General features: G+C 68.6%; 52 protein-coding genes and 1 pseudogene (1 of these 53 cut by a window edge). 11 read left to right on the top strand and 42 right to left on the bottom strand.

Annotated features, from left to right (window positions below; all coding sequences use genetic code 11):
* The 3 genes from AC0Z36_RS19910 to AC0Z36_RS19900 all read left to right on the top strand — a co-directional run.
* Positions 1-284 carry the 3' end of an acetyl-CoA C-acyltransferase gene (locus AC0Z36_RS19910; RefSeq protein ID WP_485464308.1) on the top strand. The gene continues 916 nt to the left of window position 1, outside the view, so 284 of the gene's 1,200 nt are visible here — the last part of the coding sequence; its start codon lies beyond the left edge, outside the window; its stop codon occupies positions 282-284.
* A gap of 155 nt (positions 285-439) precedes the next feature.
* Positions 440-2,107: a class I adenylate-forming enzyme family protein gene (locus tag AC0Z36_RS19905; protein ID WP_485464307.1), complete on the top strand. Its 1,668-nt coding sequence runs from the start codon at positions 440-442 to the stop codon at positions 2,105-2,107.
* Positions 2,104-3,048, top strand: coding sequence for an LLM class F420-dependent oxidoreductase (locus AC0Z36_RS19900; protein ID WP_485464306.1), 945 nt, complete (start codon positions 2,104-2,106; stop codon positions 3,046-3,048). Before AC0Z36_RS19905 ends, AC0Z36_RS19900 begins: the two co-directional genes overlap by 4 nt.
* An 81-nt stretch (positions 3,049-3,129) precedes the next feature.
* Here AC0Z36_RS19900 and AC0Z36_RS19895 read toward each other — a convergent pair whose 3' ends face one another.
* Both AC0Z36_RS19895 and AC0Z36_RS19890 read right to left on the bottom strand, forming a co-directional pair.
* On the bottom strand, positions 3,130-4,071 hold the full coding sequence (locus AC0Z36_RS19895) for a winged helix-turn-helix transcriptional regulator (protein ID WP_485464305.1): 942 nt from the start codon (positions 4,069-4,071) through the stop codon (positions 3,130-3,132).
* A gap of 171 nt (positions 4,072-4,242) precedes the next feature.
* Positions 4,243-6,765, bottom strand: coding sequence for an ATP-dependent Clp protease ATP-binding subunit (locus tag AC0Z36_RS19890; RefSeq protein ID WP_485464304.1), 2,523 nt, complete (start codon positions 6,763-6,765; stop codon positions 4,243-4,245).
* 494 nt (positions 6,766-7,259) lie between these two features.
* Here AC0Z36_RS19890 and AC0Z36_RS19885 point away from each other — a divergent pair, with 494 nt between their 5' ends.
* Positions 7,260-7,913, top strand: a complete 654-nt coding sequence (locus AC0Z36_RS19885) for a bifunctional DNA primase/polymerase (protein WP_485464303.1) — start codon at positions 7,260-7,262, stop codon at positions 7,911-7,913.
* A gap of 165 nt (positions 7,914-8,078) precedes the next feature.
* Here AC0Z36_RS19885 and AC0Z36_RS19880 read toward each other — a convergent pair whose 3' ends face one another.
* The 4 genes from AC0Z36_RS19880 to AC0Z36_RS19865 all read right to left on the bottom strand — a co-directional run bounded on the left by AC0Z36_RS19880 (position 8,079) and on the right by AC0Z36_RS19865 (position 10,430).
* On the bottom strand, positions 8,079-8,426 hold the full coding sequence (locus tag AC0Z36_RS19880; protein WP_485464302.1) for a histone-like nucleoid-structuring protein Lsr2: 348 nt from the start codon (positions 8,424-8,426) through the stop codon (positions 8,079-8,081).
* A 167-nt stretch (positions 8,427-8,593) separates the two neighbouring features.
* On the bottom strand, positions 8,594-9,097 hold the full coding sequence (locus AC0Z36_RS19875; protein ID WP_485464301.1) for an amino-acid N-acetyltransferase: 504 nt from the start codon (positions 9,095-9,097) through the stop codon (positions 8,594-8,596).
* A gap of 204 nt (positions 9,098-9,301) precedes the next feature.
* Positions 9,302-10,051, bottom strand: a complete 750-nt coding sequence (locus tag AC0Z36_RS19870; RefSeq protein WP_485464300.1) for a hypothetical protein — start codon at positions 10,049-10,051, stop codon at positions 9,302-9,304.
* Complete coding sequence (locus tag AC0Z36_RS19865) at positions 10,038-10,430, bottom strand: BlaI/MecI/CopY family transcriptional regulator (protein WP_485464299.1); 393 nt, start codon at positions 10,428-10,430, stop codon at positions 10,038-10,040. Before AC0Z36_RS19865 ends, AC0Z36_RS19870 begins: the two co-directional genes overlap by 14 nt.
* 624 nt (positions 10,431-11,054) lie before the next feature.
* On the opposite strand from AC0Z36_RS19865, the gene AC0Z36_RS19860 reads away from it, so the two are divergent.
* Positions 11,055-12,032, top strand: a complete 978-nt coding sequence (locus AC0Z36_RS19860) for a M23 family metallopeptidase (RefSeq protein ID WP_485464298.1) — start codon at positions 11,055-11,057, stop codon at positions 12,030-12,032.
* A 213-nt stretch (positions 12,033-12,245) separates the two neighbouring features.
* Here the strand turns inward: AC0Z36_RS19860 and lysX are convergent, their stop codons facing one another.
* The 14 genes and pseudogenes from lysX to AC0Z36_RS19790 all read right to left on the bottom strand — a co-directional run bounded on the left by lysX (position 12,246) and on the right by AC0Z36_RS19790 (position 26,057).
* Positions 12,246-13,763, bottom strand: a complete 1,518-nt coding sequence (gene lysX / locus AC0Z36_RS19855; RefSeq protein WP_485464297.1) for a bifunctional lysylphosphatidylglycerol synthetase/lysine--tRNA ligase LysX — start codon at positions 13,761-13,763, stop codon at positions 12,246-12,248.
* A gap of 66 nt (positions 13,764-13,829) precedes the next feature.
* Positions 13,830-14,564, bottom strand: coding sequence for a hypothetical protein (locus AC0Z36_RS19850; RefSeq protein ID WP_485464296.1), 735 nt, complete (start codon positions 14,562-14,564; stop codon positions 13,830-13,832).
* A 4-nt stretch (positions 14,565-14,568) separates the two neighbouring features.
* Positions 14,569-15,351 carry a hypothetical protein gene (locus tag AC0Z36_RS19845; protein WP_485464295.1) on the bottom strand — a complete coding sequence of 261 codons (783 nt, stop codon included), beginning with the start codon at positions 15,349-15,351 and terminating at the stop codon, positions 14,569-14,571.
* A 293-nt stretch (positions 15,352-15,644) separates the two neighbouring features.
* Positions 15,645-16,430, bottom strand: coding sequence for a type III pantothenate kinase (locus AC0Z36_RS19840; protein WP_485464314.1), 786 nt, complete (start codon positions 16,428-16,430; stop codon positions 15,645-15,647).
* Between the two features lie 63 nt (positions 16,431-16,493).
* Positions 16,494-17,402: a carboxylating nicotinate-nucleotide diphosphorylase gene (nadC, locus tag AC0Z36_RS19835; RefSeq protein WP_485464294.1), complete on the bottom strand. Its 909-nt coding sequence runs from the start codon at positions 17,400-17,402 to the stop codon at positions 16,494-16,496.
* A gap of 2 nt (positions 17,403-17,404) precedes the next feature.
* Positions 17,405-19,162, bottom strand: a complete 1,758-nt coding sequence (locus AC0Z36_RS19830; RefSeq protein WP_485464293.1) for an L-aspartate oxidase — start codon at positions 19,160-19,162, stop codon at positions 17,405-17,407.
* Positions 19,163-19,314: 152 nt separating this feature from the next.
* Positions 19,315-19,707, bottom strand: a pseudogene (gene panD / locus AC0Z36_RS19825) (aspartate 1-decarboxylase); the annotation flags it as partial.
* Between the two features lie 3 nt (positions 19,708-19,710).
* On the bottom strand, positions 19,711-20,565 hold the full coding sequence (gene panC, locus AC0Z36_RS19820; protein ID WP_485464292.1) for a pantoate--beta-alanine ligase: 855 nt from the start codon (positions 20,563-20,565) through the stop codon (positions 19,711-19,713).
* Complete coding sequence (locus AC0Z36_RS19815) at positions 20,562-21,491, bottom strand: Rossmann-like and DUF2520 domain-containing protein (RefSeq protein WP_485464291.1); 930 nt, start codon at positions 21,489-21,491, stop codon at positions 20,562-20,564. The genes panC and AC0Z36_RS19815 overlap by 4 nt, the downstream gene beginning before the upstream one ends.
* Before the next feature lie 201 nt (positions 21,492-21,692).
* Positions 21,693-22,127 (bottom strand): hypothetical protein, encoded by a 435-nt coding sequence (locus AC0Z36_RS19810; RefSeq protein WP_485464290.1) that lies wholly within the window; start codon positions 22,125-22,127, stop codon positions 21,693-21,695.
* Between the two features lie 97 nt (positions 22,128-22,224).
* Positions 22,225-23,496: a cytochrome P450 gene (locus AC0Z36_RS19805; RefSeq protein WP_485464289.1), complete on the bottom strand. Its 1,272-nt coding sequence runs from the start codon at positions 23,494-23,496 to the stop codon at positions 22,225-22,227.
* Positions 23,496-23,948 (bottom strand): 2,4'-dihydroxyacetophenone dioxygenase family protein, encoded by a 453-nt coding sequence (locus AC0Z36_RS19800; protein ID WP_485464288.1) that lies wholly within the window; start codon positions 23,946-23,948, stop codon positions 23,496-23,498. Before AC0Z36_RS19800 ends, AC0Z36_RS19805 begins: the two co-directional genes overlap by 1 nt.
* A gap of 128 nt (positions 23,949-24,076) precedes the next feature.
* Positions 24,077-24,772: a response regulator gene (locus tag AC0Z36_RS19795; RefSeq protein WP_485464287.1), complete on the bottom strand. Its 696-nt coding sequence runs from the start codon at positions 24,770-24,772 to the stop codon at positions 24,077-24,079.
* A 64-nt stretch (positions 24,773-24,836) separates the two neighbouring features.
* A complete protein-coding gene (locus AC0Z36_RS19790; protein WP_485464286.1) occupies positions 24,837-26,057 on the bottom strand; it encodes a sensor histidine kinase in 1,221 nt (406 codons plus the stop codon).
* A gap of 309 nt (positions 26,058-26,366) precedes the next feature.
* On the opposite strand from AC0Z36_RS19790, the gene AC0Z36_RS19785 reads away from it, so the two are divergent.
* On the top strand, positions 26,367-27,398 hold the full coding sequence (locus tag AC0Z36_RS19785; protein WP_485464285.1) for an SAM-dependent methyltransferase: 1,032 nt from the start codon (positions 26,367-26,369) through the stop codon (positions 27,396-27,398).
* Between the two features lie 140 nt (positions 27,399-27,538).
* Here AC0Z36_RS19785 and AC0Z36_RS19780 read toward each other — a convergent pair whose 3' ends face one another.
* The 3 genes from AC0Z36_RS19780 to AC0Z36_RS19770 form a co-directional block, all read right to left on the bottom strand.
* Entirely contained in the window at positions 27,539-28,804 is a 1,266-nt protein-coding gene (locus tag AC0Z36_RS19780; RefSeq protein ID WP_485464284.1) for a CaiB/BaiF CoA transferase family protein, read from the bottom strand.
* A gap of 144 nt (positions 28,805-28,948) precedes the next feature.
* Entirely contained in the window at positions 28,949-30,286 is a 1,338-nt protein-coding gene (locus tag AC0Z36_RS19775) for a PH domain-containing protein (protein ID WP_485464283.1), read from the bottom strand.
* A gap of 2 nt (positions 30,287-30,288) precedes the next feature.
* Positions 30,289-30,777 (bottom strand): PH domain-containing protein, encoded by a 489-nt coding sequence (locus AC0Z36_RS19770; protein ID WP_485464282.1) that lies wholly within the window; start codon positions 30,775-30,777, stop codon positions 30,289-30,291.
* Positions 30,778-30,877: 100 nt separating this feature from the next.
* Between AC0Z36_RS19770 and AC0Z36_RS19765 the strand changes: the two genes are divergently transcribed.
* A complete protein-coding gene (locus AC0Z36_RS19765) occupies positions 30,878-32,032 on the top strand; it encodes an NADH-quinone oxidoreductase subunit D (protein WP_485464281.1) in 1,155 nt (384 codons plus the stop codon).
* Between the two features lie 98 nt (positions 32,033-32,130).
* Here the strand turns inward: AC0Z36_RS19765 and AC0Z36_RS19760 are convergent, their stop codons facing one another.
* From AC0Z36_RS19760 to AC0Z36_RS19750, 3 genes are all read right to left on the bottom strand, one after another.
* Positions 32,131-33,039 carry an ABC transporter substrate-binding protein gene (locus AC0Z36_RS19760; RefSeq protein WP_485464280.1) on the bottom strand — a complete coding sequence of 303 codons (909 nt, stop codon included), beginning with the start codon at positions 33,037-33,039 and terminating at the stop codon, positions 32,131-32,133.
* Between the two features lie 72 nt (positions 33,040-33,111).
* Positions 33,112-33,774, bottom strand: coding sequence for an ABC transporter permease (locus tag AC0Z36_RS19755; RefSeq protein ID WP_485464279.1), 663 nt, complete (start codon positions 33,772-33,774; stop codon positions 33,112-33,114).
* Positions 33,771-34,502 carry an ABC transporter permease gene (locus AC0Z36_RS19750; RefSeq protein ID WP_485464313.1) on the bottom strand — a complete coding sequence of 244 codons (732 nt, stop codon included), beginning with the start codon at positions 34,500-34,502 and terminating at the stop codon, positions 33,771-33,773. Before AC0Z36_RS19750 ends, AC0Z36_RS19755 begins: the two co-directional genes overlap by 4 nt.
* A 143-nt stretch (positions 34,503-34,645) precedes the next feature.
* On the opposite strand from AC0Z36_RS19750, the gene AC0Z36_RS19745 reads away from it, so the two are divergent.
* A complete protein-coding gene (locus AC0Z36_RS19745; protein ID WP_485464278.1) occupies positions 34,646-35,833 on the top strand; it encodes an ABC transporter ATP-binding protein in 1,188 nt (395 codons plus the stop codon).
* Between the two features lie 145 nt (positions 35,834-35,978).
* Here the strand turns inward: AC0Z36_RS19745 and AC0Z36_RS19740 are convergent, their stop codons facing one another.
* The 11 genes from AC0Z36_RS19740 to dacB all read right to left on the bottom strand — a co-directional run bounded on the left by AC0Z36_RS19740 (position 35,979) and on the right by dacB (position 46,958).
* A complete protein-coding gene (locus AC0Z36_RS19740; protein ID WP_485464277.1) occupies positions 35,979-36,458 on the bottom strand; it encodes a DUF3180 domain-containing protein in 480 nt (159 codons plus the stop codon).
* Between the two features lie 6 nt (positions 36,459-36,464).
* Complete coding sequence (gene folK / locus AC0Z36_RS19735; protein ID WP_485464276.1) at positions 36,465-37,100, bottom strand: 2-amino-4-hydroxy-6-hydroxymethyldihydropteridine diphosphokinase; 636 nt, start codon at positions 37,098-37,100, stop codon at positions 36,465-36,467.
* A gap of 265 nt (positions 37,101-37,365) precedes the next feature.
* Positions 37,366-37,725, bottom strand: coding sequence for a dihydroneopterin aldolase (gene folB / locus AC0Z36_RS19730; protein WP_485464312.1), 360 nt, complete (start codon positions 37,723-37,725; stop codon positions 37,366-37,368).
* A gap of 152 nt (positions 37,726-37,877) precedes the next feature.
* A complete protein-coding gene (locus AC0Z36_RS19725; protein ID WP_485464275.1) occupies positions 37,878-38,339 on the bottom strand; it encodes a nuclear transport factor 2 family protein in 462 nt (153 codons plus the stop codon).
* Positions 38,340-38,350: 11 nt separating this feature from the next.
* Complete coding sequence (gene folP, locus AC0Z36_RS19720) at positions 38,351-39,193, bottom strand: dihydropteroate synthase (RefSeq protein WP_485464274.1); 843 nt, start codon at positions 39,191-39,193, stop codon at positions 38,351-38,353.
* Between the two features lie 106 nt (positions 39,194-39,299).
* Complete coding sequence (gene folE, locus AC0Z36_RS19715) at positions 39,300-39,899, bottom strand: GTP cyclohydrolase I FolE (RefSeq protein WP_485464311.1); 600 nt, start codon at positions 39,897-39,899, stop codon at positions 39,300-39,302.
* A 102-nt stretch (positions 39,900-40,001) separates the two neighbouring features.
* Complete coding sequence (ftsH, locus tag AC0Z36_RS19710) at positions 40,002-42,020, bottom strand: ATP-dependent zinc metalloprotease FtsH (protein WP_485464273.1); 2,019 nt, start codon at positions 42,018-42,020, stop codon at positions 40,002-40,004.
* A gap of 331 nt (positions 42,021-42,351) precedes the next feature.
* Positions 42,352-42,918: a hypoxanthine phosphoribosyltransferase gene (hpt, locus tag AC0Z36_RS19705; protein WP_485464272.1), complete on the bottom strand. Its 567-nt coding sequence runs from the start codon at positions 42,916-42,918 to the stop codon at positions 42,352-42,354.
* A gap of 30 nt (positions 42,919-42,948) precedes the next feature.
* The gene (tilS, locus tag AC0Z36_RS19700) at positions 42,949-44,028 is read right to left on the bottom strand and encodes a tRNA lysidine(34) synthetase TilS (RefSeq protein ID WP_485464271.1); all 1,080 of its coding nucleotides are present in this window, start codon (positions 44,026-44,028) and stop codon (positions 42,949-42,951) included.
* A 187-nt stretch (positions 44,029-44,215) separates the two neighbouring features.
* Entirely contained in the window at positions 44,216-45,415 is a 1,200-nt protein-coding gene (locus AC0Z36_RS19695; protein ID WP_485464270.1) for a zinc-dependent metalloprotease, read from the bottom strand.
* A gap of 118 nt (positions 45,416-45,533) precedes the next feature.
* The gene (gene dacB, locus AC0Z36_RS19690; protein WP_485464269.1) at positions 45,534-46,958 is read right to left on the bottom strand and encodes a D-alanyl-D-alanine carboxypeptidase/D-alanyl-D-alanine endopeptidase; all 1,425 of its coding nucleotides are present in this window, start codon (positions 46,956-46,958) and stop codon (positions 45,534-45,536) included.
* Between the two features lie 245 nt (positions 46,959-47,203).
* Here dacB and AC0Z36_RS19685 point away from each other — a divergent pair, with 245 nt between their 5' ends.
* The gene (locus AC0Z36_RS19685) at positions 47,204-47,695 is read left to right on the top strand and encodes an inorganic diphosphatase (protein ID WP_485464268.1); all 492 of its coding nucleotides are present in this window, start codon (positions 47,204-47,206) and stop codon (positions 47,693-47,695) included.
* Between the two features lie 91 nt (positions 47,696-47,786).
* Here the strand turns inward: AC0Z36_RS19685 and AC0Z36_RS19680 are convergent, their stop codons facing one another.
* Together AC0Z36_RS19680 and AC0Z36_RS19675 are read right to left on the bottom strand one after the other, a co-directional pair.
* Complete coding sequence (locus AC0Z36_RS19680; RefSeq protein ID WP_485464267.1) at positions 47,787-48,998, bottom strand: C40 family peptidase; 1,212 nt, start codon at positions 48,996-48,998, stop codon at positions 47,787-47,789.
* A 122-nt stretch (positions 48,999-49,120) separates the two neighbouring features.
* On the bottom strand, positions 49,121-50,059 hold the full coding sequence (locus AC0Z36_RS19675) for a hypothetical protein (RefSeq protein ID WP_485464266.1): 939 nt from the start codon (positions 50,057-50,059) through the stop codon (positions 49,121-49,123).
* 128 nt (positions 50,060-50,187) lie between these two features.
* On the opposite strand from AC0Z36_RS19675, the gene AC0Z36_RS19670 reads away from it, so the two are divergent.
* Entirely contained in the window at positions 50,188-50,919 is a 732-nt protein-coding gene (locus tag AC0Z36_RS19670) for a hypothetical protein (protein ID WP_485464265.1), read from the top strand.
* A 114-nt stretch (positions 50,920-51,033) separates the two neighbouring features.
* On the opposite strand, the gene AC0Z36_RS19665 is transcribed toward AC0Z36_RS19670, so the two are convergent.
* A complete protein-coding gene (locus AC0Z36_RS19665) occupies positions 51,034-52,014 on the bottom strand; it encodes an LLM class flavin-dependent oxidoreductase (RefSeq protein ID WP_485464264.1) in 981 nt (326 codons plus the stop codon).
* 168 nt (positions 52,015-52,182) lie between these two features.
* Positions 52,183-52,956, bottom strand: coding sequence for a L,D-transpeptidase (locus tag AC0Z36_RS19660; protein WP_485464263.1), 774 nt, complete (start codon positions 52,954-52,956; stop codon positions 52,183-52,185).
* Positions 52,957-53,165: 209 nt separating this feature from the next.
* Here AC0Z36_RS19660 and AC0Z36_RS19655 point away from each other — a divergent pair, with 209 nt between their 5' ends.
* A complete protein-coding gene (locus tag AC0Z36_RS19655) occupies positions 53,166-54,383 on the top strand; it encodes a low temperature requirement protein A (RefSeq protein WP_485464262.1) in 1,218 nt (405 codons plus the stop codon).
* 91 nt (positions 54,384-54,474) lie between these two features.
* Here AC0Z36_RS19655 and AC0Z36_RS19650 read toward each other — a convergent pair whose 3' ends face one another.
* The gene (locus AC0Z36_RS19650) at positions 54,475-56,571 is read right to left on the bottom strand and encodes an MMPL family transporter (protein ID WP_485464261.1); all 2,097 of its coding nucleotides are present in this window, start codon (positions 56,569-56,571) and stop codon (positions 54,475-54,477) included.
* Between the last annotated feature and the right edge of the window lie 367 nt (positions 56,572-56,938).

Below are 56,938 nucleotides of genomic sequence, written 5' to 3'. Positions count from 1 at the left end.
TGCTGCACCGCGAGGGTCTGGCCCCGGACGCCCTCGACGTGGTGGAGTTCGCGGAAGCGTTCTCCGCGCTCTGCCTGAAGATCCAGCGCGAACTCGGCTTCGACGACGCCCGGTTCAACGTGAACGGGGGAACCATCGCGATGGGCCACGCCTTCGGCGCGACCGGCATCGCGCTGACAGCCGGGCTCATCGATGAACTGGCGAAGCGAAACGGCCGGTTCGGCATCGCTGCGGTCAGCGGCGCGGCCGGCTCCGGTGCGGCATTGCTCCTTGAACGGATCTGAGGTCCCTGAACAGATCTGAGGTCCCTGAACAGATCCGAGCTCCTTGAACAGATCTGAGGTGCTCCGCAGTGACGGTCTTGGACCGTTCCAGGGCACGGAACGCCAGGCAAAATCCCGCATCGTCACCAGGGCCGCCATCGCGAAGGGAACCAACCATGGGACTGCATCCGCCCGAGCGCGTCACCGAGTACACAGCGAAGGGCTGGTGGTCCGACGAAACCATCGACGGGGTGCTGCGGGACCGGGTGGCGGTCAATCCTGACCGGGTCGCCGTTGTCGATCCGCCCAACAGCCTGGACCTGACCGGCCGTCCGCCCCAGCGCTGGACCTGGCGGGAACTGGACGACCAGGCCGACCGGTTCGCCGCCGTCCTGCTCGCGCACGGGGTCCGCAAGGGTGATGTCGTCGCCGTGCAGCTGCCCAACGGCGTGGAGATCACCCAGGTCTTCTTCGCCGCGATCCGGATCGGCGCGGTAATCACGCCGCTGCCGGTGCAGTACCGCGAATATGAGATCACCGAGTTGACCGGTCGGGCGCGGCCGAAGGTCTTTGTGACCAGCACCCGGATCGGCGATCGCGAGAATGCGGCGATCATCGCCGGACTCCGGCTGCCGGGCGTCGAGCATGTCCTGGCCTGGGGTCCTGACGTACCGTCCGATGTCGTCGACATCGACACCGCGCAGACTGCGCCGGATGAGCCGGCCGCCTATCTCGCGGACTTCACCGTCGACCCGAACGACGCGGTGACGATCTGCTGGACGTCGGGAACCGAAGCCACACCCAAGGGAGTTCCACGCTGCCACTACGACTGGCTGGCGATCGCCTGGGCTACGTACGACGCGATGGAGATCGGCGAAGAAGACGTCCTCCTCAACCCTTTCCCGATGACCAACATGGCCGGGATCGGCGGGATGTTCCTGGTATGGCTGCGGGCCGGCTGCACGTTCGTCCAGCACCATCCGTTCGATCTCCCGGTCTACCTCCGGCAGATCGCCGGCGAGGGCGTCACCCACACCATCGCTCCCCCGGCGATCCTGACGATGCTGCTCCAGCGCGAAGAAATCTTGAGTGAAACCGACATCTCAACCCTGCGGATGGTCGGCTCGGGTTCCGCACCGCTGCCTCCGTCGATGGTCCGGGGCTGGCAGGAGAAGTACGGGGTGAAAATCCTGAACTTCTTCGGCTCGAACGAGGGGACTTCGCTACTGAGCGCCCCCGCCGACATGCCCGATCCGGACGACCGCGCACGGTACTTCCCACGGTACGGAGCCGAAGGCGTCGAATGGCGCAGCCGGGTAGCGCACTGGGTGTCGGTGAAGCTGGTCGACCCGGCCAGCGGCAAGGAGCTTGTCGACTCCGGCCTTCCCGGCGAGCTGGTCATCAAAGGCCCCACGGTCATCGCCCGCTATCTGGAGACCCCGGCACTCGACGCGGACGGCTGGTTCCACACCGGCGATCTGTTCGAAATCGCCGGTGTGCAACGCCAGTTCCTGCGGTACGTGGACCGCGGCAAGGACATTGTCGTGCGGGGCGGCATGAACATCGCCCCGGCGGAGCTGGAGGCACTGCTCGCCGGGTGCCCGGACGTCGCCGATGTGGCGGTGGTCGGCTACCCGGACCCGGTGATGGGCGAGAAGGTCTGCGCTGTAGTCGTCCCGGAGCCGGGCAGCGCAGTCACGCTGGACGATCTGACGGAGTATCTGCGGGACCGTCACATCGCCTCGTTCAAACTCCCCGAGCGGATCGAGATCGTCGCCGCGCTGCCGCGCAACCCCGTCGGCAAGGTGCTCAAGCGGGATCTGCGGAAGAAGCTCAGCGCATGAGCCTGGAAGTCTCCCTCGGCCTGTGGCAGGACCGCCCCGCGCACGAGGTCCTCCGTACGGCCGAACTCGCCGACGAACTCGGCTACCGGCGGCTCTGGGTCGGCGAGATGGCGACGTATGACGCGTTCGCCCTCGCCACCGCGATCGGTCTGAGGACGCGTCACATCGGTTTGACGGTCGGGCCGTTGGCGGTGACGGTGCGTGATCCGGCGATGATCGCGATGGGCGCGGCCTCGGTGGCGGACCTGACGGGCCGGGACGTCGAGGTCGCACTGGGCACGTCCAGTCCCGTGGTGGTGTCGCAGTGGCACGGGCGCTCCCTGGACCGCCCGGCGGCGGCACTGGCCGCTTCGGCGCAGGCAGTACGGCAGTTGCTCGACGGGTCCAAAGCCGAAGCCGACGGGCCCGGCGTACGGACATCCGGCTACCGGCTGCGGTTGCCCGCGCCGAAGTGCCCGTTGGTGCTGGCCGCGTTCGGCCCGGCGGCCGTGCGCGCCGCAGCCCGGCACGGGGACCGGATGGTGGTGAACCTCACGGGTCCGCGCACAGCGGGTCAGTTGGCTGCGGCGTACCGCGGCGCCGGCGGGACCGGCCGGGTCGCGGCATGGGTCTGCGCGGCGGTCGATCCGGGCCCGCAGGCCCTGGAGCAGCTGCGGCGCGGTCTGGTCGGCTACCTGGCCGCTCCCGGTTATGCGGAGATGTTCCAGCGGGACGGCTTCGGGGAGCTCGTCGCGTACGCGCGGACCCGTCCGCATCCGCGGGACTTGCTCGCGGAGATTCCGGCCGAGCTGGTAGCCGCGGTGGGGCTCATCGGCTCCGCGGCGCAGGTCCGCGCCCGTATCGCGGAGTACCAGGCGGCAGGCGTGGACGACATCGTGCTGGTGCCGTCGGCCACGGATGAGGATCCGGCAGGCGGGCACACGCTCAGCAGCCTGCGTTGACCACTGGGTTCCGGCGGGGGATGAGGGGGAATGCGGAGGAAATACCGTGGTCCGGGCCGGAATTCCGGACGAAGCCAATGATCAATGCGGGAGTGTGAAAGCAACCCCGACGCGATCCAGGAAGCACCCGCACCGGCCGCAGCGCAGCCCCGGAGCCAGCGGACCACCGCACACCGCGTGCTCCAGTCGCACCCGCGGCGGCCGGCCGCGGCCCAGCCAGTGGTCGGACCAGTCGACCAGCAGCGCGATCACCGGGAAGAACGCCCGGCCCTTGGCGGTCAGCCGGTAGGCGACCGCGTCGGAGCGGGTCGTCGCGGGCCCGGTCGCCAGGACGCCGATCAAGGTCATCCTGGCCAGCCGGTCGCTGAGGACGCTGGGCCGGATGCCCAACTCCCGCTCCAGATCGGAGAAGTGACGGACCCCCAGGAACGCCGACGCGAGGATGGCGGTCGCCCACCGCTCGCCGAGGAGTTCCATCGTCTCGGGGAAGAACTGCAGCGGATCGGCGGCTGCCCGCTGCCGGCTTTTGCTGCGGTGCCGCCGCTGCGGGGTGCTGCGGCCGATCGGCTCGTGTGGTTCGGCCCGGACGGTCGCCACCTCGTGCACGGTGACGGCCCGGCCGCAGCTCCCGCAGCCGAGCTCCGGCACGGTGGGCCGCCCGCAGTCGAGGTGCCGCAGCTCCGGCAGTCCGCCGTCACGGCCCGGGACGAACTCCCGCTCCCACGCCCACACGGCGACCAGGAGCGACCACAGGGCGAGTCCGCTGTCCATCAGGCGGTACTCGTGGCGGGTCCGGCCGCCCTCCCGGTAGGGCCGCTGCGCCAGCACTCCGGCGGCGGTCAGTGTCCGCAGCCGGTCGGCGAGGACCGCGTCGGATATCCCCAAGCGGGCTTTGATCTCCGCATAGCGGCGTACCCGCAGGAAGACGCTCTGGCAGATCAGCAGCGTCCACTCGTCGCCGAGCAGGTCAAGGCCTTCGGCGAGGGAGGAACCCGGAGTGGTGGTGGCGACGGCGGTGTTCACGATGTGCCTAGTGTCCCAGCCCGGCCGCCCAACGTGTCGATCATGTACAAAACACCCCTCCAGAGCTCGTTAACGGGGATTTTGTCCATGCCCGGTGCGCTGGACGGGCAGAAAGACAGGAGGTCCCCCACCCTGGCGGGCGGGGGACCTCCTACGTCAAATCCGTACTGCCTAGTCCTTCGTCAGATCCGGACCGGAGCCTGCGGCCTCGATCGGCACGACGTCCGGCACAACGGACTTCTGCTCGCCGACGAAGGTGAACTTCTCATCCTCGCCCTCACCCTCGGTGTCGATCACGACGACCGAACCGGAGCGCAGCTCGCCGAACAGGATCTTCTCGGACAGGTGGTCCTCGATCTCCCGCTGGATCGTGCGCCGCAGCGGACGCGCGCCGAGCAGCGGGTCGTATCCGCGCTTGGCGAGCAGGCTCTTGGCCTTGGGACGGAGCTCGAGGCCCATGTCCCGGTCCTTGAGCCGGTCGTCCACCTTGGCGATCATGAGGTCGACGATCTGGATGATGTCTTCCTCGGTCAGCTGGTGGAAGACCACCGTGTCGTCGACACGGTTGAGGAACTCGGGCCGGAAGTGCTGCTTGAGCTCGTCGTTGACCTTGGACTTCATCCGGTCGTAGCCGGACTTGACGTCCGAGTTGCCGGTGAAGCCCAGGCCGAAGCCCTTGGAGATGTCCCGGGTGCCGAGGTTGGTCGTCATGATGATGACGGTGTTCTTGAAGTCCACGACCCGGCCCTGGGAGTCGGTCAGCCGACCGTCTTCCAGGATCTGGAGCAGCGAGTTGAAGATGTCCGGGTGGGCCTTCTCGACCTCGTCGAACAGCACGACGGAGAACGGCTTGCGGCGCACCTTCTCGGTGAGCTGGCCACCCTCTTCGTAGCCGACGTAGCCGGGAGGCGAACCGAACAGCCGCGACACGGTGTGCTTCTCGCTGAACTCCGACATGTCGAGGGAGATCAGTGCGTCCTCGTCGCCGAAGAGGAACGCCGCGAGTGTCTTGGACAGCTCCGTCTTACCGACACCGGACGGGCCGGCGAAGATGAACGAGCCACCCGGGCGCTTCGGGTCCTTGAGACCCGCACGCGTCCGGCGGATGGCCTGGGAGAGCGCGTGGATCGCGTCCTTCTGGCCGATGACCCGCTGGTGGAGCTCGTCCTCCATGCGGAGCAGCCGGGCGGACTCCTCCTCGGTGAGCTTGAAGACGGGGATGCCGGTGGCGGTGGACAGCACTTCGGCGATGAGTTCCTCATCGACCTCCGCGACGACGTCCATGTCGCCGGCCTTCCACTCCTTCTCGCGCTTGGCCTTGGCCGCGAGCAGGGTCTTCTCGTTGTCCCGCAGCGACGCGGCCTTCTCGAAGTCCTGCGCGTCGATCGCGGACTCCTTGTCCCGGCGGACGTTCGCGATCTTCTCGTCGAACTCGCGGAGGTCCGGCGGCGCGGTCATGCGGCGGATGCGCATGCGCGAGCCGGCCTCGTCGATGAGGTCGATCGCCTTGTCCGGCAGGAACCGGTCCGAGATGTAGCGGTCGGCCAGGGTTGCGGCGGCGACCAGGGCTGCGTCGGTGATCGAGACCCGGTGGTGCGCCTCGTACCGGTCGCGCAGACCCTTGAGGATCTCGATGGTGTGCTGCAGCGACGGCTCCGCGACCTGGATGGGCTGGAAGCGGCGCTCGAGAGCGGCGTCCTTCTCCAGGTGCTTGCGGTACTCGTCGAGCGTGGTGGCGCCGATGGTCTGGAGCTCACCGCGGGCCAGCATCGGCTTGAGGATGCTCGCGGCGTCGATCGCGCCCTCGGCGGCACCCGCACCCACCAGGGTGTGGAGCTCGTCGATGAACAGGATGATGTCGCCGCGGGTGCGGATCTCCTTGAGGACCTTCTTCAGGCGCTCTTCGAAGTCACCGCGGTAGCGGGAGCCGGCCACCAGCGCGCCGAGGTCAAGCGTGTAGAGCTGCTTGTCCTTGAGCGTCTCGGGCACCTCACCCTTGACGATCGCCTGGGCCAGGCCCTCGACGACGGCCGTCTTGCCGACGCCGGGCTCGCCGATGAGCACCGGGTTGTTCTTCGTACGGCGGGACAGCACCTGCATGACCCGCTCGATCTCCTTCTCGCGCCCGATGACCGGGTCGAGCTTGGATTCGCGGGCCGCCTGGGTGAGGTTGCGGCCGAACTGGTCCAGGACGAGGGACGTGGAGGGGGTGCCCTCGGTGCCCGCGCCGCCCGGAGCCGTGGGCTCCTTGCCGCCGGAGTAGCCGGAAAGGAGCTGGATGACCTGCTGGCGGACCCGGTTGAGGTCAGCGCCCAGCTTCACCAGGACCTGGGCTGCGACGCCCTCGCCCTCGCGGATCAAGCCGAGCAGGATGTGCTCGGTACCGATGTAGTTGTGGCCGAGCTGGAGGGCCTCGCGGAGCGAAAGCTCCAGGACCTTCTTCGCCCGCGGGGTGAAGGGGATGTGACCGGACGGGGCCTGCTGGCCCTGCCCGATGATCTCCTCGACCTGCTGACGGACCGCCTCGAGCGAAATCCCGAGACTCTCCAGGGCCTTAGCGGCGACACCTTCACCCTCGTGGATCAATCCCAGGAGGATGTGCTCGGTGCCGATGTAGTTGTGGTTGAGCATCCGGGCTTCTTCCTGAGCCAGGACGACAACCCGCCGCGCGCGGTCGGTGAACCTCTCGAACATCGCTATCGCTCCTCAGAGCGGTCGTGCAGATCGGGGACGGTCCCCTCACTGTCCTTCCGCATGCTAGTCCCGCTTACGGAACCGCTCATTCGTCGTGGCCAAGAAGTGCAGCGCCCGGAGACTGCGGCACCGCACCTGACACCTATCCAACCTTGATGGTGCGAGACGATGTTCCCGCAGAGCACCCACAGGACCCGATTCCGTCTACGCCAGAAGCGAACGCGGTCCGCATCCGGGTGGTTTTCGGGTGATCGGGCACATGGGCACTGCCCGATTCGGCGCCTTTGTCTGCGATCGTCCGACTCCCCTCGGTCTCCGTTTCATACCCAGACCACCACGCGCTGTATACCGGCCGGACACTGCGTGACTGAAGGATCTTGTGACGGCCTGCTGAAGGATCTCGTGGCGGCCCTTCGAAGGATCCGGTGACCGCCCACTGCAAGGATCTTGTGACGATCCGTAACCTCACTGTCCGCCACCGGGTTGAGCACTGCGTGGCAACCACGCTCCTGTTCGCCCCGTTGAACGCACCCGTCACGCCAGGCCCTTCGGATGAAGCGCACTGGTACGTCCGGGCGCTCGGCTGGCCGGTGCTGTGCCGGACAGCCGACGGCCGTGACGTCGCCAGCACCGATCCCGCACTCGTCGCCGCCGGCCGGGCAGCTGATCCGCAGGCCCCTGTGCGGCTGGCCACCGGGGTCCGCTTCGATGTGCTCGACGTCCCCGGCACAGCCGGGGTGCGGGCACTGCGCAGGATCCTGGCCGCCGGTCTGCCCCCTGGCCCCGTGGCCGCCACCACAGCGGGCCGACTGCAGTTCCTGGTCGAACCTGGCACCGCGGAGGACCTGCCGGCACTGCTCGACTGGCTGGATTGGACGGGGCTCAACCTCGATCTGCAGGCGTACGGCGGCGGAGACTCGATCGCCGCGCCTTCCCCCTGGCCGGCCACCTGGCGGGCGCCCTGGCCGCGCTCCTGGGAGGCGGCCCGCTGGCTGCGCGCGCCGGACAGGACGGCCCCGGGACCGCAGGACCGGCTGACGCTCACCCGGCTCGTCGGCGTGATCGCCGACGCGTGTCAGCAGACCCGGCTGCGGCGACCCGCAGCCCGCGGACCGCTGCGTTCCGTCGGCCGCTGCTCCGGCAATTGACATCGCCGACCGGGAGAGCCCGCACGGCTTTGTCGACAAACCAACCCGTATGCAGTTGAGCCCCACGGAAGTCAAAGAAAGCGACAAATCCGACAAGAAGGGTGGCCTTCCGCAGGAATCCCGCAAATGCCGGATTCCCGAGGACGACCACCCTTACTTGAGAGATCAGGCGTGGGCCTTGTCGTAGGACTCACGGATGTTCGCCGGAACGCGCCCGCGGTCGTTGACCTCGTACCCGTTCTCCTTGGCCCACTTGCGGACCAGCGCCGTGTCGTTCGGGGCGCCGACGACCCGACCGGGACCGCGGACGCCGCGGCGCCCCATGCCCCGGCCGACGCCTGCGACCTTGCGACCGGCCTCGACGTACGTAGCCAGCGCCTTACGGAGATCCTCCGCACGATCCGCGCTCAGGTCGATCTCATACGAGACGCCGTCGAGAGCGAACGTGACCGTCTCGTCGGCCTTGCCGCCGTCGATGTCGTCGACAAGAAGAATCTGGACCTTCTGTGCCACAGTTTTCCCTTTCCTCGGGATCGCTCACCGTACAACCATGAAAAGGAAACCGCTTTTTCCGGAAAAACTCAAACCCGGGAGGAGATCCGGTCCGATCGGAACATCCCCGCAACACGGACTGTGGGCGCAAATCATCACCACTCGAGCACCGATCCGGCCATGAACCGTTACAGATGCAGGAGCATACGAGTGTTGCCGAGCGTGTTCGGTTTCACCCGTTCCAGGTCGAGAAACTCCGCGACACCTTCGTCGTACGAGCGCAGGAGTTCGGCATACACATCAGGATCGACGGGAGTCGCTTCGATCTCCGTGAAGCCGTGCTTGGCGAAGAAGGGCACTTCGAAGGTCAGACAGAATATCCGCCGGACACCCAACCAGCGGGCTGTCTCCAGAAGTTTCCCCAGGAGCCGGTGACCGACTCCGTGTCCGCGGCAGGCCGGGTCGACCGCGAGGGTGCGGACCTCGGCCAGGTCCTCCCACATCACGTGCAGGGCGCCGCAGGCGACGACCAGACCATCCATGTCGCGTTCGGCCACCCAGAACTCCTGGATGTCCTCGAACAGCGTGACCGTGGGCTTGTTGAGCAGGATCCGATCGCCGGCATAGCCGTCGACCAGCCGTCGCACTGCCTTCACGTCGGACGTCCTGGCACGCCGGATGGTGACCTCCATGACCGCAGACGCTATCGCGGTCGCCCGCCGACAGGTCGGCCGACCCGCCTCACCCGGTTGCCCGCCCGCGTTACCCACCCGCGATACCCGCACCGTCGCGATGTCGCGATGTCGCCGGAGTTCCAGCACGTGAGATGGAGAGGGCGGAGGTACGGGAGACACCCACGCACTGGAATCGCCGCATTTCCGCAATCCCGGCAAATCTCATTCCTTGGTGGGATCACGTTCCACGGACATACGCAAGGTCGCGGTGGCCCGGGATTTGAGATCGCCGATCCGCCACAGACCGGTCCGCTTGTCGTACGCCCCTTGGGAAGGGACGCCCTCCAGCACAACCATGCCCGGCGGCGCCTCTTCCACCGCGGTCACGTCGAACGCCGTCATCGCGGTGTCGTTCCGTACGGTCACGAGGTATTCCTGTTTCCGGTCGACGGAGAGACCCGGACCGTCGATCCGGGTGACCGCACAACTCGCCGCCGGATCGTCCGGACACGCGCCGACGACCACCGGCGGGCCGCCCGGCGCGGTGACAAACGCGGAACGTCCCGTGAGTTCCGTGTCCGCCGCGCCCAGTGGGATCCGCAGTACCAGGACTAGACGCGCCTGACCGCCCCGGCGGAGCGGCCCGGTGGCCCACAGGCCCGTCGCGCCGTCCCACTCGCCCTGGGAGAGCTCGATCCGCTCCACCTGGACGCCGGCGGGCAGGCTGTTGCGCACCAGCGCGCCGTACTGCGCCCCGACCTCGGCTGAAGGACCGTCGCCCAGGTCGGCGACCGAGACGGTGTGGGTGACGGTTCCGCCGGGCGCGGCCTGGTCGACATCGGCTGTCCGGCTCAGTCGCAGCTGGGGGCCCTCAGCCGGGGCTGCGTGGACGGCCTGCGCGCCGCCGGCCGGGACGGCCAGCGCGAGCACCACCACCCCGACGGCCTTTGCGGTGAAGTCATTCCCGTACATCCGCCACCTCCGCGGTCCACGTCTCGGGGAAGGCCACCCGCAGGGCCGCCACGAGGGATGCGCGCTGCTCGGGGGACATGCCCTCGAAGAAGTACACGAGGGCCGCCGGGCGGCTGCCCCCGGCCAGCCAGTCCGCGCGCAGCAGGGCGGCGGTGTGCGCCTCCCGGGTCAGGAGGGGTTCGTAGCGGTAGGCGCGGCCGTCCAGCCCGCGGCGCAGCGCGCCCTTGCCGTGCAGCTTGTCCAGGACGGTCATGACCGTCGTGTACGCCAGTGGCCGGTCCGGGAGCAGGGCCGCGCGCACCTCCCGGACGCGCAGCGGCCCGGCGGCGTCCCAGAGGCGGATCATCACCTGCTCCTCAAGTTCACCGAAGCGCGGCATCGCGCATCCCCCAGCAAGTGGCCCGTTTACACCTCAGAAACCCCACTGATCGTGTGAGCTGCGTCATAGACCCTTCTTCCACTCCTATGAGTCATCGTAGAGGCAATTCGGACATATCGCCCATTTCGTACCGTACGGTCGGCCGTCCCCGCCCACCCGGGGGCCAAGGTCCGGGACCTTCGGTATAGGCGCGCAGGCAGGCCCCCGGGTACCGGAAAGCCTCAGCCCTGGAGTCCGGAAGGACCTGCGGCGGACCCCTTCCGCGCCGACCCGCCGCCTGTCGCGGCCACTACTACGGTACGTAGTAGATCCGCTCCCCACCCAGGTTGGACCCGCTCGTCACGACTCTGTTACCACTGTGTACGGCGCCGTACGGGCCACTGCTTCCGGAGAGATCCGGACGGCGTGGCCGACGGCGCCCACGGATGTCCGCAGACCGTCACGACCACCTCCCAGGAGGGGGCCGGCCGGCCGCGGAGGTCCACCCCCGAATCATTTGATTCATCCGAATGCGAAAACCACCGGTCGGGACGCTGTGAGCAAAGGCGCCCGGTGGATCGCCCAGCCCTGTGTAGGGCACGGTCACCGCAACGCTCCGACCTGCGGCCCGGCGTACTGCTTGTCATGAGCACACCCGCCGGACCCCGGGAGCGCCAGCGCGCCGTCGAACACCCGAGGTATGTGTTGTCCACTGAGTCCGAGCGTTCCACCGTCCCCACCGACCAGAACACCGCGCCGAGTGCCGCGCAGAGCGCCGACAAGAGCGGTGCCGCCATCCTGGCCCGCACCAAGGCCCTGTTCGTCGCCCGCCCGGTGACGCTGGTCGCCGGTCTGGCCGCGCTGGCCGTCGCCGCGAGCGGCGGAGCGTACGCCGCGGGCGTCGGAAACGACACGGACTCGTCGGAGGTGGCCCTGGTCGCCTCCACCAAGGACACCGGCACCCCCGCCGAGCGGGACGCCGCCGCTGCCGCCCGTGGCACCGCCCGCGGGTCGCTCGACCTGTCCGGCGCTGTGGACGTCGCACTGCAGGAGTCCCGCACCAAGTACGACGCCGAGCAGGCCGTAAAGGCCGAGGCCGCCGCGAAGGCCGCAGCCGAAGAGCAGGCCCGCAAGGACGCCGAAGCCAAGGCCGCCGCCGAGCAGGCCGCAGCGGAGACGGCGGCCGAGACCAAGGCCGCGGCCACCGTCGCCGAGGCCAAGAAGGTCGCGGGCAACGTTTCCCTGCCGGTCTCCGGCTACACGCTGACCGCCCACTACGGCGCGGCCGGCGGCCGCTGGGCGCACAACCACACAGGCCTGGACTTCGCCGCCGCCACCGGCACGCCGATCAAGGCGGTCACGGCCGGCACCATCGTCGAGGCTGGCCCGGCCGGCGCGTACGGCAACCGGATCATCGTCCGGCACGCCGACGGCACCGAGACCTGGTACTGCCACCAGTCGCGCTTCGCCAAGACTTCCGGTGCCGTGGCGGCCGGTGAGCTCATCGGCTACGTCGGCGCGACCGGCAACGTCACCGGCGCCCACCTGCACCTTGAGGTCCGCGTCAGCGGCAACGCGCAGGACCCGGAGAACTGGCTGCGGAACAAGGGCCTGAAGCCGTAATCCGTACGGCCTGACCGGCTTCCTGGACACTTCACAGGTTCAGACCAAAAAGAGCGCGGCCCCGGAGATCATTCCGGGGCCGCGCTCTTTTCCGTGCTGCTACTTACGGTTTGCGCCGGGAACTTGTGCTCCGGAACAACGCCACCATCACTGCGGCGAAGGCACCGGCCATCACCACGGGCGGAATCAAGGCTGCGAGAACGTCCATTTCGCTTACTCCGGCTTCACGAGCGGGAAGAGGATCGTGTCCCGGATGCCCTTGCCGGTGAAGGCCATGAGCATGCGGTCGATACCCATACCCATGCCACCGGTCGGCGGCATGGCGTATTCGAGGGCCCGCAGGAAGTCCTCGTCGAGCTGCATCGCCTCGACGTCACCGCCGGCCGCGAGCAGCGACTGCTCGGTGAGCCGCTGGCGCTGCTCGACCGGGTCGACGAGCTCGGAGTAGGCGGTGCCGAGCTCCATGCCGAAGCCGATGAGGTCCCACTTCTCGGTGAGACCGGGCGTCGTGCGGTGCCCGCGGGTCAGCGGCGAGGTCTCGACGGGGAAGTCGCGGACGAAGGTCGGCCGGATGAGCGTGTGCTCGACCAGTGCCTCGTAGACCTCCTGGACGAGCTTGCCCTGACCCCACTTCTTGTCGTACTCGACATCGTGGGCGTCGGCGAGCTTCCAGACGTGCTCGATCGCTGTGTCGACGGTGACCTCTTCGCCGACCTTCTCCGACACCGAGCCGTAGACGGTGATCTCGTCCCACTCGCCGGCGATGTCCACCTCAGTGTCGCCGTGCGCGAACACGGTCGTGCCGAAGACCTCAAGCGCGGTGTACTGGTACAGCTCGCGGATCAGCGTGGCCATCGTGTTGTAGTCGCCGTACGCCTCGTACGCCTCAAGCATCGTGAACTCGGGGTTGTGCGTCGAGTCCGCGCCCTCGTTGCGGAAGTTGCGGTTGATCTCGAAGACCTTCTCGACCCCGCCGACCGCGAGGCGCTTGAGGTAGAGCTCGGGGGCGATACGCATGAAGAGTTCCATGTCGTACGCGTTGATGTGCGTAGCGAACGGCCGCGCGGTCGCGCCGCCGTGCACCGGCTGGAGCATCGGCGTCTCGACCTCGACGTAGTCCCGCTCGTCGAACCAGCGGCGGATCGCCCGGACCACACCGGAACGGGTGCGCAGCATCGTGCGCGCGTCCTCGTTCACGATCAGGTCGACGTAACGCATCCGGACGCGGGCTTCCTCGCTGGTCAGCCCCGCGTGCTTGTCCGGGAGCGGACGCAGGCACTTGGAGGTGATGGCCCACTTCTCGACCATGATGGACAGCTCGCCGCGACGGGAGGTGATGACCTCGCCCTCGACACCGACGTGGTCGCCCAGGTCGACGTCCGACTTCCAGGCGGCGAGGGAGTCCGGGCCGACCTTGTCGAGCGAGATCATGACCTGGACGTCGCCGGAGCCGTCCCGCAGCGTGGCGAAGCAGAGCTTCCCGCCGGTGCGGCTCAGCATCACGCGGCCGGCGATGCCGACCCGGACGCCGGTGGCGGTATCAGCCGCCAGGCCGGTGAAGCCGTCGCGGACCTCACCGTTCGTTTTGGTCCGGGGAAACCCGACGGGGTACGGGTCGACGCCCTTCTCCCGGAGCCGCTCCAGCTTCTCGCGGCGCACCCGCATCTGCTCGGGAAGTTCGTCGGCGCCTACACCGGGCGCGGTTACGGGGTTCTCGCTCTGCTCGCTCACAAACCCAAGGTTACCCAGCCGTTTGTACGCAGTCCCACTGGAATAGGCGGCAGCAGCATCGCGGCCTCAGGCGGTGAACGCCAACGGGACGTCCATGCGGCTGTAGAACGCCCCTGTTCCCGGTAGTTCACCCAGGATTCGGACGGGGCAGAACAGTGCGGCGGAGGTGGGGAACGGGTCGGTGGAAAAGCCGTCGGCGTCTTCGTCGTCCGGGCCGTCCGGGCCGTCCGGCGACTCGGCCGGCTCGTCCAGCCAGTCCGGCAGTTCCAGCTCGCCGAGGACTTCTTCCTCTCCGGCGACTGCGGGAGCCGACGGCTCAAAAGCCACCGGCGGGAGCTGTTCCACCCGCAACACGGCCCCGGTGTCCTGCCCGGCCCGGTCTTCGAGGCGTCGTTGCAGTTCTTCGTCGGCGATGCGGGCGCAATGCGCGAGGACGTCCGTACGGCGTTCGCGTTCGGCCGCGCCACAGCGCAGATCGGCGATCTGCCGCAGGGCGGCCAGGTCGTCCGCGTCGGGGATGAGGCCGTCTTCGTCGACGGCCGTCGTCAGACAGCTGAGATAGGACTTCGCCGCGCCCGGCAGGGCCGCGCGGTAACGGTCGAGTTCGGTACGGACGAAAGCGCGCATCCGGACGCGTTCCGCTTCGACTTCGCCGATCACCCGGCCGAGCTGCCAGAGCTCGACCGGCTCGATGTCGCCTTCGTGCGCTCCCCCGCGCAGGGCAAGGCGGAGCGCTTGGCGCAGCACGCGCACTTCCGGCGCGCTGAACGCCATTCCGCGGTCCCTGTGCGGTGTCGGCATGGTCTCACCGTAAAGGACGCGATCTCCGTTTTGGCCGGATTATCACCATTTCCGCGCGTCGGCCAGGGCAACGGCGGGCGCGAGTGCGGTGCTCGCCGGTCTGACCGGGCTTGGTGCCGCCTGTCGAACCGCCGGTTTCCGGCGTCGGCTTCAGAACGAAGGTGATCGTGTCATTGGAGGCGTTCTTGTCGAACTCCCCACCGAACACAGTCAGCTTCGCCTTGGCGTCTGCGGGCACATTGACTGCATCGACGTAGAAGAAGACCTGATCTTCCTTGCCGACAACTCCGGTAGCGGGGAAGCAGATGTTGAAGACGCCGTCTCCCTTGCCGATACCGGGGTACTCAACATTCTTGTCCGCCAATTGACACGAACTGCCCCGCTGCACCTTGAGTCCCGACGGGAGGTCGACCCGAAGCCAACCGCTGTTCGTGTTGACGTTGCCACCGTAGATCGGGCCGGGCCCGAGGTTGGTCACCGTGACGGTCACCCCCAGGTGCCCTTCTGCATCTCCGGTGTACTTGGAGACCATCGGGTTCGTCACAGCAAAGTCCGCGTTCAGCGTGGTGCGGTTCAGCGTCGGCCTGTAGTTGTCGTACGGAGTCAGGTCGGCCGACCGAAGCATCGACGGCTTCTTCACGAACTTCAGTTCACTGCCAGTGTTGGGCTTGTAGCTGCCGCGCGCACGGAGGTCTTCCAGCTTCTTGACGTCAAACGGCAGAGCTTCATACGCGAATGTTGTAGCCGCAATGCCGATGCCGATGCCTAGGGCCAAGGCCAAGGCCAAGGCCAAGCTTCACCGGGCTCTCCGGAACATACTTCGTGTTCTTTTCGAGTGCCCCGTCGACCCGGTCCGCGGCCACAGCCGGAGCACTGAAGGAAACGCCGGCGAGCATCAGCGATGCCGCAGCAACGGGGACACCCGCGCCACGGCGCGAAAGGCGCGTGAACGCCACGAAACCCCCACGGGTTCTTGAAGATATGAGAACCCTCAACGCAGGAGTTGGCGATCACCGAACGATCACGAATTTCCGGATCCAAATGTCAGTTCGATCACTTCGCGTGCCCAAAAGACACTTTTCAGACGGACGTGTTCCGCTCGTAAACCATCCGCAGCCCGATCAGCGTCAGCCACGGCTCGTGCACGTCGATGACCGAAGCCTCGCCGAGCACTAGCGTGGCCAGTCCGCCGGTAGCGATAACCGTCACATCGTCGGGCTTCTCCGACAGCTCGGCCGCCATCCGCGTGACAACACCGTCCACCTGCCCGGCGAAGCCGTACAGGATTCCCGACTGCATCGCCTCGACGGTGGACTTGCCGATGACGCTGCGGGGACGCATCAGTTCGATCTTCCGCAGCTGAGCTCCGGCCGCGCCGAGGGCGTCCACCGAGATCTCGATGCCGGGGGCGATCGCCCCGCCCACGTACTCGCCCTTGGCGCTCACCGCGTCGAACGTCGTCGCCGTACCGAAGTCGACGATCACGCACGGGCCGCCGTACAGCTTGATGGCGGCCAGCGCGTTGATGATGCGGTCGGTGCCGACTTCCTTCGGGTTGTCCATCAGCACCGGCACGCCCGTCTTCACCCCGGGCTCGACCACGACCACGGTGATGTCCCCGTAGTAGCGGCGGAACATGTCGCGCATCTCGTGCAGCACCGACGGCACGGTGGAACACACGGCGATGCCGTCCACACCCCCGGCGCCGATGAGCGGGTGCTGGCCGAGCAGTCCGTGCAGGACCACCGCGAGCTCGTCCGCGGTGCGGCGCGGGTCGGTCGAAATGCGCCAGTGCTCGACGATTTCCTCACCATCGAACAGACCGAGGACGGTGTGGGTGTTACCGACATCGATGGTGAGGAGCATCTTCACGCTTCCTTGAAAGTGTTGGTTGGGGACAGCAGAGGCGTAAGGGACGGACAGTCGCGCTCAGGAGAGGCGCAGGTCCACGCCGATGTCGAGGACCGGTGCGGAGTGGGTGAGGGCCCCGACGGCAAGGTAGTCCACGCCGGTTTCCGCCACCGCACGGGCGTTCTCCAGAGTCAGGCCGCCACTGGCTTCGAGCTTCGCCCGGCCGGTGGTGATCCGTACTGCTTCGGCCAGCTGTTCCGGCGACATGTTGTCGAGCAGGACCAGCTCCGCACCGGCCGTCAGGGCGGGCTCCAACTGCTCGATGTGGTCGACCTCGACCTCGATGTCGATGTCCGGGTAGGTCTCCCGTACGGCGTTGAACGCCTCGACGACCCCGCCCGCGGCCACGATGTGGTTGTCCTTGACCAGCGCCGCGTCCGAAAGGGACATCCGGTGGTTGACGCCGCCGCCGCAGCGCACGGAGTACTTCTCCAGCGCCCGCAGGCCCGGCGTGGTCTTGCGGGTGTCACGGATCTTCGCGTCGGTCCCGGCGACCGCGTCGACCCAGGCGCGGGTCAGGGTGGCGACGCCGGAGAAGTGGCTCAGGAGGTTGAGTGCGACCCGCTCGGCGGTCAGCAGGTCACGCGTGCGGCCGTGTGCGGTGAAGAGCACCTGACCGGCCTTGACCTGGTCACCGTCCTGCACGTGCTGCTCGACGCGGACTGACTCGCCGCCGACGACTTCGAGCACCGTACGGGCGACAAGCAGCCCGGCGACGGTGCCCGCGGCGCGGGTGGTGAAGTCCGCGACGGCCGTGGCGTCCGGGTGGATGGTGGCGTTCGACGTGACGTCGTGGCCGCCACCCAGGTCCTCGGCCAGTGCGGCGCGGGCGGTGAGGATCACCAGGCGCGGGTTGAGCCCGGACAGGAGCAGACCCCGGCCGAGGTCGTCGCTGATGTCGGTGTGCAGGTCGGCAGCGGTGGTCATGCCTACTCCTTCTTCATGGCTTCGTGCGGCTTATGGAGTTCGTGGGGTTCGTAGACGGAGTCCGTACGGCCGTCGGCGATGCGGGTCACCAGGTGGCCGCGCCAGGTCTTGTCGTCGAGGTCGGGGAAGTCCTCGCGCCAGTGACAGCCGCGGGTCTCCTCGCGGGCCGCGGCGGCAACCGTCAGCGCGGTGGCCACCGCGTGCAGGTTGGTGGTCTCCCACGCGGAGGTGTGCGCCGTGGACGCTGTGTGTCCGGCCAGCTCAGCGAGGGTATCCCTGGTTTCGGCCAGGCTGCGCGCACTGCGCAGGACACCGGCACCCCGGCTCATTGTGCGCTGTAGCGGCGTGCGGACCGACGGGTCGAGCAGCACAGGCTCACCGGGCGGCTGGAGCGGCACCGTCCGCTGCGGTGCTTCGGACGAGAGGACCCGTACGAGATCGGCTCCGATGCGTTCGGCGAAGACCAGACCTTCAAGCAGCGAGTTGGAGGCGAGGCGGTTCGCCCCGTGGACGCCGGTGCAGGCGACCTCACCGCAGGCGTACAGGCCGGGCACGGAGGTGCGGCCGTCCAGGTCCGTACGGACGCCTCCCGACGCGTAGTGCGCCGCCGGGGAGACGGGGATGCGCTCGTGCACCGGGTCGATGTCGTGCGCGCGGCACGCGGCCAGGATCGTGGGAAACCGGTTCGCCCACATGCGGGTGCCGAAGTGCCGGGCGTCGAGGTACATGTGCTCGGCGCCGGTCTCGGCCATCCGGCGCATGATGCCCTTGGCCACGATGTCGCGCGGGGCCAGTTCTCCCAGCGGGTGAACACCCGTCATGAACCGTACGCCCGCTACGTCTACGAGGTGCGCGCCCTCGCCGCGGACGGCTTCGGAGACCAGCGGCTGCTGGCCTTCGGCACCTGCGCCGAGCCACAGGACGGTGGGGTGGAACTGGACGAACTCCAGGTCGGTGACCGCCGCTCCGGCCCGCAGCGCGAGGGCGACCCCGTCGCCGGTGGAGACGCCAGGGTTGGTGGTGGAGGAGTAGACCTGGCCCATGCCCCCGGCCGCGAGCACGACGGCCCGGCCGAGGACCGCGCCGACGCCGTCCCGCGCGCCGGCGCCCATGACGTGCAGGGTCACCCCGGCCGTCCGGCCCTCGGTGTCTTTCAACAGGTCGAGGACCAGGGCGTGTTCGATGACCTCGATGCTGTGTTCTGCCGCTCGGGGGCGGGTGGAGCGGCGGCCATGGCTCCGCTGCGCTCCGCCCTGTCCGGCACCCGCCCTCGCGGCAACAGCCTCCGGACTGGCTTTGCGGACGGCTTCGACCAGGGCCCGTGATATCTCCGCCCCGGTAGCGTCACCGCCGGCGTGCGCGATGCGGTTGCGCAGGTGTCCGCCTTCGCGGGTGAGCAGCACTTCGCCGTCGGGGCCGCGGTCGAACTCCGCGCCGACGGCGATGAGCCGCCGTACGGCGTCGGGGCCTTCGGTGACCAGAACCCGCACTGCCTCCTCGTCGCACAGTCCTGCGCCTGCCACGAGGGTGTCCTGCAAGTGCTCTTCGGCGGTGTCGCCTTCCCCCAGCGCTGCGGCGATGCCGCCTTGGGCCCAGCGGGTGGACCCGGCGCTCAGTACGTCCTTGGTGACCAGGAGGACACTGCCGGCCTGCCTGGCGCGCAGGGCGCAGGTCAGCCCGGCCACGCCGGAGCCCACGACGATCGTGTCCGCGTACGTGGTCCACCCGGGGGCGGGGGCCAGGAGCCGGGTTCCGCTCATGCGGGGCAGTGTGTGCTCGGGACGGGCGTGCTCGGGACGGGCGTGCTCGGGACGGGCGTGCTCGGGACGGGCGTGCTCGGGACGGGCGTGCTCGGGACGGGCGTGCTCGGGACGGGCGTGGCCGGGATGTCGCCCCGTACGGTGCCCCGGTCCGACTCGGGACCGCCGGGGAGCGCCTCGGCCGGGTCGTCACCGGTGCCGGTGATGCGGTTGGCGGCGTCGACGAAGACGACGTGGGGCTTCATGCTGCGCGCTTCGGCATCGGTGACCTGCGCGTACGCGATGATGATCACGAGGTCGCCGGTGTGCACGAGCCGCGCGGCGGCCCCGTTGATACCGATGATCCCGGTGCCGCGCGGCCCGGCGATCGTGTAGGTCTCCAGGCGTGCGCCGTTGTCGATGTCGACGATGTGGACCAGTTCGCCGGCGAGGATGTCGGCGGCGTCGAGCAGGTCCTGATCGATCGTCACGGAACCGACGTAGTGCAGGTCGGCCTGGGTGACGGTGGCGCGGTGGATCTTCGACTTGAACATGGTGCGGAGCATGTGTCAAACCCCCGTGACGGTGAGCGGGATGTTGTCGATGAGCCGGGTGGCACCGACGCGGGCTGCGACGGCGAGGACCGCTTCACCCGTGTAGTCCGCGGGGACTTCGCGGAAGTCGGCCGGGTTGACGAGCGCGACGTAGTCGATGCTCAGCGGTGGTGTGGCGGCGGTGCCGCGCTCAATGATCCGCTCGGCGGCGGAGCGGACTGCGACCGCGTCGTGTTCATCCGCTCCCGCGCGCAGCGCCTCGGAGAGGAACAGTGCCGTGCCGCGCTCCGCGGCCGACAGGAAGCGGTTGCGGCTGGACATCGCCAGCCCGTCGGCTTCGCGGACGGTGGGCACGCCGACGATCCCGACGGGGAAGTTCAGGTCCTTGACCATCCGCCGGATCAACGCGAGCTGCTGAGCGTCCTTCTGGCCGAAGAGGGCGACGTCCGGGGCGGTGAGGTGGAGGAGTTTCCCGACGACGGTGAGCATGCCGTCGAAGTGGCCCGGCCGGGAGGAACCTTCCAGCAATTCGCCCATCGGGCCCGCGGTGATGCGGACCTGGGGCTCGCCGCCCGGGTAGACCTCGTCGAGGGCAGGAGCGAACACGACGTCCGCGCCCGCCTTCTCACACACCATCAGGTCCGCGTCGAGGGTGCGCGGGTAGTGGTCGAGGTCTTCGTTCGCCCCGAACTGGAGGGGGTTGACGAAGACGGTGACGACAACCGTGCCGTCGGGTCCGACATGGTCGCGGGCCGTACGGACGAGGGTGGCGTGACCTTCGTGCAGGGCGCCCATCGTCATGACGACAGCGCGCGCTCCGCGCTTGTCATTCCGTACGAGATCGTTCTTTGTATGGACGAGCTCGGTCACAGCCGACCCCCTTCAGCGAGCACGACAAGCAGGGCCTCGGCCGCTTCAGCCTTGAGCATCCCCGAGTTCAGCGCCCGGTCGGCGGTCAGCCGGGCCATGGCGATGTACGCGTGCTGGGCCTGCGGGGAGATCCGGCGCAGCTCGTCGACGTGGGCGGCGACGGTTCCCGCGTCACCACGGGCGACCGGGCCGGTCAGCGCGGCGTCGCCGGAGCGCAGAGCGTTGTCCAGGGAGGCGCTGAGCAGTGGCCCGAGCATCCTGGCCGGTTCGCGCACACCGGCCGCGCGCAGCAGGTCCATCGCCTGGGCGACCAGGGTGACCAGGTGGTTCGAGCCCGAGGCCAGCGCTGCGTGGTAGAGCGGCCGGGCCTCCTCCTCGATCCACTCCGGTTCGCCGCCCATCTCCACGACGAGGGCTTCGCCGACGGGCCGCAGCACAGTCGGCGCGGTGACGCCGAAGGAACAGCCGACGAGGCGTTCCACGTCGATCCGCGTGCCGGTGAAGGTCATGGCCGGGTGCAGGGCGAGCGGGAGGGCTCCGGCCCTGGTGGCGGGTTCGAGGACCGCCACACCGAACCGTCCGGAACAGTGCACCAGGAGCTGGCCCGGCTTGATCGCGCCGGTGGCCGCCAGTCCGGCCACCAGTTCGGGCAGTGCGTCGTCGGGGACGGTGAGCAGGGTCAGGTCGGAGGCTGCGATGACCTCCTGCGGCGTGACCAGGGGGACGCCGGGCAGCAGCTCGGCGGCCCGGCGGCGGGACGCTTCCGATACACCTGAGGCGGCGACCGTACGGTGTCCTGCCAGGTTCAGCGCGGCAGCCAGCGGGGGGCCGACGCGACCGGTGCCGACAACGCCGACGGCGAGCCGCGCGGGGCGGTCCGCCGGGTCGGTGACCTGCGCACGCGACGGGTTCTGTGGGTTTCTCACGGGCCTTCCGTTCCAGTCCTCGGTGGGTACCGGACGTCAATGGGCCCGCTTAGCGTACTCACCGCAGCGTGGGGCCGAATCCTGGGTGGTAGGAGGTCACTGACGACCTAGGCCGGATCAGCGAGCGGTGTGCGGGGCGGTTCCTCGCACGGCCAACACAGCGAGGGGCCGTGCCGAGCGTCACGAGCCCGGCCTGGATCGTCAGCGACCTCCTAGTCGGGGCGACGGGAGGGGGAGTGGCAGGTACGGGTGGATTCCAGCGACGCAGGCGATGCCCGCGTTGCCGCGCCGTCGGCCGGCGGCGCGCCTGGCCCGGCGCTCGGCCCGGCGGCTCCGGTTGTCCCCCCGGTCGTTGAAGGCACCGAGCGCGGTGAGAACCAGGCCGGTGAGTAGCATCGTGCCGGTGACGACCTTGGCGATGGCCACGGTGTGCGGTCCGCGTTCGGCGCGCAGGCGGTAGGAACCGCCGCTGGACACCTGCTGCAGGGTGCCGTCCGCCGGAGCTGTGGCGCTGGATCCGGGCCGGGGTGCGGCCGGGCCGCTGCTGTGGCCGAACCCGCCGACGAGTGCCAGCCCACCGACCGCGACCAGGACGAACGCTGTGCGCGTCAGGATGCCGAACAGCACCTTGCGCATGGAATGCCTCCCGAACTAGCGGAATCGAGCCTGTTCAGCGGACAGAGCGCGTGTCCCCCACCGGGCCGGGAAGCATTCCTCCTACTTAGGGGCCCGGCTATTGCCTGGTCAGCCGTACCGGCAGCTCCGTGAGGGCGTTGTTGAGGTTCGAGCGCAGCCGGCGCACCGGTCCGGTCTGCTCGATCCCGGGATACGTCGCCAACAGCTCTTCGAAGAAAACCCTGCCCTCAAGTCGGGCGATGTGCACCCCGAGACAGAAATGCTCGGCGAAACCGAAGGACAGGTGCGGGTTCGGACGACGGGTGACGTCGAAGCGCTGCGGGTCGGTGAAGACCTCCTCGTCGCGGTTGGCGGACGTGTAGACCATCGCCACCTTGTCGCCTTCGCGGATGGTCACTCCGCGCAGTTCGACGTCCTGGGTGGCGGTGCGCCGGAAGTAGTGCAGCGGGTTTGCCCAGCGCAGGATCTCCTCGACCGCGTCGGGGACGCGGGAGAAGTCCGTACGGACCTGAGCAAGCTGCGCCGGGTGGGTGAGCAGCGCGTGCAGGCCTGCGGACAGCATCGTTTTGGTGGTGTCGTTGCCGGCCGTGACCAGTTGGACGAAGAAGTTGCCGAAGCCCAGGTCGTCCATCGGTTTTCCGCCGGTGTATCCATCACGGGGCGTTCCGCCGGTGTATCCATCACGAGGCGTTCCGCCGCTGTATCCATCACGAGGCGTTCCGCCGAAGGCAGACTCCAGGATCAGCGTCGTCAGGTCATCGCGGGGTTCCTCCGTACGGCGTCGGGCGGCGAAGCCGATGGCGTACTTCGCCATTTCGATCGACGCGGCGCCACCCTCACTGTTGCCTGAGGTGTTGCGCTCCGCCAGGGAGTGGACGTAGGCCCAGTCCTCCGGCGGCAGGCCCATCAGTTCGCCGATGACCTGGGTGGGGAGGCTGGAGGTCACGTCGTGGACGAACTCGACGTCCCCGTCGACCTTGGCGAAGATCTCCCGGCAGATCTGCCGTACGCGGTCCTCCATGCCGCCGACGACCTTGGCCGCGAAGGACTTGACCAGGGGTTTGCGGTAGGCCCGGTGCTTCGGCGGGTCCATCGACAGGAGGGTGCCGCGCAGTGCCTGGAGGCGCGGCTCGTCGAGGTCCTCCAGGACGATCCCGCCGCGCTCGGCGGAGAACAGCTTCGGGTTTTTCGACACGTGTTCAACGTCGGCGTGCTTGAGGACCGCCCAGTAGCCGCCGCCCGCTTTTTGTCCGGCGCCGGCAGGCAGCGACTGCCAGAAGACCGGGCGGGTGCGTCGCAGTTCGGCGAACAGTTCGTGCGGCGGGCCCTCGGCGTAGACGTCCGGCGAGTGGATATCAACCTGAGCCATCAGGCGACCAGCACGTTCGGACGGTCGTAGCCCGCCTTCTCGCACAGCGCGTAGTACGCGCGCAGCGAGGAGGTGCCGTCGGTGACCGAGGTGACGTTCCCGTCGGCGTCCAGGTTGAGGTTGGCCCCGTACATCTGGAACCACACGCGGGTGTCCGGCTCGACGCAGGTGAGGGTGTGGACGGAGCCGGCCGGTTCGTAGAGGAACGAACCGGCGCGGCTGACCTCGTCGTACTCCTTGTACTTCCACGCGCCGGAGGTCGTGTAGGCGAAGACCGGGCCGGTGTGCCGGTGGGTCTGGACCTCGAAGCCGGGCTGGAAGATGTTCTCCACGATCCACAGGCCCTCGGCCTCCTTCACGCACAGGACCTTGAGTTTGTTGCCGCCGCCGATCTCGACGAAGGGCAGGTCGTCGGCACCGATGTGGATCGACGGGGGTGCGGTGTAGTCCATGGCGCTTGCCTCCCGGGCGTCCTGCGGAGCAGGAATTCTATTGACAGTGTCAAAGAATGCCTCGGAAGGGTTCAGGTGTCAGCCCCCTGTGCCTGCCTGTTTGGCCACACGCTTTTGCGCTCGCCTATTCAGCTGCGGGCTTTGACCAGTCCGGTCTCGTACGCCAGCACGACCGCCTGGACCCGGTCGCGCAGGCCGAGCTTCATGAGGATCCGGCCGACGTGGGTCTTGACCGTCGCCTCGGACAGGAACAGCCGGCCGGCGATCTCCGCGTTGGACAGTCCCTGCGAGACCAGGAGCATGACTTCCAGCTCGCGCTCGGTCAGGGCCTTCACGATGTCCGGGCGCGGCTCGTTGTCCGTCGGCAGGACCGGAGTGAACCGGTCGAGCAGCCGCCGGGTGGTGCTCGGCGCGACCACCGCGTCGCCGCTGGCCACCGCCCGGATGCCGGACAGCAGCTCGGGCGGCGGCACGTCCTTGAGCAGGAAGCCGCTGGCCCCCGCCTTGAGCGCGGCGAACGCGTACTCGTCCAGGTCGAACGTCGTCAGCATGAGCACCTTGGGCCGCTCCCGGCCCGCAGGGATCTGCAGGGCGTTCGGCCCGTCCTCGGCGCAGATCCGGCGACAGGCCTCGACGCCGTCCATCTTCGGCATCCGCACGTCCATCAACACCACGTCCACGGCGGTGGCCCGGAGCTTCTCCAGCGCCTCCTCACCGTTGGCGGCCTCGGCCACGACCTCCATGTCCGACTGCGCCTGCAGCACCATGGTGAAGCCGGTGCGCAGCAGTTCCTGATCGTCGACCAGCATGACCCGGATCGTCATCGAACTCCTTGAATCACTGTTGTTCATGGTTGGTGCTGAGCTTGTACTGCCCCCGCCAGGCACTTTATGCGGCCGGTGACAGGCCGTTCGTGGACCGCGGCACTCCGCTGTTCGTATAGGGCAGGACGGCCCGCAGCACCCAGCCGCCGCCGACCTGCGGCCCACTGTGCAGGGTGCCGCCGACCATCGAGACGCGCTCCCGCATACCGACCATGCCGTGCCCCATGCCGTCGCTGGGCGCCGCCGCGCCACGCCCGTCGTCGGACACGAGCAGGACCAGCCCGTCGTCGCCGTAGCCCATGACCACCTGCGCCTGGACGTCCGGACCGCCGTGCTTGCGGGTGTTGGTCAGCGCTTCCTGGACCAGCCGGTAGACGGCCAGGGCCAGGCCCTTCTCCAGCTCCACCGGGACACCGTCCACCCGCAGCTCCACCGGCAGCCCGGACTCGCGGGCCCGCTCCAGCAGGTCGGTCAGCTGGTCGACGCCCGGCTGCGGCACGTACTGGCTGGTCTCGTTCTCCGCCCGCAGCACACCGAGCAGCCGGCGCATCTCGGCCAGGGCCTCACGGCCGGTGTTCGAAATGGTCTCCAGCGCCTTGCGGGCCATCTCCGGGTTGCTCTCCATGGCGTACGCCGCCCCGTCGGCCTGGACGACCATCGCCGAGACGTTGTGCGCGACCACGTCGTGCAGCTCACGGGCGATCCGCGCGCGCTCCCCGGCCGCGGCGATCTGTGCCTGGGCGTCCCGCTCCCGCTCAAGGCGCACGGCTTTCTCCTCAAGCTGTTGGAAGTAGGCCCGCCGGGTCCGCATCGAGTCGCCGAACACCCAGGCGATCACAAAGGGGCCCATCAACAGGAAGGTGAAGAAGACCGACTTGGTGGCGGAGAGCTCCCCTTCGGCCGACGGCCAGGTCCACTCCGCCAGGGCCGGTGCCAGGATTCCGGCGGTCAGGGCCGTCATCGACGCCCAGCGTGGGGTGTACGCCGCCGAGTTGTAGACGATGACCGGCATGATGACAGCGGGGAGGCCCGGCTCCGTGTCCGTGACCAGCTGGCAGACGCCGATCAGGATCACGCCGAACAGGACCGGGACTGGGAACCTCCGGCGCAGCGTCAGCGCACCGCACATCCCCAAGAACACCAGTGCCTCGCAGGCCAGCCGGCCGCGGGACTCCATGTCGTACCCGCTCACCAGGGTAAGCGCGCCCAGACCGAGCACTAGTAGGGCCCATGCCCCGTCGACGTGGGTGGGATGGTTCCGGAACCAGGCATAGAAACGTTGCACGCTTCGAGGTTAGGCAGGTGAACCGCCCGCGACGTCCGCCGACGCGGGTAACCGGACATCATCCTCCGGTCGCATACCCCGACCTGTGACTACTGTCAGGGGAGGCGGAGGACCTGCGGGCGGGCACTCCCGCGGCCTGTCGGCAGGGAGGCGGAGGTCCCCGGACGGGTACCCGGTCTGCGGTCAGGGCGGCCGAGGCCCCCCGGGCGGATACTCCCCCGATACTTCCCGGATACCTCCCCGGATACCTCCCCGAGTGCCGGACAGCCCGCCCCGCAGCCCGGTCGACCCGGTACCGTCGGGGACACCATGGAACGCTGGCTGCCATGGCGGGAGGCCACCCGCCGAGCCCTCTACGGGCCGTATGAAAACGCTCGGCCGGCGTCCCCTCAACCGACGCCGGAACCGGCCGCGGCCGAGCTCCCGACCGGGTTCTACCGCTCCCCTGAGGGTCCCGCCGGGCACTTCCGGACGTCCGTACACGCTTCGCCGCTGTTCGCCCGGGCCCTGGCCGACCTGGCCGCCACCGCGGGACTGCGCACGGTCGTCGACGTCGGAGCCGGACGCGGCGAGTTGCTCGTCGCGCTGCGACGGATCGACTCCGCCCTCGTCCTGCACGGCGTGGACCTGGCCGACCGCCCCGGCGGGCTGCCGCCGTCGATCGGCTGGAGTACGTCGGTGCCCGACGGCGTCGACGCGCTCCTGGTGGCAAACGAATGGTTGGACAACGTGCCGTGTGAGATCGCGGAGCTGGACACGTCCGGGCGGCCCAGGTACGTCCTGGTGGACGTGCGCAGCGGCCGGCAGGCCCCCGGTGGCCCCGTCTTCCCCGACGACGCGCGCTGGCTGGAGCGCTGGTGGCCGCTGCGGGAGCCCGGCACGCGGGCCGAGATCGGCACAACCAGGGATGCGGCCTGGGCCACCGCGGTGGGCCGGCTCGGCCGCGGCCTGGCCGTCGCGGTGGACTACGGGCATCTGCTCGACCACCGGCCGCCGTACGGCACGCTGGCCGGATACCGACGCGGCCGGCAGGTTGACCCGGTCCCCGACGGGACCTGCGATGTGACCTGCCACGTGGCCTTCGACGCGGTGGCCGCCGCCGGTGCGGCGGCGGGGGCGACGGGCACCGTGCTGCTGACCCAGCGGGAGGCGCTGCACGCGCTCGGCGTGGAGGGCACCCGCCCGCCGTATGAACTGGCCCGCACCGACCCGCGCGGCTATCTGGCGAAGCTCCGCGACGCCGGGGAGGCGGGGGAACTGACCGCGCGGGGCGGGCTGGGCGACTTCCTGTGGCTGGCACAGGGGGTGCGGATGGAGGTGCCGGGGGTGCTGCGGCGGTAGGCGGGGTGAGCCGCTCGTGCGGCGCACTGAGTTGGCTGCGGCCTGTGCCGGGCGCCCGCGCCGGGCCTGCCCGGAACACGGTGACCGAAGATCGGACCACCGCATTCCGAGCACGCCCGACGGGCCGGAACCCCTGGCCGTCAACTGTCGCCGAGCACGCCCTTGCCGCGCAGCCCGGCGATCTTCACGTCGTCATAGCCGAGGACCGTACGGAGGACTTCCTCGCTGTGCTGACCGACCGTCGGGGCCTTCTCCGGCACGGGCAGCGTCTCGCCGACGAACTTGATCGGCGACGGCAGCTGGTCGGTGCCCAGGCGCTCCTTGGGGATCCACGGCAACCGGTGCTGGAACTGCGGGTCGTCCAGGATGGTCTTGGGGTCGTTGACCGGGGCCAGCGGGACGTTGTCGGTGACGCCGAACTCCAGCCATTCGACGGAGGTCTTCGTCAGGAAGATCTTCCGCAGTTCGTCGCGCATCTCGTGGTTGCCCACCGCGTGGTCCGCGACCCGCGATCCGGGCCAGCGCTCAAACAGGTCCTCGCGGCCCGTCCCGACGCAGAAGTTCTTCCACAGGGACTGCTCGGAGGCCATGAACAGCACAAAGCCGTCCGCTGTGGCGTACATCTGGTAGCGGACGCCTTCGGTCATCCCGGCGGTGCCGGGCAGCCTGCGCACGTAGTTGTCCGACTTGTTGCCGGTCACTTCCGACTCGGGACGCTCGTACGCCTTGTACGTCTCACTGCGCAGCCAGTCCATCGACGCCGCCGCGTCGGACTGGGCGATGTCGATCGCCCCGCCGACACCGGTGGCCCGGGCCCGGATGATCGCCGCGAGCACGCCGAGCGCACCGAACATCGGCCCGGCGTGGATGCCGATCGAGGCGTGCTCGGGGGTGTACGGGTGGCCCTCGTCGGTGAAGGCGGGCTTCACCACACCGCCCCAGGTGTCGTAGGCGACGCCGTGCGAGGGCATGTCGCGGTACGGGCCGGTGGCCCCGTAACCGGAGATCGTGCAGAACACGATCTTCGGGTTGACCTGCTTGAGGTCCTCGTAGCCGATGCCGAGCTTCGCGAGTTGGCCGGGCCGCATGGCCTCGATGACCACGTCCGCGTCCGTGGCGAGCTCCTTGAAGGTGGCGATTCCTTCTGCGCTGCGCAGGTCCAGGACCAGCGACTTCTTGCCGCGGTTGAGGTGGAGGTGCATCAGCGAGACGCCCTCGACGATGGGCCAGGTCATCTCGCGGATGTAGTCGCCCTTGGGCGTCTCGACCTTGATGACCTCCGCGCCCAGGTCCACCAGGGACGTGGTGATGGCGGCGGGGCCGAGCATCGAGCACTCGATGATCCGTACGCCTTCGAGTGGCGCTCCGGTTCCGACTCCGGCTCCGGCGTTCGCGACCTGTCCCATGGAGTGCTCCTTCGGCTACCAACTAACTGACGACTCGTCAGATATTAGCCCGCAGGTCCGCGCGAGTCAGGAGCGGGCGGGTGTGGTGCGGCGCACTCAGCCCGCACTCAGCCCGCACCCGGCCCGCACCCGGCCCGCACCCGCTCAGCCGCCGTTGGCCATCCAGTTCGCCGGGCCCTCGCCCGAACGGCCGATCCTGGAGCGCTCGGCCTGGTCGTACACGATCGCCGTGGCAGCGTCGGCGTCCTGCAGCGCCGCCGTGACCTGCACCGGCCCCGGAGTCGAATCAAGATGTACGGTCGCCAGGCCCAGCCGGCGCGACCAGGGCCCTTGAGTCCTCCGTACGCTCTGCACTTTGGCGTGCAGGATCACATCGGTCTCCCGCCGGAACACCCCCCGCTTCGCCACGAAGACCTCACCGTCATAGCCGCAGGCCAGCCCGCGCCAGGTGATGGGCCGTCGCCAGCGGGCCCGACGCGGGGCCTTCACCAGTGGAACCGCGTCGACGTCCAGGCCGGGCAGGATGCGTCCGAGCAGCCCCAACGCCACCTCGCGCGGGGCAACCGGCAGCAGGATCGTCTCCTTGGACTGGTCCCCGTGCATCGGGCCGTACCCGGCGATGTTGATCTCCACCTTGACCCAGCCGCGCAGCCGCCACAGCCACGGCTCGACGATCCGCACCGCCTGGACCCGGCCCGGCGGCACCGTCTGGTGCCGTTGTTCGAGCAGGCCGTGGTGCAGTCGCAGACCGTCCGGCGATTCGGCCACGGTGAAGTCGAAGTTGGTCAGCACCCGGCCGGCGGTGAACTGCCACGCGCCGAAGAACAGCGGCACGAAGCCCACCAGGAAGGCCGGGTTGCCCCACACCAGCGCGAAGACCATGAGTCCGGTGCAGGGCAGCAGGAAGAACCACGTCGGTACGGACAACAGCATCGACCCGACCAGTGCCGACATCGGGACGACGAGCAGGATGCGCTCGGGCGCCTCCCCCGCGTCCGGGGTGACGCCGGCCGCGCGGGCGAGGAGTTCGGCGCGCAGCGCCTGCGCTTCACTCTCCTTCAGGAAGGAGAGCTTGGCCTCGGCCCCGCGGGCGCCGCCGGCCACCTGGAGCTGCAACTCGGCGAGACCCAGGAGCCGGGCGACCAGCGGCCGGACGATGTCCACGGCCTGCAACCGGTCCAGGTGGACGTGCCGGACACGGCGGAACAGGACCCCGGAGTCGATCCGCAGGTCGGACCCTTCGATCCGGTACGTGGTGAACCCCCAGGACAGCCAGCCCACCAGCGCGAACACGGCGAAGGCCGCACCGGCCGCGTACACGCCCCACTGGAAGTTGTCGCCCCGGACTGCGTGCTGGCCGAACGCCGCGACGACGACCACCATGGCGGTCCAGCCACGGGCCAGCGGAGTGAGCGGATGCAGCCGGCGCGGTGCGGCAACCGGCTTCACCTGCACTGTCGTCTCGAACTGTTCGGGTGTCACGGTCACAGTCCCGCCGACCGGACTTCGCCCAGCTCGGCGAGCCGGTCCCGGACCCTGGCGGCTTCTTCCGGCGACAGTCCGCGGATCACCGCGTCGGTAGCCGCCGATGCCGTGTGCAGTTTGACCGTGGCGATGCCGAACTTCCGCTCCAGCGGACCGGCCTCGACATCCACGAACTGCATCCGGCCGTACGGGACCACAACCAGGCGACGGAACACGATTCCGTGCGCGATCAGCAGATCGTCGACCCGCTCCGCGTACTTCCAGGACCGCTGGTTGCGCAGCACCGCGAACCAGCTCCAGACGAGCAGCGCCAGCGCCGCGACCGCGAACAGCGCAGCGGCCCACCAGACCACCAGCCAGCCGAGCAGCCCGCCACCGACCACCGCCAGCGGAAGCAGCGTCACCAGGAGCAGTACGCGGCGCATCTTGTACAGCTGTTCGGAGACCGGGTGCCAGTCGGCTTCGGGCGGCGCCAGTGCTTGATCCATGTAGTTCAGCCTAGGGACAACCGACATCCCAGGGCGAGAGGGAACAACGTCGCATCTCGCCGGGCCCTGATCCGTCCGGACTCCTGGCAGACTCATTGCCATGACGAAGCAGGCCACCGTAGGCGTGGGCATCGGCGCGGACCAGCTCGAAACCACCGACATGGTGCTGAACATCGGCCCCCAGCACCCGTCCACGCACGGCGTGCTGCGGCTGAGACTCGTCCTCGACGGGGAGCGCATCATCACCGCGGAGCCGATCGTCGGCTATATGCACCGTGGTGCCGAGAAGCTTTTCGAAGTGCGGGACTACCGCCAGATCATCATGCTCGCCAACCGGCACGACTGGCTGTCGGCCTTCGCCAACGAGCTGGGGGTGGTCCTGGCGGTCGAGCGGATGCTCGGCATGGAGGTCCCCGAACGCGCGGTGTGGGCGCGGACCCTGCTGGCCGAGTTGAACAGGGTGCTCAACCACCTGATGTTCCTCGGCTCCTATCCGCTGGAGCTCGGCGCGATCACGCCGATCTTCCACGCCTTCCAGGACCGGGAGGAGATCCAGGCGGTCATGGAGGAGGTCTCCGGCGGCCGGATGCACTTCATGTTCAACCGGGTCGGCGGCCTGAAGGAGGACCTCCCGGCGGGCTGGATCGGCCGGACCCGGACCGCCGTGGCGAACGTACGGTCCCGCATGCCGCTCATCGCCGACCTTGTGCAGGGCAACGAGATCTTCCGCGCCCGCACCCGCGGCGTCGGTGTCCTGACGCCGCGGCAGGTCCAGGCGTACGGGGTCAGCGGCCCGCTCGCGCGGGCCAGCGGTGTGGACTTCGACCTGCGGCGGGACGAGCCCTACCTCGCGTACGGCGAACTCCAGGACGTCCTGAAGGTGGTCACCCGCACTGAAGGTGACTGCCTGGCCCGGTTCGAGTGCCTGCTCGACCAGGTGGGGGTCTCCCTCGACCTCGCCGACGCGTGCCTCGACCGGCTCGAAGAGCTACCGCCCGGCCCCATCAACCTGCGCCTCCCGAAGGTGCTCAAGGCACCCGAGGGTCACACGTACGCCTGGACTGAGAACCCGCTCGGGCTCAACGGTTACTACCTGGTGTCGCGGGGCGAGAAGACGCCGTGGCGGCTGAAGCTGCGGTCGGCGTCGTACAACAACGTCCAGGTACTGACGGAGCTGCTGCCCGGGTGCCTCATCGCGGACATGGTGGCGATCCTGGGGTCGATGTTCTTTGTGGTGGGGGACATCGACAAGTAGAAGCGCGTCGATCATGTACGGAAGTCCCCTAAATGATCTCTATCGGGGACTTCTGTACATGATCGACGCGGGCAATCAGCGGTCAGCCCGGGACAGCGTCAGATGAGGCCCTTGGCCTTCAGGTAGGCCTTCGCCACATCCGCCGCCTTCTCCCGGTCCTGGTCCACCTTCTTGTTCAGGTCGGCCAGGTCCTCGGTGGTCAGCACCGGCGCCAGCTTGTCCAGGACCGGCAGCAGCTTGTCCGCCTTCTTCGCACTGACGACCGGCAGCAGGTTGTCGGCGTTCTGCAGCTTCTTGTCGTCGGTCAGCACGACCAGGTTGAACGGGTCGAGGACCGCGTCCGTGGAGGTCGTCAGGACCAGCTGGTCGCGGCCGTTCTTGACGGCGTCCTTGGCCACCGTGGTGCCGACGCCCAGCGGGTCGACGCCGTCGACCTTGATCCCGTACGTCTTCGTGAGACCGGGTGCGCAGAACGGCCGGGTCTTGCACTCCTCGCCGGCTGCGATCTTCACGCCCACCCCGGCCTTGCCCAGGTCGGACAGGGTCTTGAGATTGTGCTGGGCCGCGAACTCCTTCGAGGTGGCGAACGCGTTCTGGTCCACCGCCTTGGCGGGGGCGCCCGGCTTGAGTTTGTACTCGGCCGCGATCGTCGTCAGCGCCTTCATCGTCGCGCCGATGTCCGGGGAGGCGAGCGGGGCGGCGTTCTGCCCGTTCTTCTTGACGTTGAGGAACTCGGTCATCGTGGCCGCGTACTCCGGGGCCACCGAGATCTTGCCGCTCTCCAGGTCCTTCGCGTACAGCTCACGGTTCTTGACCGTCTTGATGGACGCGTCGACGCCGTCCTTCTTCAGCAGCGCCTTGTACATCTCAGCGAGCACCTGGCTCTCGGTGAAGCCTGCCGAGGCGATCACCGTGCCGTCGCTGGAGCCGCCACAGCCGGTGAGGGCGGTGGCGCCCAGAACGGCGCCCGCCACCGTGGTCGCCACAATCGTCATCCGCTTACGCATCGGGGTGTCGCTCCTTGTGAGTGCTGTTGCCGAGTGCTGATGCCGCTCGGAAGTCCGCTGCGCACCGCCTGCTCAGCCCCGGGTCGCCGGAGCCAGCACCTTCTGCAGGAGTGCGAACATACCTTCGACTAGCAACGCCAGGGCGGCCACCAGAATTGCCCCGGCGAACACTTGGCCGAAGTCCTGCAGTTCAAAGCCCGCGGTGACGATCCGGCCGAGACCGCCGCCGGCCACCAGAGCGGCCAGCGTCACGGTCGCCACGACCTGGACGGCGCACGTACGCAGTCCCGTCATGATCATGGGCATGGCCATCGGCACCTCAACGCGGACGAGCAGCTGACCGCCGCTCATCCCCATGCCGCGGGCGGCCTCCACGAGGTCCCGGTCCACCGCCCGCATACCTACGTACGCGTTGGTCAGCAGTGGCGGCACGGCGAACAGGACCAGCGCGATGATCGTGGCCGTGTTGCCCATGCCGATCGGGCTGAGGCCGAGCAGCACCAGCACCGCGAAGGTCGGGACGGCCCGGCCGATGTTGGAGATGTTGATCGCGAGCGCACCGCCCTTGCCCAGGTGGCCGAGCCACAGAGCGAGCGGCAGCGCGATGAGCATGGCGATCAACAGGCAGATTGCAGTCAGCAGCACATGTTCCAGGAGCCGCTGCAGGATGCCGTCCGAACCGCTCCAGTGCGAGCCGTCGCCCAACCAGGTGAAGGCGTCACCGATGGCGTTCACAGTGCGGCTCCGGCCTTCTGGGCGGCGACGTCACCGACGGGCGCGCTGGGCACCGGCCGTTTGCGGTTCCGCTCCCAGGGGGTCAACAACCTCTGGGCGAGGATCAGAATCAGGTCCGCGGCGACGGCGAGCAGCACACACAGCACCGACGCGGCCAGGACCTGGGCCTTGAACAGGGAGTTCAGGCCCTCGAAGATCAGGTTTCCCAGACCGCCGTAGCCGACGATCGAGCCGACTGTCACCAGCGCGACGGTGGACACCGTGGCCACCCGCAGACCGGCCATGATCGCGGGCAGTGCGAGCGGCAGTTCCACCTGGATGAGCAGCCGCAGCGGCCCGTAGCCCATCCCCTTGGCCGCTTCGATGACGTCAGGCTGTACGGATTGCAGGCCGGCCAGGGTGTTGCGGACCAGGATCGTCAGCGAGTACAGGACCAGGCCGATCACCACGGTGGTTTCGGTCAGTCCACTGAACGGCTGGAGGATCGCGAACATCGCCAGGGAGGGGATCGTGTAGAGGATCGTCGTCGACCCCAGGATCGGTCCGGCGGCCCGCCGCCAGCGCCGGGCCGCCAGGGCCAGCGGCAGCGCGACCACCAGGCCGATCACCACCGAGACCACGGTCAGCCAGACGTGCTGGGTCAGCGCGTCCGTGATCTCGGGTCGGCGGGTACGCAAGTACTCACCGCAGATCCACGCGTTGTCCTTCAGACAGTCGCCCGATGCCATCATCACGGGCGGACACTACCCCTGCGGTATGACAAGCATTCCTGTGGGGAGGGGCCGGGCGGGCTCCGTTGGTGTGCCAACATCGGCGTCCGGGTAGTCAAAGTTAATTCCACACGCTCCCTGTCCCGGTAAAGGACTCAGGAATGATCCGGCTGGACCACATCAGCAAGCGGTACCCCGACGGCACTGTGGCCGTCGAAGACCTTTCGATGGAGGTCAACGCGGGTGAGCTGGTCACGCTTGTCGGCCCGTCCGGCTCGGGCAAGACCACCACGATGAAGATGGTCAACCGGCTGATCGAGCCGACCGGCGGCCGGATCTACCTGGACGGCGAGGACATCACCGACGGCGATCCGGTGAAACTGCGCCGCCGGATGGGTTACGTCATCCAGTCGGGCGGGCTCTTCCCGCACAAGACCGTCCTGGACAACACGGCGGTCGTGCCGGCACTCCTGCGCTGGGACAAGAGCAAGGCCCGCGCCCGCGCCGAGGAACTGCTCGACATGGTCGGCCTGGACCCGGCGGTGTACGGCGGCCGCTACCCGCACCAGCTGTCCGGCGGACAGCGCCAGCGCGTCGGGGTGGCCCGCGCCCTGGCCGCGGACCCGCCCGTACTGCTGATGGACGAGCCGTTCAGCGCGGTCGACCCGGTCGTCCGCGAACGGCTCCAGGAGGAGTTCTTGAAACTCCAGTCCGAGTTGCACAAGACGATCCTGTTCGTGACCCACGACATCGAGGAAGCCGTGAAAATGGGCGACCGGATAGTGGTGTTCTCGCAGAACGGCCGCATCGAACAGTTCGACACCCCGGCGATGGTCCTCGGCCAGCCGGCCAACGACTACGTCGCCGACTTCGTGGGCGCCGACCGTGGCCTGAAACGGCTCTCGGTCACCGCCATCGACATGGACGACCTGGAACTCCCGCCGGTGGTCCACCTCGACGACACCCTCGCGCAGGCGCAGGAGAAGATGATGCGCCTCGGCGCACGTTGGGCGGTCGTCCTGGACCAGGCGGAGAACCTGCACGGCTGGCTGGACTTTTCCAAACCGTACGACCGCACCACCGGCGACGGCACGGTCCGCGACCGGGCCCGGCTGATGCGCGCGTGGGTCCCCGCCGACGCGTCACTGAAACAGGCGTTCAGCACGATGTTGCAGTACGACGCCGGCTGGGTCGCCGTCGTCGACACCAAGGGCACGGGCACAGCCGGGCGGCGCTTCCTGGGCGTCCTCACCCCCGCGAAGCTGCACGAGGCACTGCGCCGCTCGGTCGAGGCCGAAGCGACCGGGCAGGCGACCAAGGACGTCGTCCTGGACACGATCGAGGGCTGAGGTCGAAGGCTGACCGTGTACGGAATTGAAGCTGGGCAGGTGCCGCCGTGACGGCGGCACCTGCCCAGTCTGTTCTTCGAGCGCTTCGGGTGCTTCGGGTTGTTCAGGTTGTTCAGGTTGTTCAGGTTGTTCAAGCTCTACAGGGTCAGCGGGCCTTCAGCGGCGGCTGGTCCGGGTCCTCCGGCACCTTGCACACCCACTCCAGGACCAGCGCCGCGACCACAAGCAGCACACCGGCCCCGGCGGCGAAGAAGCAGCGCACCGCCTGGTCGTGCCGCGCCGCGATGTCCCAGTCCTGCGCCAGGTAGATCCCGTAGCCGGCGTACAGCCCCGCCACCAGCGACCCCACCAGCGAGGACGCCTTCGCGAACACGACCGCCCTGGCCGCCGTCAGCGGCGGCACCGGCTTGGCGTCCACCCGGTGCGCCCGCTGGGCCTTGAACCGGTTGTACAGCGACAGTGCAGTCGTCCCGGCGATCACCGCGAGCAGCAGCAGCATGACCGGGGCCAGCGACGGGACGCCCGGCGGCGTGCCGCGCGACTCCCACAAGCTGGTCCCCGCGTACGAGATCCCGCCCGCCCCGACAGCGAGGGCGACCAGGACAAGGCGGCGCGTAGGTTTCATGTAGAGCTAACGCTCCAGGCTCACATGGATGTCGTCACGGCGGCGGATGCCCTCCGTACCGACCTCGTCGAGCAGGGTGGCGACCGGGCCGTGCCCGGCCAGTTGCGCCTCCGGGTCTATGTCGGCCCACGGGGCCAGCACGAAGGCGCGCTCGTGCGCCCGCGGGTGCGGCAGCGTCAGCCGCTCGTCGTCCTGCTGGACGCCTTCGAACCAGACGATGTCGACATCGAGGGTGCGCGGCCCCCAGCGTTCCTCGCGGACCCGCTGGAACGCCTCTTCGATCGTGTTGGCCCGCTCAAGCAGGTGCTTGGGGCGCAGGAGCGTCTCCACCGCGATGACCACGTTGAAGTACTCCGGCTGGTCGGGGCCGCCGAACGGCTCCGTCTCGTACACCGGGGACACCGCTTTGACGGTGACGCCGGGGGTGTCTGCGAGTTCGTCCACCGCGCCCTGCAGGGTCTCCAGGCGGTTGCCGAGGTTGCTCCCGAGGGACAGGACCGCGCGGCGCAGGGTCAGGACCGGCACCTGGGTGCTCTCGGCGAGGGGGTCGGTCTCCGGGGACTTGTCCCGCGGCGTCGGTTTCGACGACGTGGCCGTGCCCGGTACAACCGGCTCTACCTGTGCGGTTTCAACATTGCTCACGCTTACTCCCTGTCTACGAACTACGGAGCCCGGTATCTTCCCCGGCTCCGCCTTCGCTTCGCTCAGTCTGCGCCGGGCACCGGGCCCGTGCGCTCCGCCCGGTAGGGCGGGACCCGTGTGCTGCGCTGTGTTGTTCGGCGCTGTGGGGCTGTGACTACTGATGTGACCAACTGTTCGAAGACCGGTGTGTGTTCCGGTGTCTGGGTGTGATGCGTACGGCTTCCGCCGTTGCGGAAGCCTGGCGTAAGCCTGGGTGCGGGGCGGTTCAGCCGCGCGTGCGCACGATCGTCACGGTCACATCGTCGAAGGGCACGGTGATCGGGGCGTCCGGCTTGTGGAGGACCACCTCGACCTCGTGCACCAGGTCGTACTTGAGGCAGGCGTCGGCGATCCGCTGCGCCAGGGTCTCGATCAGGTTGACCGGCTCCCCCTGCACGACAGCGACCACGTCCTCGGCCACCAGGCCGTAGTGGACGGTGTGCTGCAGGTCGTCCCCTGCGGCGGCCTGCCGGGTGTCCACTCCCAGGACGACGTCGACGACGAACGTCTGACCGTCCTCCCGCTCGTGCGCGAAGACGCCGTGGTGGCCACGGGCCTTCAGGCCCCGCAATGCGACGCGGTCCAGCATCAGGTCTTGCCCTCCTCGTCGACGGCGCCCGCAGGCAGTGGCACAGCAGGTGTTCAGGTCAGCGGTAGTCCGGCACGCGGCACGAACCTGAGTACGAATGTACCCAGGGGTACAGACAACGGCTCAGGCCGGGCCGCGCACCGGAGCCGTCAGAGCTCGTCCTCGGGATCGGATTCGGCCATCACCGGCGAGGCGTGGTGCAGCCAGAGGCGCCAGGAGTCGCCCGTACGCCGGAAGATGCTGGTGGCCACCGCCCGGCCGCCGACAAACCCGGGGAGGCCGTCGCCGTCGTCGCCGTCCTCCGCCGCGGTGAGCATGTTGGCGGTACAGGTCAGCACCGCGGTGTCGCCTTCGACCCGCACGTCAGCCTCGGTGATGAAGAACTGGACGTAGCTCGTGTTCGCCATGATCAAGGCGTACGAGCGCAGTACCTCGGCCCGGCCGCGCAGCGCGGGCCAGCCCGGGTGGATGCAGGTCACCTCGGGACCGTCGGCCCATATCGCGCCGAGCTTGTCGAGGTCGCCCTCCTCCACGGAGTTCCAGAAGGCCAGGTTGATCTCGGTGACCGCCAGTTCGTCCGGGGACGGCGGCTGCTCCTCGGGATCACTCATGGATTCCCCGGTCATCGACGCGCCCCCGCCCAAGCCGAGGCGACCCGCACCGCGTCCCGCGACGCGGGCACCTCGTGCACCCGCACCGCCCACGCGCCCGCCTGGGCCGCGAGCACGGTCACCGCGGCCGTAGCGTCGTCACGACCCCGGGGTGGCCGGGGATCGCCCTTGTCGTCGGGCAGCAGGCGGCCCAGGAACGCCTTACGGGAGGCCGCGACCAGAAGTGGCCGTCCGATGCCGGTCAGGGCGTCAAGCCGGGCAAGGAGCGCCCAGTTGTGCTCGGCCGTCTTGGCGAAGCCCAGCCCCGGGTCGAGCACGATCGTTTCGGGGTCCACTCCGGCACCGACCACCTTGTCCATGCGTTGGATCAGTTCGGCCCGCACTTCGGCGACTACGTCGTCGTACACGGCCCGGCTCTGCATTCCCTCACTGTGCCCACGCCAGTGCATGACAACCACCGGGACCTGGGTGGCGGCCACGAACGCGGCCATCGCCGGATCGGCCAGACCGCCGCTGACATCGTTGACCAGCCGGGCCCCCGCCGCCACGGACGCCTCGGCGACCTCGACCCTGGTGGTGTCCACACTGACCAGCGCGCCGGCCGCGGCCAGCTCCCGGACCACCGGGACGACCCTGCGCAGTTCCTCAGCGGTGTCCACCCGGCGTGATCCCGGTCTGGTGGACTCGCCGCCCACATCGATCAGATCGGCACCCTGCTCGATCAAGGTCAACCCACGGGCCACCGCGGCACCCGGGTCGAACCACAGCCCGCCGTCGGAGAACGAATCAGGGGTCACGTTGACCACCCCCATCACGGCGCACCGATCAAATTCGGGCAGGCCCTTCACACTCATGACGACCAGCGTAGGGCCTGTCACCCACGCCCCGGGCCACGCGGACAGTCTGGACGACCAAGAGCCCGCACCTCGCGGTACGGGCTCTTGGAGGTGACTCAGACTTTCAGCGGCCGATGATCAGGCTCATCGCCTCGGCGCGTGAGGCCGCATCACGGAACTGGCCTCGAACGGCCGAGGTGACCGTCTTGGCGCCGGGCTTGCGGACACCGCGCATGGTCATGCACAGATGCTCGCACTCGATGACCACGATGACGCCGCGCGGGTTGAGAATCCGCACTATGGCGTCGGCGATCTGAGTGGTCAGCCGCTCCTGCACCTGCGGACGCTTGGCGAACACGTCAACCGTACGGGCCAGTTTCGACAGGCCGGTGATCTTTCCATCTTCGGCCGGGATGTAGCCGACGTGCGCGACACCGTGGAACGGGACCAGATGATGCTCACAGGTGCTTTGCAACTCGATGTCCCGAATTAGCACCATTTCATCGTGCCCGAGATCAAAGGTAGTGGTCAGAACATCATCGGCGTCCTGGAACAATCCCGCGAAAATCTCCCGGTACGCACGGGCCACTCGGCCGGGGGTTTCCTTCAACCCCTCACGATCAGGGTTCTCACCAACCGCGATCAGCAGCTCCCGGACCGCACGTTCGGCGCGGTCCTGGTCGAACTCGCCAACCGCGCGACCGTCGTAAGTCACCGGGTCGATCGTCACTTGTTCTGTCCCTTGTTCTTGTGATGACAAACGGCTCCTGGTTCCGGCGGCTGCCACGCCACCGGAACCAGAAGCCGGAATGTCACAACGAAACTCTTAGTCCTCGTCCGTGATGCTGGGCGTGTCGACTTGGGGAAGGCGCGTGTGGCCCGCCCCGTTGGCCTCGGCTGAGACACCGTTCGACAGCGCCAGCTCCTTCGGCGACATCACCGGAGGACGGCTGGAGGGCTCACGGCGGCTGGAACCAGTCCAGGCGGGCCTGGCCGGACGCTTGCGCACCGCCGTGAAGAGCTCGGCGATCATCGCCTTGTCGAGCGTCTCCTTCTCCAGGAGGGCGAGCACGAGGTTGTCCAGCACGTCGCGGTTCTCGACGAGGATCTCCCACGCTTCGTTGTGGGCGCTCTCGATGAGTCGCTTGACCTCTTCATCGACGATAGCGGCGACTTCTTCGGAGTAGTCGCGCTGGTGGCCCATGTCACGCCCGAGGAACGGCTCCGCGTTTTCGGTGCCGAACTTGATCGCGCCGAGGCGCTCGGTCATGCCGTACTGGGTCACCATCGAACGCGCCGTCGTGGTCGCCTTCTCGATGTCGTTCGCCGCGCCGGTGGTCGGGTCGTGGAAGACCAGTTCCTCGGCGGCCCGGCCACCCAGCATGTACGCCAGCTGGTCGAGCATCTCGTTGCGCGTGGTGGAGTACTTGTCCTCTTCGGGCAGCACCATCGTGTATCCGAGGGCACGGCCGCGCGGGAGGATCGTCACCTTGTGCACCGGGTCGGTGTTCGGCAGAGCGTGCGCCACCAGGGCGTGGCCGCCCTCGTGGTACGCGGTGATCTTCTTCTCCCGGTCGTTCATCAGCCGGGTCCGCTTCTGCGGTCCGGCCACGACCCGGTCGATCGCCTCGTCCAGCGCGGCGTTGTCGATCAGCTTCAGGTTGCCGCGCGCGGTGAGCAGCGCCGCCTCGTTCAGCACGTTCGCCAGGTCCGCACCGGTGAAACCGGGCGTACGGCGGGCGACTGCCAGAAGGTCGACGTCGTCGGTGACCGGCTTCCCCTTGGCATGCACCTTGAGGATGTCGTGCCGACCGATGAGGTCCGGGCGCTCGACCGCGATCTGCCGGTCGAAACGGCCCGGGCGCAGCAACGCCGGGTCGAGGATGTCGGGCCGGTTCGTCGCGGCGATGAGGATCACGCCGCCCCGGACGTCGAAGCCGTCCATCTCGACGAGCAGTTGGTTGAGCGTCTGCTCGCGCTCGTCGTGACCGCCGCCCATACCGGCACCACGGTGCCGGCCGACCGCGTCGATCTCGTCGACGAAGACGATGGCGGGCGCGTTGGCCTTGGCCTGCTCGAACAGGTCACGGACACGCGAGGCGCCGACACCCACGAACATTTCGACGAAGTCGGAACCGGAGATCGAGTAGAACGGCACGCCAGCTTCACCCGCGACAGCGCGGGCGAGCAGGGTCTTGCCGGTTCCGGGCGGGCCGTACAGCAGCACACCCTTGGGGATCTTGGCTCCGACAGCCTGGAACTTGGCCGGCTCCTGCAGGAACTCCTTGATCTCGTGGAGTTCCTCGACCGCCTCGTCGGACCCCGCCACATCGGCGAAGGTCGTCTTGGGCGTGTCCTTGGAGATCAGCTTCGCCTTGGACTTGCCGAAGCTCATGACCTTCGAGCCGCCACCCTGCATCTGATTCATCAGGAACAGGAAGACGATGATGATGAGGGCGAACGGCAGCAGTGTGAACAGCACGCTGAGGATCGCGCTCTGCTTGCCGAGTTTGACCGTGTACGCCTCAGGGATCTTCCCCTGGTCGTACTTGGTCTGCAGCAGCCTCTGGATTTCGAGGCCCTGCTCCTCGATGTACGGCGCCTTGATCTTCTTGGCGCCGTCGATCTTCTCGCCGTCCTTGAGGGACAGCTCTACAGCCTGGTCGTTGCCACCGACCAGCTTGGCTGACTTGACCTTGTCCTGCTCGATCGCCTGGATCGCCTTGCCGGTGTCGACACCCTTGAAGCCACTCGATCCGGAGACGAGCTGCATCAGGAGGATCACAGCGATGACGGCCAGCACGATCCAAATGACCGGTCCGCGGAAATAGCGCTTGACGTCCATCCATGCGGGGCTGAGGTTGCCCCGTCCCTCCTGCCAGCATCAGTCCGTCGACCGGGGGTGGCCAGACGGGTGCGTTGCCCCTGTGTTCAATGCCCATGTGTGGGGCCGGCCCGGTCGAACAGCTCCCGTGACACGGATCCCACTGTGGGTTAGACGGTACACCGGACATTGTCGCCCCACGCTGGGGACCGGCCGACAGTGGAGCTGGTGTCGGTGCGGCATCCGGGTGGAGGACACGTCCTGCCCGACCAACGTGGGGACACGTTCCACTTGTTCCCGGAACGTCTCCCCAGTGTCGTTGCGTTGATCAAGTGTCGCCGGTCTGCCCGGATCAGACGGGTTTCGACCCGCCGTAGACGTGCTCGGCGAGCGTCGCGACGAACGGAAGGTTGCGGTAGAGCTCCGCGTAGTCCAGGCCGTACCCGACGACGAATTCGTTGGGGATGTCGAAACCGAGGTACTTCGTGTCGATGTCCACGCGCGCCGCCTCCGGCTTGCGGAAGAACGCGCACACCTCCAGCGAGGCCGGGCCGCGCGACTTGAGGTTGGCCAGCAGCCAGGACAGCGTCAGACCGGAGTCGATGATGTCCTCGACCACCAGGACGTCGCGTCCCGCGATGTCGGTGTCGAGGTCCTTGAGGATCCGCACGACACCTGAGGACTTCGTCCCCGAGCCGTACGACGACACCGCCATCCAGTCCATCTTGACCGGCGAGTGCAGGGCCCTGGCCAGGTCGGCCATGACCATGACCGCGCCCTTGAGCACGCCGACCAGGAGCAGGTCCCGACCCTCGTAGTCCTTGTCGATCGCGGCGGCCAGCTCCAGGAGCTTTGCCTCGATCTCTTCCTGTGTGACGAGCACCTTCTCGACGTCGGTGCCCAGATCGTTGACGTCCACAGCTGTCTTCCTACGAGAGTGTCACGGGTGTCACAGCCCGGACCCGCGCGCCGCGGCGCCGGTCCGCACGCCGGTCCCGGAGTGGTCCTCCACCTCCGAGCGGGTGCCAGGAAGCGGCCGGACGGCACGGGGCTGCTGTGACGGTCGGTGGAAAAGAAGCCTGCCACACGAACGGAGTATCTCCACTCCACCGGGCAGGTGGATGGGCCCCTGGCCGCGCCACGCTGTCACCAGCCGGTCGACCGCTTCCACGTGCCGGGCGAACAGGTCGGTAGCCGGGCTCCCGGCGCGCAGCGCCGTGCGTCGCAGGATCCGGCGGCGCACCGCGGCCGGCAGGTCCGCGAGCGCCAGGACGTCCAGCGTCCCGTCGGGCCCCGTCACCTCGGCCTGGACCTTGTCGGCCCAGGAGTCCAGTGCCTCGGCGTCGTCGCGGAGCAGCCTGGCGGTCCTGGCCAGCGCCTCGGTGATCCCGGGGCCCAGCGCCTTCTCCAGGGCCGGTATGGCATCGTGCCTGACCCTCGACCGGGAGTAGGCCGGATCGGCGTTGTGCGGGTCGTCCCAGGTGGCCAGGCCCTGGGCGAGGCAGGCACCCCGGGTGGTCTCGCGCCCCAGGTCGAGGAAGGGGCGCCGGTAGAAGCCCTTGTCGCGCGGCATGCCGGACAGCGAACGGGCGCCCGAACCGCGGGCGAGCCCGAGCAGCACGGTCTCGGCCTGGTCGTCGAGGGTGTGGCCGAGGAGCACGATGGCGGCGTCGTGCCGCTCCGCCGCGATGTCGAGGGCTCCGTAGCGGGCGGTGCGGGCGGCGGCCTCCGGGCCGCCGCGGCGGCCGACGGTGACCCCGAGCGCCTCGACCGGGTCGAGACCGAGCTCACGCAGCCGGCCGGTCAGTTCAACGGCGCGACGGGTCGAACCGGCCTGCAGTCCGTGATCGACGGTGACGGCACCGGCGCGAAGGCCCGCACGGGGCGCCTCGAACGCGGTAGCGGCAGCCAGGGCCATGGAGTCGGCCCCGCCGCTGCAGGCCACCAGCACCAGGTCACCGGGCTGCAGGCCGCGCATTATGTTCCGGACGACGAGCCGTGTGGCAGCCACGGCGGGATGTGGTCCCACAGGGAGACACCTCCTAGGACGAGCGGACGTATGAGGGGCTGCTCAGCGACCGCGCCGGGCGGGCATCGGACGGCGTGCCGCCATCCAATATGCACCGCCGGCGCGCGCGGTTACGCAAAGAAACCTATCCCTTACGCTACGTCACCTAGGGGTCGACTATGGGTAACCACAGCCGTTTATCCCTCGATCAGGGTGTGGAAGCACTTCCGTGGACCCGGGTCACCCACATCTGCGGGTCGGCGATCTCAGCTCGGGTCGGCAGGGTGTTCGGCGAGGTCCACACCCGGTTGAAGCCTGCCATCCCGACCTGGTCGACGACGTGCCGGACGAACCGCTCCCCGTCTTTGTACTGGCGGAGTTTCGCGTCCATGCCCAGGAGTTTGCGCAGCACCTGGTCGATGCGGCCCGCGCCGTTCGCCCGGCGCTCCTGGAACCGGGCGCGGATCTCCCCGACCGAGGGGATGACCTGCGGCCCGACCCCGTCCATCACGTAGTCGGCGTGGCCTTCGAGGAGGGACATCACCGCGGTGACGCGGTGCAGGATCTCCCGTTGGGCGGGGGTCTGCACCAGCTCGACCAACGAGTCGGCCCGGTCGTCGGCAACGGATCCGCCGCCCGGCGTATCCGTCGACTCCACGCCGCCCTTGTCACCCTTACGGCCGCTGACCAGGGCGGTGACCGCTTCCTTGATGCGGCGGGCGACCGCGCCCGGGTCGACCTCGGTCTCGGTCAGGAAGCTGTGGATCTCCTGTTCGAGGTGGTCGCGCAGCCAGGGCACCGCGGTGAACTGGGTGCGGTGGGTCTCCTCGTGCAGGCACACCCACAGCCGGAAGTCGTGTGGGTCCACGCCCAGTTCCCGCTCGACCTGGACGATGTTCGGGGCGACCAGGAGCAGCCGTCCGGCCGTCACCTCGCCTTCGCCGGCATCAGGTGCGGTCGCGGAGCTACTCGTTTGAGAGGCGGTGGCGGGAGACGGGCGGGCGAAGGTTTCGTACTGGCCGAGCACCCGGGCCGACAGGAAGGCCAGCAGGGTGCCCAGCTCGAAGCCGGTGATCTTGCTGCCGACGCTGGTGAAGGCCGCACCGCCGGGCATCGTGGCGCGGCGCTCCTCCATCTTGTCCAGGAGGGGGCGCAGCACTTCGCCGAAGCCCTGCACGTTGGCGGTCACCCAGCCGGGCCGGTCGACGACCAGCACCGGCGTTTTGTTCGTGCCCGAGTCCAGGCCGGTGAACTCCCGTACGTAGCGCTCGGAGGCGGCTGCGTGTTCGCGCAACTCGGCGACGATCGCCAGTGCCTCTTCACGTCCTACTTCGGGGCCCGGCCGGGCCAGTTTATTGGCCGTGGAGACGGCCAGGTCCCAGTCGATCATGTCCACGCCGCTCGTCATGACGCCACGTTACGTGAGGAGCTGAGCATTTATCAGGGCAGCGACTGAGCGGAGCGAAGAAACGCGATGGGAGGACAACGCCCGCGCTTGGAGCCCGGCGTCAGCACAGTGCCCGCTTCTACCCTCCGCAGCCGCACCCGGAGAGCGTCGTGGCCATCCGGTCCAGGGCCGTACGGGCCTGTTCGACGGCGCCCGCCTTGTCGGCCAGGAAGGCGAAGGCGAGGAGCCGGCCATCGTTGTCGCGGACCAGTCCGGCCAGGGTGCTGACGCCGGTCAGGGAGCCCGTCTTGGCGCGGATGAGGCCCGCGCCGTCGGCGGATCCCCGGTCGTCGTAGCGTTCGGCCAGGGTGCCGGTGAACCCGCCGATGGGCATGCCGGTCACCGCGGAGCGCAGTTCCGGGTGCTGCGGGGACGCGGCGGCGGCCAGGACCTGGGTCAGGACCGCCGGCGGGAGCTTGTCGTTCTTGTCGAGTCCGCTGCCGTCCTTGAGGTCCATCGTGCCCAGCTGGACGCCAAGGCCCTGGAGCACCTGCTTCACCGCGGCCGTGCCGCCGGTGAAACTGGCCGGCTGACCAGCCTTCGCGGCGACGTGCCGGATCAGCGCTTCGGCCATGTCGTTGTCGCTGGCGGTCAGCATCTGCTCGATGAAGTCACCCATGGGCGGCGAGTCGACCGCGCCCAGGCTGCTGCCGGGGGTCGCCGGGGCGCTTCCGGCCGGAGCCGCGGCGGGCGCTTTGCCCTCGGCTGCCTTGCCGGTGACGGTGACGCCCTGCGCGGTGAGCATTCCGGCGAACTTGGCCGCGGCGTCGGCGGCGGGGTCGGCCACCCGGTCACCGACGGCCTCGACGACTGACGGCTTGACCCGGCCTTCGTCGGCCATCAGCGGGACGACCAGGGCGATGTTCTCGTTCTTGCCGATCGGGTGCTGGGACGTCCCGGTGTAGAGCGAGGTGTCGTACGCCAACGTGACCTGCGTCACCCCGACTGCTTTGAGTGCCTGGGCGGTCTGCGCGGCGAGGTCGCTGAGTTTGGCCGGCTGGTAGCGCCCGGCGTACTGCGCCCCGTCGAGTGCGGTCAGTGTCGGGTCGCCCCCGCCGACCAGCACGATCGATCCGGGGGTGGGCCCGGCGGCGACTCTGGTGGTCAGCCGGTGCTCCGGGCCGAGCGCGGCCAGCGCGGCCACCGCGCTGGTCAGTTTGGCGGTGGACGCCGGGGTGGACGCCTTGTCCTGCTCCTGGCCGTACAGGAGCTGCCCGGTCGCCGCGTCGGTGACCGCGAAGGGCACCTGGCCACCGAGCGCCGGGTCCTTGAGGAGCGTGGCGAGCGCGCTGGTCAGACCTGCTGTCGTCGGGATCTTTCCGGGTCCGTCCGCAGTCACTGCGGCGAGTACGGGGGGAAGGGGCCGCGTCGGCGAGTCAGCCGCGGAGGCCGCGGAACCGGCCCGCACCTCGCCGCGCCACGGCCCGTGTGCCACTACTGACAGCAGCACGAGCAGCAACCCCGCCAACGCTGCTCCGACCACTGTCGTTCTGAGCTTGGGCACGCGTGACCATCCCCTTTCTGCCGGCGGACCGGCTATGCGAGACACTGAAGAAAGCCTAGGTCTGTTTACGGCAGCCCGGAGACCCGCGTCACCCTCCAGCACTCGCTGGATGTGTGCTGGGGTTCCCGGATCCGAACGCGGCCTGTATCGAGACCTCTTCAGATCCCTGAAGGTCCCTACAAGCACAACGAGTGTCCGCGGGACTGGTCCCGTTCAGCACACTTGTTCAGTCAGTTGGAGGAGTCTTGGAGTTCGACGTTCTCGTCGAGATCCCCCGCGGATCCCGGAACAAGTACGAAGTGGACCACGAGTCCGGCCGGATCCGGCTGGACCGCATGCTGTTCACTTCGACCCGCTACCCGGCTGACTACGGGTACGTCGAGGACACCCTGGCCGACGACGGTGACCCGTTGGACGCCCTCGTCCTCCTTGAGGAGCCGACGTTCCCCGGCTGCCTGATCAAGTGCCGTGTCATCGGTATGTTCCGGATGACCGACGAGGCCGGCGGCGACGACAAGCTGCTGTGCGTCCCCGCCGGTGACCCGCGGATGAAGCACCTCCAGGAGATCACCGACGTCCCGGAGTTCGACCGCCTGGAGATCCAGCACTTCTTCGAGGTCTACAAGGACCTGGAGCCCGGCAAGTCGGTCGAGGGTGCGGACTGGACCGGCAAGGCCGAGGCCGAGGCCGAGATCGAGCTCTCGCGCAAGCGCTTCAAGGACGCCGCAAGCCACTGAGCCTCCGTGCGCCCCTGATTGAGACAGCCTGATTGAGACTGAAGGGGCGGTGCCTTGGCGGCACCGCCCCTTCAGTCGTTCCTTCAGCAGGTCACGGGCGGCCGTAATAGTCCGGCGCCCCCATGTAGAACATGTCGTCGATCCGGATGAAGGTCCCCGTCCGGGGGGCGTGCACCATCTTCCCGCCGCCCAGGTACATGGCCACGTGGTGGATGTCGTCCGGCCCCTTGCCCTCGGACCAGAAGATCAGGTCGCCGGGCCGCAGGTCCCGGAACGCCACCGGGGTGCTCTCGTAGTACTGCGTCGCGGCGAAGTGGGTGAACTGGACGCCGGCCTTCTCCCAGGCCCGCATGACCAGGCCTGAGCAGTCGAAGCGGTCCGGGCCCTCGCCGCCCCAGAGGTACGGCTTGCCGAGCTGGGCCAGCGCGAAGTCCAATGCCGTACGGGCGGACTCGGTCGTCGACGACCGGCGGTAGAGGTTGCGGCCGATGCTGCTGTCGGGGGCCCTGGCGGCGGCTTCCCTGGCCGCCCTGCGTACGGCCTCGGCGGCGAGCGCGTCCTGCCTGCGGCGCTCCAGGTCCACGGAGGTGCGCCGGGCGGTCGCCAGTTCGGCGAGTATGGCGTCCTTACGGCGGGTGACCTCGTCGACCATCCGCTGCTGCCCGGCGGCCTCCTGCTCGGCCTTCTCTTTGGTCTTTATGACGTCCTCGGTGGCCGCCTTGGCCGCCTGAACTGTGCTGTCCGCCGCCTTGCGGGCTGCGGCGGCCTCGCGCAGCGCGACGACCGTACGGTCCAGAATCTGCTGCCGGTCGTCGGCGACCCGGCGGATCGTCTCCATGCGGGTCGCCGCGTCAGCCGGGTTCGATGAGGTGACGAGCATCTCCAGCGCGCCGATCTGCGCACCGGGGCCGAGCCGGTAGGTCTCCGCGGCCAGGCGTCCGATCTCCGTCTTCGCCTCGGTCAGCGCCCGGTCGGCGGCGTCCGCGCGGGCCTTGGCCGCAACGGCGGCAGCCTGGGCCGCACGCTGTTTCACCAGCGCGCCGTTGTACGCCTCCGCGGCTTTGCCCGCTGCGATGTCCAGGCGGTGCATCTCGGCGGTCGCCTGGTCGAGGCGGCCCTGGACGCGACCGGCGTTGTCGGCCGCGTCCATGACGTGCTGTCGGGCCTTGCTGACGTCACCGGCGCTGGGCGGGGGGTCGTCGGCGACCGCTGGGGGCGCCAGGCTGAGGAGGAGGGCCAGAGCCACGGCTGCCGGGGTTCCGGCGCGGGCGACTGCACTGAGGGTGGGTCGTTTTACGCGCACACAGCAATAGTTCGTATAAAAAGCCAGAAATATACCGATTGGTGGAGAATATCCCACCGATGGCCGTACGGATGACTCCGCTCGGCGGACGCCCGGCCCACGTCCCCGCACAACCACGGGGCTCAGTTTTCGGACAGCCGCCAGACCCGTACGTCACCGGTCTCCGGATCGGCCGTCAGCCAGCAGCCGTCCTCCCTGACCACCAGCCACTCCCCCGGCCCGTCAGCCGCTTCGGGCCCGTACGCCACCTCGGCGACCGGCCGCAGGTCGGGCACCGAACACAGCAGGTGCCGCCCCCCTGAGGACGCGGCCAGGACCAGATCAGGCGTCAGGAACCCGGCGTAGACGTCGAACACCTCATCGACCTCGGCGAACACCCGCGAGGACGGGCAAGCGCTTATGACCGCGCCGTCCGGCTGCCGCACGATCCCCAGCGGCCCGTCGGCCACCGGGGTGGTCAGCAGCAGTTCACCGGCCGGGTGGACGTCGGCCAGGATCCGGTCCGTACCCGGAAGTTCGGCCGGGCCGACACCGTCGGCGGCGGCGATCCACCACACCCGGTGCTCATTGTCGGTGTGCGCCGCGGCCAGGCCGACGTACCGGCCGCCGGGGTGGACCACCAGGTCGGCACCGACCACGGGGACCGGCAGCGCCACGTCCCGGCAGACCGCGCCGTCCGCGGCGTCGAGCAGGACGCACCGGTCACCCTCGACCGTGCGCACGACCGCCCACACACCCTTGCCGTCCGGCGTGACCTTGCAGGTGCCCGCCTCGTCCAACTCCCAGGCCGCGTGCGGGTAGGACCACAGCTCGGCACCGTCCACGGCCAGGGCCACCACCCGGTCGGGGGCCGAGGCCACCAGGAAGGACAGGTCGGGGGCGACCGTGTGGCCGCCCTTCCAGTCGGCCGGCAGTTGGAGGCCGCCCAGCGCGTTCAGCCCGTCGTCGAGCACAGTCAGCGAACCGTCCGCGGTGTGCGCGACCCAGCCGCGCGCACCCGGGATCCGGTCGAGGGACCACAGCGGGGGGAGGGTTGCCTGGGCGATGAGGTGAGCGCGCATGCGCTGACGTTAGCCGTTCGGACCCACCCGGACGGCGGCACACCCGAAGGGTTCCCCTGAGCGTGTGGCGGTCAGGATTCCGGCAAAACATCTCATAGTCTGACGCAATGCTAGAAACCGTCGGACCGATGCAGAATCTCGCCGGATTGACAGCGCCTGGGCGCGGCGGGTTGGCCTGGCTGCTTTTCGCGTTCCTGACGACTTTTGTGATCACCCGCTCCATCACCCGGCTGATCCGGGCCGGCAGGGGCCCGTTCCGCGACATCAAACTCGGCGGCCTGCACATCCACCATCAGGTGTACGGCATCTTCCTGATGCTGGTCAGCGGTGCGCTGGAGTTCACCTACGAGCCCGGCGGCGTGCTCCGCAACGTGTTCGCCGGACTGTTCGGCACGGGTGCCGCGCTGACGCTGGACGAGTTCGCGCTGTGGTTCAACATGGAGGACGTCTACTGGGCGCAGGAGGGTCGCCAGTCGGTGGACGCGGTGCTCATCACCGCGTGCGTCGGCTTCCTGCTGCTGACCGGTTTTCAGCCGTACGGCGGGCTCTCGGTGGACTCCGACGACGGGGATGTGGTCACCGCCCGGATCACCTTCACCGTCGTCGTCGTCATCTTCATGACATTTGCGCTGGTCGCCGCGTTGAAGGGCAAGATGGCCTCGGCGCTGGTCGGAGTCTTCGTCGGTTTTGTGGGCATCGTCGCGGCAGTGCGCACCGCCAAGCCCGGCTCGCCGTGGGCCCACTGGCGCTACCCCGAAGGGTCAGCCAAGCGCGCGAAGTCACTGCGCCGGTTCCCACCGGGCCGGGTGACGCGGTGGGACCGCGTCAAAGACGCCATCGCGGGGGCGCCCAACCGTTGACGGGCACCCGCCGCCGCGTCGGGTACGCACAGAAACCCCTTCCGGAGTCCGTTGTGGCGGACGTATTCCCATGACCGACGCGGCGCGGCCCCGGTGGGAAACCCAGATCAGGCCCTACAGGTGCGGGATGACCTCGGTTTCGAGCAGTTTCAGGCTCTCCCACGCCAGCTCCGGCGGGATGCCGCCCATCATCGGGTGGAAGACGCCGAAGGCCGCGGGACCGGCGGCCTTGAGCTCCTCGACGTACTGCTCAGGGGTGATCACGCGGTACTGCCCGGTGGCCTTGAGCTCGTCCGCGTCGGCGACCGACGAGAAGCCGCCGGCACCGCTGGTGCCGGCCGCCGCCATGTTGTCGCCGTAGGCGTTGGACTCGTACACGGCGTGCGGGGCGATCCGCTCCCAGTCCGCTTCCGGGTCCTTGGAGAGGTGGATGAAGCTCGTGTCGCCGCCGAAGTACGCGCCGGGGTCCTCCTGGCCGAGTTTGCTCTTCTCGTCCCGGTAGAACTCGTACAGCTCGGGCGTGGAGGGCAGGAAGCCGTCGGCGATGCGCGCCGCACGACGGGCGACGACCTCGCTGCTGCCGCCGAGAATGATCGGCGGACCGCCCGGCTGGAACGGCGGCGGGGTGACACGTGCCGTCCGGCCGCGGAACTCGAAGGGCTCCCCGGTCCACGCCTTGCGGAGGGTCTCGACCATCTCGGTGGTGAGCTTGGCCCGCTGCTTCAGGGACACCCCGAACATGTCGAACTCGGCTTCGACGTAGCCGTTGGCCAGGACCGCGGTGATCCGGCCCTGGCTGAGCAGGTCGGCCACGGCTAGTTCCTCGGCGAGCGCGAGCGGGTCGTGCAGCGGCGCGGGGATCGCGGCGATCATGATCGCCAGGTCCGTCGTCCGGGCGGCGAACGCGGCTGCGACCTGGAGCGGCCGGGGCAGGTAGCCGTCCTCGCTGCCGTGGTGCTCGTGCAGGCTGACGGCCATGAAGCCGTTCTTCTCGGCCCACGTGACCATGTCCAGGGCCGCGGCGTAGCGCTCCCCCATCGCTGTTCCGGCGAAGGCCGGATTACGGAAGTCGAAGCGAAGGGTGAAAACGGCCATGCCGAACTCCTGACGTGGTGCTCCTGGCGGATCCAGGTTTGTGATGATGCGTCAGATTAGTTCGGGCAGGCAGACGAAACCAGACCTTGCCAAGGATCTTCCCCGGGCAAAGCCTGGTGCGGTCTGGCCAAGTCTGGATATCGCCCGTTCAGAAACGGCCAGGAATGCTCAGGAGCGGTAGACGATCACCTTGTCGCCGACGTTGGCCGCGTTGAACAGATTGGTGACAGCAGCCTTGTCGCGGACGTTCACACAGCCGTGTGAAGCGCCGTTGTAGCCGTTGGCTGCGAAGTCAGGCGAGTAGTGCACAGCCTGGCCGCCGCTGAAGAACATCGCCAGCGGCATCTTCGTGTGGTAAATCGTCGAGACGTGGTCCCGGGACTTGCTGTCCACCTGGAACGCGCCCTCGCGGGTCGGCAGTTCCGCGGATCCGAAGCGCACCTGCATCGAGTACTGCACCTGGCCGTCGATGACCCACGTCAGCTTGCGGCCGGTCTTGTCGATGCACATCGCCCTGCCGGTCAGGCAACGGGCGTCGAGCTTGGCCGCATCGCCCTTGACCGGCGGCTTGGCAGTCGGCATGGCAGTCGGCTTGGCGGTCGGCTTGGCGGTCGAGGGGCTCGCGCTGGGCGTCTTGCCCGGTGCCTTCGACGCCGCCGGCTTGGCGGTCGACGGGCTCGCGGCGGCGCTGGACGGCTTGGGCGAAGCGGCAGACGCCGAGGGTGCGGCACTCGGCGACGCTGCTGCGGAACTCTGGCTCGGGCTCGGCGTGACTGACGGGACCGCCACCGGAGTGCCCGGACTCTGGGGCGAGCCGGCATTGGCCGCCTTGTCGCCGTCCGAGCTGTCGCAGCCGACTGCGGCGACGAGCAGTCCGATTGTTGCCGCGGCCAGGGATATGCGCGGGGTGGCCGTGCGGTGAACCCTGTTGCTGTGCGTCATGACTGTTCGCCCCCTTCAAGGAAACCGGTGGATAGCGGTCCCGTCCGCTCTCACCTGGATTGACGCACTTCCGATCTCCGGGGTTGCAACGGAATGGGAACAGCTCGGTCACTTTCGTTCACCGTGCCGGATCCACTTACTGTTGCGACGATGTTGATCAACGTCCGTCCGCAGAAAAACGTCACCGCGCAGCGAAAACAGGAGCGATCATGTCCACCGGTCAGCAAGCCGTGTACCGCGCCAGGATCCCCATGCGGTTGCGGGGTGCCGACGAAGCGCACCGTGCGGCCACGCCGCTGGAGCTGCTCTTCGACCTGGTGTTCGTGGTGGCGGTGGCCCAGGTCGCTTCCGCTTTCCACCACTCGTTGGCCCACGGGCAGGTCAGCGACGGGATCGTCTCCTTCTGTCTGTCGTTCTTCGGGATCGCCTGGGCGTGGATCAACTTCACCTGGTTCGCCTCCGCGTTCGACACGGACGACGTCGTGTACCGGCTTCTGACCTTCGTCCAGATGGCCGGGGTGCTGGTCTACGCCGCCGGGGTGCAGACCGCCTTCGACGACAAGAACTACGTGTTCGTCGTAGCCGGGTACGTGGTCATGCGGATCGCGCTGATCCTGCAGTGGCTGCGGGTGTCCCGGGAAGTGCCCGGCGTGCGGACGCTGGCCGTCCAGCAGTCGGTCGGTTACGCCGCGGTCCAGGTGTACTGGGTGGTCATGCTGTTCGTGCCCGCCGGTGTGGTCCTGCCGATGTTCCTCGGCGGCATGGTCCTGGAGATGCTCGTCCCGTTCCTGGCCAAGTGGTACAAGGCCGGGATGGCCTACCATCCGCAACACATCGCCGAACGCTACGGCCTGTTCACGATCATCGTGATCGGCGAGTCGGTGACCGCCTCGACGGTGGCGATGAAGGACGCCTGGGCCGAAAACAGCACCCACGACGCTGCGATGGTCGCGGTGTCGGTCGCCGCGCTGGTCCTGCTGTTCGCCGTGTGGTGGATCTACTTCGAGTACAACGACCACGTCCCGGCGGCCGGTGGTCTGAAGTCCTCGTTCGCCTGGGGCTACGGGCACATCGTCCTGCTCGGCGCGATCGCCGCGATGGGTGCCGGGATCGAGGTGCTGGCCGCGTCGATCACCCATGCGAAGGACGTACACCTGAGCGATGTGGGCGTTGCGATGTCGGTGGCCGTCCCGGTCGCGCTGTTCCTGTTCTGCCTGGCCGCGTTCCCGAAGACCGGCAAGGTGGTGTTCGGCGACTCGCCGGTCCTGCTGGCCGCGTTCGGGGTTGTCGTTCTGCTGTGCGGTTTCCTCGGCGCGGTCGTGCCGCCGAAGGACTCGCTGATCGCCGTGGGTGTCGTCCTGGCGGTCCTGATCACTTACGGCACGTTGCGGGCACGCGGCAAGGTGCTGCCGGCCGACGAGCACTGACGGTGTCCTCCGGGCCCGGAAGAACCGTTCTCGTACGGACAAAAAAAGTGGGCCTGGTCACCCTGCGGCGACCAGGCCCATCTCCGTACGGTCAGACCTTCTTCTGCTGATCCGCGTTGCCCGGCCACCACGCCGCGTGTCCGATCAGCGCGGTCAACGCCGGGGTGAAGAACATCGCCATCACAAACGCGGAGACCACGATGCCGAAGGCCACCGCGAAGCCCATCGAGCTGAGCAGCGAGTTCCCCGCCAGCATCATCGTGGCGAAGGTCGCGGCCAGGATGAATCCGGCCGCGGCGACGGTCGGTCCGGCGTGCCGGACGGTCATGCTGGCGGCTTCCCTGGGCTCGCGGCCCTCCCGCGCTTCCTCGCGCAATCGGGCGATCATGAGGATGTTGTAGTCGGTGCCGATGGCCACCACGAACAGGTACATGATCACCGGCAGCATGAACATCAGCCCGGACTCGCCGCGGATGTTCTGGAAGACCAGCACGGTGGCGCCGAGCGTCGCGGCGAAGCCGAGGCCGACCGAGGCCATGAGGTACCAGGGCGCGACCACACTGCGCAGGAGCAGGCCGAGGATCAGCATGATCAATACGGCGGCCGTCGGGAACACGATCTTGTAATCGTGGTCGACCGCCGTGTTGATGTCGGAGTACACCGAGGTCATCCCGCCGACCAGCGCGGTCGACCCGGGCGGCGCGTCCTTGCGGACGGCGTCCCGCAGGTCGCCCATCACATCGATCGCCTTGTTGCTGGCCGGGTCGTACTTGAGGATCACCGGAACGTCCGCGGTGTTGCGGTCCTGGCTCAGCAGCGGCTCGTTGACCTTGGCCACGCCGTCGGCCGTACGCATCTTCTCGGAGAACGCGGTCAACGCGGCGGGTTCGAGCGGACCCGTGGTGCTCTTCAGGAAGACATGGCTGGGGTCCGCCGCACCGGCCGAGAAGCCGGTCTCCAACTTCTTCTGGACGACCATCGATTCCTTGGTCGCCGGCATCGAGGAGGAAGCCAGGTCGAAGGTTCCCTTGTAGCCGAGCGCACCGAGTGCGAGCAACACCATCAGGCCGCCGGACAGCAGCGCGACCATGACCGGCTTAGTGGCGACCACCCGGCCCATCGCGGCGAACTTCGCGTCGGCCGGCTCGGTCTGCCAGGCCTTGGACGGCCAGAAGATCTTCGTGCCGAAGAGCGACACGACCGCCGGGATCAGGGTCAGTCCGGCGACGAGTGTGACGGCGACCGAGATGGCCAGCGCCGGGCCCATGGAGCGCAGCATGCCCAGCGAGGACAGGATCAGCGCCATGAACGCGATGATCACCGCGCCGGCCGCGGAGGCGATGGCCTCGCCGACCCGCGCCACAGCGTTGACCATGGCCTCCTTGGGTTCTTCGCCGAGCCGCAGGCGTTCGCGGTAGCGGAACATCAGGAACAGGATGTAGTCGGTTCCGACGCCGAAGAGCACGACGATCAACAAGGCTGTGATCGAGCTGTCCGCCTTCAGGTCGAACGTCTTGTTGGCCCAGGCGATGAGTCCGTTGGCGATCTGCGAGACCACGCCGATGGTGATCACTGGCAGCAGTGCGATCACCGGACTGCGGAAGATGATGAGCAGCGTCAGCAGGATGATCACGACTGTGCCGATGCCGATCAGCGCGTTGGCCTTCTCGGAGGCGTCCTGCTGGTCGAGTCCCCGGGCGGCGGAGCCGCCGACCCTGATCGTCAGGTCGCTGCCGGCCGTCTGCGCCCTGACGTCCGTACGCAACGCCTCGGCCGCATCGGACTGTTTGGGTTGCCCGGCGGACTTGTCGTCCATCTGGACCAGCCCCATCGCGTACTTCCCGTCCGCGGAGGGCGGTCCCACGATGATCTGCTGGACCTGGTCGATCTTCTTGGCCTTCAGGCCGTCGACCACCTGGCTGAACTTCACCGTGTCGGCCGCGTTCAGCGGCTGGCCGTCGTTGCGTTCGCCGAGGAGGACCGCCGACGGGTTGAAGGCCTGTGGGAAAGCCTCCTTCTGAAGGTCGGCAGCCTTGATCGACTCATAGTGCCGGGGCAGGAAGCTGCTCGCGTCGCTGCTGGTGGACAGGCCGGGCGAGGTGCCGATGATGACCACCGCGGCGATCAGCCAGGCGACGATGGTCCAGACCGGGTGATGGACAACCGCCCGTCCGATGCGATGAAACACAGCTACGAACCGCCTTTCCGGCCCCCGACTGGATGGAAGGGCCCGGCACAGACGGGCCCACAGTCGAGTTTCAACCGGAATGATCACTCCCGCCACCGCGCACCGCCCCGGTGAGTTGGACTGCTGCCTTCCCGTCGGTGGGCGGCGGTACGGCTCTCGCCACGAATATCGCGGCGGTACGCGTGCGACTGCCTGAGCGGGGCATCCGTCGCAGAGACCCACGGAAATATCGACCTGGGTCGTAATTTGGGTCGGGGCATCCTGGCATGGCGGGTCGGCTGGTGGGTGATCACCGCACGGCGGCGCGGTCGGAGACCAGGGAGCAGATCGCGTCGATGGTCTCGGGGAGGGTCTCGCGGCGTCCGTG

Source organism: Kitasatospora sp. UYEF31 (assembly GCF_057291755.1).
Note: the sequence above shows the minus strand (reverse complement) of the source record. Positions and strands in the feature narration are given on the sequence as shown.

Bases quoted from the DNA above. Each gene is read 5' to 3' on its own strand.
- AC0Z36_RS19860 (WP_485464298.1), top strand. From the start codon at position 11,055: ATGAGCACACCCGCCGGACCCCGGGAGCGCCAGCGCGCCGTCGAACAC.
- AC0Z36_RS19805 (WP_485464289.1), bottom strand. From the start codon at position 23,496: ATGGCTCAGGTTGATATCCACTCGCCGGACGTCTACGCCGAGGGCCCG.
- AC0Z36_RS19760 (WP_485464280.1), bottom strand. From the start codon at position 33,039: ATGCGTAAGCGGATGACGATTGTGGCGACCACGGTGGCGGGCGCCGTT.
- AC0Z36_RS19795 (WP_485464287.1), bottom strand. From the start codon at position 24,772: ATGACGATCCGGGTCATGCTGGTCGACGATCAGGAACTGCTGCGCACC.
- AC0Z36_RS19875 (WP_485464301.1), bottom strand. From the start codon at position 9,097: ATGGAGGTCACCATCCGGCGTGCCAGGACGTCCGACGTGAAGGCAGTG.
- AC0Z36_RS19670 (WP_485464265.1), top strand. From the start codon at position 50,188: ATGCAGAATCTCGCCGGATTGACAGCGCCTGGGCGCGGCGGGTTGGCC.
- AC0Z36_RS19770 (WP_485464282.1), bottom strand. From the start codon at position 30,777: ATGGATCAAGCACTGGCGCCGCCCGAAGCCGACTGGCACCCGGTCTCC.
- AC0Z36_RS19740 (WP_485464277.1), bottom strand. From the start codon at position 36,458: ATGAAACCTACGCGCCGCCTTGTCCTGGTCGCCCTCGCTGTCGGGGCG.
- AC0Z36_RS19745 (WP_485464278.1), top strand. From the start codon at position 34,646: ATGATCCGGCTGGACCACATCAGCAAGCGGTACCCCGACGGCACTGTG.
- AC0Z36_RS19655 (WP_485464262.1), top strand. From the start codon at position 53,166: ATGTCCACCGGTCAGCAAGCCGTGTACCGCGCCAGGATCCCCATGCGG.
- folP (WP_485464274.1), bottom strand. From the start codon at position 39,193: ATGAGTGTGAAGGGCCTGCCCGAATTTGATCGGTGCGCCGTGATGGGG.
- AC0Z36_RS19810 (WP_485464290.1), bottom strand. From the start codon at position 22,127: ATGCGCAAGGTGCTGTTCGGCATCCTGACGCGCACAGCGTTCGTCCTG.
- AC0Z36_RS19765 (WP_485464281.1), top strand. From the start codon at position 30,878: ATGACGAAGCAGGCCACCGTAGGCGTGGGCATCGGCGCGGACCAGCTC.
- AC0Z36_RS19785 (WP_485464285.1), top strand. From the start codon at position 26,367: ATGGAACGCTGGCTGCCATGGCGGGAGGCCACCCGCCGAGCCCTCTAC.
- AC0Z36_RS19750 (WP_485464313.1), bottom strand. From the start codon at position 34,502: ATGGCATCGGGCGACTGTCTGAAGGACAACGCGTGGATCTGCGGTGAG.
- AC0Z36_RS19865 (WP_485464299.1), bottom strand. From the start codon at position 10,430: ATGCCGCGCTTCGGTGAACTTGAGGAGCAGGTGATGATCCGCCTCTGG.
- AC0Z36_RS19850 (WP_485464296.1), bottom strand. From the start codon at position 14,564: ATGCCGACACCGCACAGGGACCGCGGAATGGCGTTCAGCGCGCCGGAA.
- nadC (WP_485464294.1), bottom strand. From the start codon at position 17,402: ATGACCACCGCTGCCGACCTGCACACCGACATCAGCGACGACCTCGGC.
- AC0Z36_RS19780 (WP_485464284.1), bottom strand. From the start codon at position 28,804: ATGGGACAGGTCGCGAACGCCGGAGCCGGAGTCGGAACCGGAGCGCCA.
- AC0Z36_RS19725 (WP_485464275.1), bottom strand. From the start codon at position 38,339: ATGAGTGATCCCGAGGAGCAGCCGCCGTCCCCGGACGAACTGGCGGTC.
- AC0Z36_RS19890 (WP_485464304.1), bottom strand. From the start codon at position 6,765: ATGTTCGAGAGGTTCACCGACCGCGCGCGGCGGGTTGTCGTCCTGGCT.
- AC0Z36_RS19665 (WP_485464264.1), bottom strand. From the start codon at position 52,014: ATGGCCGTTTTCACCCTTCGCTTCGACTTCCGTAATCCGGCCTTCGCC.
- AC0Z36_RS19675 (WP_485464266.1), bottom strand. From the start codon at position 50,059: ATGCGCGCTCACCTCATCGCCCAGGCAACCCTCCCCCCGCTGTGGTCC.
- AC0Z36_RS19830 (WP_485464293.1), bottom strand. From the start codon at position 19,162: ATGAGCGGAACCCGGCTCCTGGCCCCCGCCCCCGGGTGGACCACGTAC.
- AC0Z36_RS19840 (WP_485464314.1), bottom strand. From the start codon at position 16,430: ATGCTCCTCACCATCGATGTCGGTAACACCCACACCGTCCTCGGTCTG.
- AC0Z36_RS19660 (WP_485464263.1), bottom strand. From the start codon at position 52,956: ATGACGCACAGCAACAGGGTTCACCGCACGGCCACCCCGCGCATATCC.
- AC0Z36_RS19870 (WP_485464300.1), bottom strand. From the start codon at position 10,051: ATGTACGGGAATGACTTCACCGCAAAGGCCGTCGGGGTGGTGGTGCTC.
- AC0Z36_RS19905 (WP_485464307.1), top strand. From the start codon at position 440: ATGGGACTGCATCCGCCCGAGCGCGTCACCGAGTACACAGCGAAGGGC.
- ftsH (WP_485464273.1), bottom strand. From the start codon at position 42,020: ATGGACGTCAAGCGCTATTTCCGCGGACCGGTCATTTGGATCGTGCTG.
- AC0Z36_RS19900 (WP_485464306.1), top strand. From the start codon at position 2,104: ATGAGCCTGGAAGTCTCCCTCGGCCTGTGGCAGGACCGCCCCGCGCAC.
- AC0Z36_RS19695 (WP_485464270.1), bottom strand. From the start codon at position 45,415: ATGACGAGCGGCGTGGACATGATCGACTGGGACCTGGCCGTCTCCACG.
- AC0Z36_RS19800 (WP_485464288.1), bottom strand. From the start codon at position 23,948: ATGGACTACACCGCACCCCCGTCGATCCACATCGGTGCCGACGACCTG.